This window comes from Actinophytocola sp., from assembly GCF_036402745.1.
Lineage (GTDB): Bacteria > Actinomycetota > Actinomycetes > Mycobacteriales > Pseudonocardiaceae > Actinophytocola.
On the sequence record NZ_DASWSJ010000380.1, the window covers coordinates 1 to 40,991 of the forward strand.

At 72.7% G+C, this 40,991-nt stretch carries 37 protein-coding genes; 16 read left to right on the forward strand and 21 right to left on the reverse strand.

Annotated features, from left to right (window positions below; translation table 11 throughout):
- Together VGD70_RS33770 and sbnA are read right to left on the reverse strand one after the other, a co-directional pair.
- The coding region (locus tag VGD70_RS33770) for a non-ribosomal peptide synthetase (protein WP_331088663.1) at nucleotides 1-1,683 on the reverse strand (1,683 nt) is incomplete at its 3' end.
- A gap of 16 nt (nucleotides 1,684-1,699) precedes the next feature.
- Nucleotides 1,700-2,689, reverse strand: a complete 990-nt coding sequence (gene sbnA / locus VGD70_RS33775; RefSeq protein WP_331088665.1) for a 2,3-diaminopropionate biosynthesis protein SbnA — start codon at nucleotides 2,687-2,689, stop codon at nucleotides 1,700-1,702.
- 272 nt (nucleotides 2,690-2,961) lie between these two features.
- Between sbnA and sbnB the strand changes: the two genes are divergently transcribed.
- Nucleotides 2,962-3,984 carry a 2,3-diaminopropionate biosynthesis protein SbnB gene (sbnB, locus tag VGD70_RS33780; RefSeq protein WP_331088667.1) on the forward strand — a complete coding sequence of 341 codons (1,023 nt, stop codon included), beginning with the start codon at nucleotides 2,962-2,964 and terminating at the stop codon, nucleotides 3,982-3,984.
- A 429-nt stretch (nucleotides 3,985-4,413) separates the two neighbouring features.
- Entirely contained in the window at nucleotides 4,414-5,145 is a 732-nt protein-coding gene (locus tag VGD70_RS33785) for a DJ-1/PfpI family protein (protein ID WP_331088669.1), read from the forward strand.
- Here the strand turns inward: VGD70_RS33785 and VGD70_RS33790 are convergent.
- Entirely contained in the window at nucleotides 5,142-6,440 is a 1,299-nt protein-coding gene (locus tag VGD70_RS33790; RefSeq protein WP_331088671.1) for an aspartate aminotransferase family protein, read from the reverse strand. The two genes, VGD70_RS33785 and VGD70_RS33790, sit on opposite strands and share 4 nt — an antisense overlap.
- Nucleotides 6,441-6,551: 111 nt before the next feature.
- On the opposite strand from VGD70_RS33790, the gene VGD70_RS33795 reads away from it, so the two are divergent.
- From VGD70_RS33795 to VGD70_RS33810, 4 genes are all read left to right on the forward strand, one after another.
- Entirely contained in the window at nucleotides 6,552-8,672 is a 2,121-nt protein-coding gene (locus VGD70_RS33795) for a serine/threonine-protein kinase (RefSeq protein WP_331088673.1), read from the forward strand.
- A gap of 1 nt (nucleotide 8,673) precedes the next feature.
- The gene (locus VGD70_RS33800) at nucleotides 8,674-9,984 is read left to right on the forward strand and encodes a serine/threonine-protein kinase (protein WP_331088675.1); all 1,311 of its coding nucleotides are present in this window, start codon (nucleotides 8,674-8,676) and stop codon (nucleotides 9,982-9,984) included.
- Nucleotides 9,985-10,063: 79 nt separating this feature from the next.
- Complete coding sequence (locus tag VGD70_RS33805) at nucleotides 10,064-10,852, forward strand: DUF2267 domain-containing protein (RefSeq protein WP_331088677.1); 789 nt, start codon at nucleotides 10,064-10,066, stop codon at nucleotides 10,850-10,852.
- 80 nt (nucleotides 10,853-10,932) lie between these two features.
- Complete coding sequence (locus VGD70_RS33810) at nucleotides 10,933-13,425, forward strand: ATP-dependent Clp protease ATP-binding subunit (protein WP_331088679.1); 2,493 nt, start codon at nucleotides 10,933-10,935, stop codon at nucleotides 13,423-13,425.
- Nucleotides 13,426-13,443: 18 nt separating this feature from the next.
- Here the strand turns inward: VGD70_RS33810 and VGD70_RS33815 are convergent, their stop codons facing one another.
- Complete coding sequence (locus VGD70_RS33815; protein ID WP_331088681.1) at nucleotides 13,444-14,358, reverse strand: hypothetical protein; 915 nt, start codon at nucleotides 14,356-14,358, stop codon at nucleotides 13,444-13,446.
- 321 nt (nucleotides 14,359-14,679) lie between these two features.
- Here VGD70_RS33815 and VGD70_RS33820 point away from each other — a divergent pair, with 321 nt between their 5' ends.
- On the forward strand, nucleotides 14,680-15,591 hold the full coding sequence (locus VGD70_RS33820) for an EamA family transporter (protein ID WP_414638130.1): 912 nt from the start codon (nucleotides 14,680-14,682) through the stop codon (nucleotides 15,589-15,591).
- Nucleotides 15,592-15,676: 85 nt separating this feature from the next.
- On the opposite strand, the gene VGD70_RS33825 is transcribed toward VGD70_RS33820, so the two are convergent.
- The 6 genes from VGD70_RS33825 to VGD70_RS33850 form a co-directional block, all read right to left on the reverse strand.
- The gene (locus tag VGD70_RS33825) at nucleotides 15,677-16,897 is read right to left on the reverse strand and encodes an RNA polymerase sigma factor (RefSeq protein ID WP_331088682.1); all 1,221 of its coding nucleotides are present in this window, start codon (nucleotides 16,895-16,897) and stop codon (nucleotides 15,677-15,679) included.
- Nucleotides 16,898-16,902: 5 nt separating this feature from the next.
- Nucleotides 16,903-17,247 carry a YciI family protein gene (locus tag VGD70_RS33830; protein ID WP_331088684.1) on the reverse strand — a complete coding sequence of 115 codons (345 nt, stop codon included), beginning with the start codon at nucleotides 17,245-17,247 and terminating at the stop codon, nucleotides 16,903-16,905.
- Nucleotides 17,244-17,837 carry a dihydrofolate reductase family protein gene (locus VGD70_RS33835; RefSeq protein WP_331088685.1) on the reverse strand — a complete coding sequence of 198 codons (594 nt, stop codon included), beginning with the start codon at nucleotides 17,835-17,837 and terminating at the stop codon, nucleotides 17,244-17,246. The genes VGD70_RS33830 and VGD70_RS33835 overlap by 4 nt, the downstream gene beginning before the upstream one ends.
- A gap of 322 nt (nucleotides 17,838-18,159) precedes the next feature.
- Nucleotides 18,160-19,005, reverse strand: coding sequence for a hypothetical protein (locus VGD70_RS33840; protein WP_331088687.1), 846 nt, complete (start codon nucleotides 19,003-19,005; stop codon nucleotides 18,160-18,162).
- The gene (shbA, locus tag VGD70_RS33845) at nucleotides 19,002-19,580 is read right to left on the reverse strand and encodes an RNA polymerase sigma factor ShbA (RefSeq protein WP_331088689.1); all 579 of its coding nucleotides are present in this window, start codon (nucleotides 19,578-19,580) and stop codon (nucleotides 19,002-19,004) included. Before shbA ends, VGD70_RS33840 begins: the two co-directional genes overlap by 4 nt.
- Nucleotides 19,581-19,654: 74 nt before the next feature.
- A complete protein-coding gene (locus VGD70_RS33850; protein WP_331088691.1) occupies nucleotides 19,655-19,882 on the reverse strand; it encodes a hypothetical protein in 228 nt (75 codons plus the stop codon).
- A 149-nt stretch (nucleotides 19,883-20,031) separates the two neighbouring features.
- Between VGD70_RS33850 and VGD70_RS33855 the strand changes: the two genes are divergently transcribed.
- The gene (locus VGD70_RS33855) at nucleotides 20,032-21,171 is read left to right on the forward strand and encodes a sensor histidine kinase (protein WP_331088693.1); all 1,140 of its coding nucleotides are present in this window, start codon (nucleotides 20,032-20,034) and stop codon (nucleotides 21,169-21,171) included.
- A complete protein-coding gene (locus tag VGD70_RS33860) occupies nucleotides 21,159-21,839 on the forward strand; it encodes a response regulator transcription factor (RefSeq protein ID WP_331088695.1) in 681 nt (226 codons plus the stop codon). The genes VGD70_RS33855 and VGD70_RS33860 overlap by 13 nt, the downstream gene beginning before the upstream one ends.
- A gap of 3 nt (nucleotides 21,840-21,842) precedes the next feature.
- Here VGD70_RS33860 and VGD70_RS33865 read toward each other — a convergent pair whose 3' ends face one another.
- Genes VGD70_RS33865 through VGD70_RS33875 form a run of 3 tightly spaced genes read right to left on the reverse strand, consistent with a single transcriptional unit; the run spans nucleotide 21,843 to nucleotide 24,837 of the window.
- Nucleotides 21,843-22,193, reverse strand: a complete 351-nt coding sequence (locus tag VGD70_RS33865; RefSeq protein ID WP_331088696.1) for a RidA family protein — start codon at nucleotides 22,191-22,193, stop codon at nucleotides 21,843-21,845.
- Complete coding sequence (locus VGD70_RS33870) at nucleotides 22,190-23,539, reverse strand: ATP-grasp domain-containing protein (RefSeq protein ID WP_331088697.1); 1,350 nt, start codon at nucleotides 23,537-23,539, stop codon at nucleotides 22,190-22,192. Before VGD70_RS33870 ends, VGD70_RS33865 begins: the two co-directional genes overlap by 4 nt.
- Nucleotides 23,540-23,589: 50 nt before the next feature.
- A complete protein-coding gene (locus tag VGD70_RS33875) occupies nucleotides 23,590-24,837 on the reverse strand; it encodes a tyrosine-type recombinase/integrase (RefSeq protein WP_331088698.1) in 1,248 nt (415 codons plus the stop codon).
- Nucleotides 24,838-24,946: 109 nt separating this feature from the next.
- Here VGD70_RS33875 and VGD70_RS33880 point away from each other — a divergent pair, with 109 nt between their 5' ends.
- Nucleotides 24,947-26,041, forward strand: a complete 1,095-nt coding sequence (locus VGD70_RS33880) for a hypothetical protein (protein WP_331088699.1) — start codon at nucleotides 24,947-24,949, stop codon at nucleotides 26,039-26,041.
- Between the two features lie 91 nt (nucleotides 26,042-26,132).
- On the opposite strand, the gene VGD70_RS33885 is transcribed toward VGD70_RS33880, so the two are convergent.
- Both VGD70_RS33885 and VGD70_RS33890 read right to left on the reverse strand, forming a co-directional pair.
- Nucleotides 26,133-27,224 (reverse strand): XRE family transcriptional regulator, encoded by a 1,092-nt coding sequence (locus VGD70_RS33885; protein ID WP_331088701.1) that lies wholly within the window; start codon nucleotides 27,222-27,224, stop codon nucleotides 26,133-26,135.
- An 86-nt stretch (nucleotides 27,225-27,310) separates the two neighbouring features.
- A complete protein-coding gene (locus tag VGD70_RS33890; RefSeq protein ID WP_331088703.1) occupies nucleotides 27,311-27,979 on the reverse strand; it encodes a hypothetical protein in 669 nt (222 codons plus the stop codon).
- 89 nt (nucleotides 27,980-28,068) lie between these two features.
- Between VGD70_RS33890 and VGD70_RS33895 the strand changes: the two genes are divergently transcribed.
- On the forward strand, nucleotides 28,069-28,194 hold the full coding sequence (locus VGD70_RS33895; protein ID WP_331088705.1) for a hypothetical protein: 126 nt from the start codon (nucleotides 28,069-28,071) through the stop codon (nucleotides 28,192-28,194).
- A gap of 22 nt (nucleotides 28,195-28,216) precedes the next feature.
- On the opposite strand, the gene rox is transcribed toward VGD70_RS33895, so the two are convergent.
- Complete coding sequence (gene rox, locus VGD70_RS33900; protein ID WP_331088706.1) at nucleotides 28,217-29,644, reverse strand: rifampin monooxygenase; 1,428 nt, start codon at nucleotides 29,642-29,644, stop codon at nucleotides 28,217-28,219.
- Nucleotides 29,645-30,140: 496 nt separating this feature from the next.
- Between rox and VGD70_RS33905 the strand changes: the two genes are divergently transcribed.
- Genes VGD70_RS33905 through VGD70_RS33920 form a run of 4 tightly spaced genes read left to right on the forward strand, consistent with a single transcriptional unit; the run spans nucleotide 30,141 to nucleotide 34,835 of the window.
- Nucleotides 30,141-31,085 carry an NmrA/HSCARG family protein gene (locus VGD70_RS33905; protein ID WP_331088708.1) on the forward strand — a complete coding sequence of 315 codons (945 nt, stop codon included), beginning with the start codon at nucleotides 30,141-30,143 and terminating at the stop codon, nucleotides 31,083-31,085.
- 1 nt (nucleotide 31,086) lies between these two features.
- Nucleotides 31,087-32,157, forward strand: a complete 1,071-nt coding sequence (locus tag VGD70_RS33910) for an LLM class flavin-dependent oxidoreductase (RefSeq protein WP_331088709.1) — start codon at nucleotides 31,087-31,089, stop codon at nucleotides 32,155-32,157.
- On the forward strand, nucleotides 32,154-32,768 hold the full coding sequence (locus VGD70_RS33915) for a CE1759 family FMN reductase (RefSeq protein WP_331088711.1): 615 nt from the start codon (nucleotides 32,154-32,156) through the stop codon (nucleotides 32,766-32,768). The genes VGD70_RS33910 and VGD70_RS33915 overlap by 4 nt, the downstream gene beginning before the upstream one ends.
- Nucleotides 32,769-32,810: 42 nt before the next feature.
- Nucleotides 32,811-34,835, forward strand: coding sequence for an AfsR/SARP family transcriptional regulator (locus VGD70_RS33920; RefSeq protein ID WP_331088713.1), 2,025 nt, complete (start codon nucleotides 32,811-32,813; stop codon nucleotides 34,833-34,835).
- Nucleotides 34,836-34,930: 95 nt separating this feature from the next.
- Here VGD70_RS33920 and VGD70_RS33925 read toward each other — a convergent pair whose 3' ends face one another.
- From VGD70_RS33925 to VGD70_RS33935, 3 genes are read right to left on the reverse strand one after another with little or no spacing between them, the layout of a single operon-like run.
- On the reverse strand, nucleotides 34,931-36,415 hold the full coding sequence (locus VGD70_RS33925; protein WP_331088715.1) for an MFS transporter: 1,485 nt from the start codon (nucleotides 36,413-36,415) through the stop codon (nucleotides 34,931-34,933).
- Nucleotides 36,412-37,707 (reverse strand): NAD(P)/FAD-dependent oxidoreductase, encoded by a 1,296-nt coding sequence (locus tag VGD70_RS33930; protein WP_331088717.1) that lies wholly within the window; start codon nucleotides 37,705-37,707, stop codon nucleotides 36,412-36,414. Before VGD70_RS33930 ends, VGD70_RS33925 begins: the two co-directional genes overlap by 4 nt.
- Nucleotides 37,700-38,245, reverse strand: coding sequence for an SRPBCC family protein (locus VGD70_RS33935; RefSeq protein ID WP_331088718.1), 546 nt, complete (start codon nucleotides 38,243-38,245; stop codon nucleotides 37,700-37,702). Before VGD70_RS33935 ends, VGD70_RS33930 begins: the two co-directional genes overlap by 8 nt.
- A gap of 38 nt (nucleotides 38,246-38,283) precedes the next feature.
- Between VGD70_RS33935 and VGD70_RS33940 the strand changes: the two genes are divergently transcribed.
- Nucleotides 38,284-39,288, forward strand: a complete 1,005-nt coding sequence (locus tag VGD70_RS33940; protein WP_331088720.1) for a 3-oxoacyl-ACP synthase III family protein — start codon at nucleotides 38,284-38,286, stop codon at nucleotides 39,286-39,288.
- A gap of 6 nt (nucleotides 39,289-39,294) precedes the next feature.
- Here VGD70_RS33940 and VGD70_RS33945 read toward each other — a convergent pair whose 3' ends face one another.
- Nucleotides 39,295-40,128 (reverse strand): alpha/beta fold hydrolase, encoded by an 834-nt coding sequence (locus VGD70_RS33945; protein WP_331088722.1) that lies wholly within the window; start codon nucleotides 40,126-40,128, stop codon nucleotides 39,295-39,297.
- Nucleotides 40,125-40,991: beta-ketoacyl reductase (locus tag VGD70_RS33950; RefSeq protein WP_331088724.1), on the reverse strand; the 867-nt coding region annotated here is incomplete at its 5' end. The genes VGD70_RS33945 and VGD70_RS33950, both read right to left, overlap by 4 nt.

Consider the following 40,991-nt stretch of genomic DNA (forward strand, 5'->3'; position numbering starts at 1 on the left):
CGTCGGAGCGGCGACCGCGTCGGCGAAGGACAGCTCGGCGCCGTACCGGTGGTGGACGCGCCCGAGCAGGGCGCCCAGCGTGATCGAGTTCCCGCCGATCTCGAGGAACCGGTCGTGCGGTCCGATCGTGGCCGGGTCGACGCCGAGGACGTCGCCCCACAGCTCGGCGAGCGTGTGCTGGGCCGCGGTGTGCTGGGCCGCTGTGTGCTGGGCCGCGCCCGTCCGGTCGGGCAGGGGCAGTGCCGCCGCGTCGACCTTTCCGTTGCGGTTCAACGGAAGCCGTGCCAACCGCACGTACCGGTCGGGCAGTGTGTAGTGGGGGAGGGTCGCGGCGAGTGCGGTGCGCACGGCCTGCTCTGTCGCGCCGGGCGCGACGAGGTAGGCGACCAGTCCATCGTGGTCGGCCCGCACATGGCAGTCGGTGACGCCGGGCACCGCACGCAGCGCCGCGGTCACCTCGCCGATCTCGATCCGGTGGCCGCGGACCTTCACCTGGCCGTCGGTGCGGCCGTGGAAATGCAGCACCCCGTCCGGGTCGACGTGCACCCGGTCGCCGGTGCGGTAGTAGCGTTCCCCTCCGATGTGGACGAACCGCTCGCTGGTCAGCGCGTCGTTGCCGAGGTAGCCGCGGGCGACCCCGGCACCACCGGCGTAGAGCTCGCCCACGGCGCCGCGGGACACCGGCCGGCGCTCGCCGTCGAGCACGAGCACGGTGGTGCCGCGGATCGGCCGGCCGATGGGGATCGGGCCGTCGTAGCGCCGGTCGATCCGGTGCACCGTGGTGAACGTGGTGTTCTCGGTAGGCCCGTAGCCGTTGTAGAGCGCCAGCCCGGGGTGGCGCGCGCGGACCAGCTCCACGTGCCGCGGCGAGAGGACGTCACCGCCGGTGAGCAGGCACCGCAGCGGGGCGAACATCCCGGGGTCCTCGTCGGCGAGCTGGTTGAACAGCGCCGACGTCAGCCACGCCACGGTGATCCCGTGGGTGCGCACTGCCTCCGCCAGCCGCCAGGGGACGACCGCGGTCTCGTTGTCCACAATGCACAGCCGGGCACCGTTGAGCAGCGCGCCCCAGATCTCCAGGGTGGACGCGTCGAACTCGAGCGCGGACAGCTGGGCGAACCGGTCCACTGTGGAGAACTCGGCGTAGTCCGGGTCCCGCACCAGCCGCACGATGCCGGCGTGCTCGACCAGCACGCCCTTGGGACGTCCCGTGCTGCCCGAGGTGTACATGACGTACGCCAGCGGCGACCGGCCCGGCGGCGCGGGCGGCGGCACCGGGCCGGCCTTCCGGGGCACGTCGGCCAGGCCCAGCACCCGCACGCCGCCGGGTGCGGCGGCGGCGATCCTGACCCGGCCGGCCGGATCGGCCAGCACGAGCCGCACCCCGCTGTCGTCGAGCAGCTCCGCGATGCGGCGCTCGGGGAACGCCGGGCTCACCGGCACGTAGGCGCCGCCGGCCAGCACGATCGCCAGCATGGCGACGACGGCGTCGGGGGAGCGGTCGAAGGCCATCCCGACCAAGGTCTCCCGCCGCACGCCGAGCCCGGCGAGGCCGCCGGCGAGAGCGGTCGCCCGGTCGGCCAGCTGCCGGTAGGTCATCGTCGTCGGGCCGGACACCACGGCGAGCTCGTCGGGCCGCCGGCGGACCTGGGCCAGGAAGTGCTCGTCCACGCGCTGGTTCATCGCTCGCCTCCCACGATCAGGCCGCCAGGTCGCGCGGGCCGACCGGCGCGCGGTGGTCGAGCAGCTCCGCGCCGTAGTGTTCGGCCACCCACGCGTCGTCGTAGACCGTGTCGAGGTAGCGCTCGCCGAGGTCGGGGGAGATCGCGACGGCGTTGTGGCGCGACCCGCCGGCCGCGTCGAGCCACCTCGTCGCCCCGGCCAGCACGGTGCCGGTCGACCCACCGAACAGGAAACCGGCCCGGGCAAGGGTGCGGCACATCCGGATGGCGTCGGCCTCCTCGACGTGGATGACACCGTCCAGCACGGACTCGTCGACCAGCTCAGGTCGCCTGCTGGTGCCCAGGCCGGGAATGAACCGGGACTCGGCCGGGCCGCCGAAGGTCACCGAGCCGACGCTGTCCACCGCGACGACCTGGGCCGGGTGACCGATGTCGCGCAGGTAGTAGGCGCAGCCCATCAACGTTCCGGTCGTGCCGGCGCCGACGAACAGCACGTCGAGCTCGGGGCAGCGCCGCACGATGGCCGGCGCGGTGCTCTGGTAGTGCGCCCGCCAGTTGTTGGCGTTGGTGTACTGGTTCAGCCAGACGAACCGCGGGTTCGACGCGCAGAGCTCCCGCACGACCCGGAGGCGGCTCGCCAGGTATCCGTGGTTGGCGTCGGGCTCGGTCACCATCACCACCCGGCCGCCGGTCGCCTCGATCTGCCGGCGGTTCTGCACGCTGGAGCGCGGGTCGGTGACGCAGACGAAGTCGTAGCCCTTGCTCGCGGTGACGACGCTGAGGGCGACGCCGAGGTTGCCGGAGGAGGACTCGATGATCACCGAGTCCGGGGTGAGCAGCCCCGACTCCTCGGCGGCGGTGACCATCGTGACGGCTGCCTTGAGCTTGACGGACCCGGCGAAGTTGAACGACTCGCATTTCACGGCGACGGGTACCCCCAGCACGGCGCTCAGGTCGACGTACACGTCGTCGATGAGCAGCTCGTGCGGATGACGGACGCCTAGCACGCGCGGATTCTCTTTCGTCTCATAATCGCCACCCCAGCGTGATCGAAAGGATCTGAGAAGTGATAATTCGGGCGCCCCGCCTTGGCCTTCGAACCTTACCAGAATGGTGATGGTCCGGACCATCACCGAAATACCTTGACCCGTTCATGAAGGCCCAATGATTTATTCATGGTCCGCCACGGTATTTCCTCCTGACGGGAGTCGAGCAGGCGCGGCGGACATGGTCGCGCGGGTAGGCTCCGGAACGGTCTGCTCGGTCAGCGGGAGGGACGATGGTGACAATCCCGGAGTTCGCCGTCATCGGCGGCGAAACCATTCAGGAGATCTTGTCCGGCCGGCACGCGGAGATAATGGCCGTCGTCGAGCGCGCGTACCGGACGCATGGTTCTGGCGACAGCGTCAATCCGCCGAGCTATTTCCTCCGGTTCCGCGACCGGCCGGAGTCGCGGATCATCGCGCTACCGGCCTCGCTCGGCGGCGAGTTCGCCGTCGACGGTCTCAAGTGGATTTCCAGTTTTCCGGGCAACCTCGGCGCGGGCCTGCCGCGCGCGTCCGCGGTGCTGATCCTCAACGACCCGCGGACCGGCTTCCCGTTGGCCTGCCTGGAAAGCTCCATCATCAGCGCGACCCGCACCGCGGCGTCGGCGGCCCTGGCCGCGACGACGCTGCACGAGGGTCGGGCACGTCCACGCCGGGCGGTGTTCTTCGGTGCGGGCCTGATCGCGCGCTACATCCACACGTTCCTGCACGCCACCGGCTGGGAGTTCGCGGAGGTTGGCGTGTTCGACCTGGCTCCGGCCTACGCGGAGGCCTTCGAGGCTTACCTCACCGCGAATGGTGAGGCCGGCCGGACGAGGATCCACCGGTCCGCGGAGTCCGCCATCCGAGACTCGGACCTGATCATCTTCGCGACGACGGCCGCCAAGCCGCACATCCACGACCCGTCCTGGTTCGCCCACAACCCGACCGTGCTGCACGTCTCCCTGCGAGACCTGGCACCGGAGATCATCCTGCGATCGACCAACGTACTGGACGACGTGGACCACTGTCTGAAGGCGGATACGTCGCCCCACCTGGCCGAACAACTGACGGGTTCCCGCTCCTTCGTCCACGGCGTACTACCCGACGTGTTGCGCGACGCCGTGGAACTCCCGACCGACCGGCCGCTGATCTTCTCCCCCTTCGGCCTGGGCGTACTCGACCTGGCGGTGGGCCGCTTCGTCTACGACACAGCCGCGGCCACCGGCAAGCTGCACGAGGTACCAGGCTTCTTCCACGAGCTGAGCCGCTACTGAGCCGGCTCCGGCTCAACCGGGCAGCTCCGTCGCGGTGCCTCCGACTCCACCACCGATCCCGCTGGCGCTCAGCGCGATGACCCCGCCGACGACCACGACACCCGAGCCCCGTGTCCACCTGCCCTTCGAGTCTCTCGGCTGATCCGGCTTGCCCATCGCAACCCCCCAGTTCTCGGACCGGGCAAATGGTATCGAGTCCAGGGTCGAGTCAGGGAGAGCCGAGCCACTATGTCATATTTTTGACCAGAACGCGCCTCAGTCCCAGCACGCGGGGATTACAGCCGGACTCGAGTGGAATTCGATGGCCCGGAATTCTTCACGATATCGGCCGTGTGATTCACACCTTCACGCCGCGTTCCCTTGTGGTTGCTGTGTGCGTCGATAGATTGAATTCCGATCACGTCGCCACTTTCCCCGTGAGGTGAGCACATGAACCGCCGAGATCTACTTCGGAACACGATGGGGGCGGCCACCGCGGTCGCCGTTGCCTCGCTTGTCGGGCCGGCCACCGTAGCCGGGGCTACCGCCTCCGGTGCGCGGCGCGGCAAGGGCACGCTGCGGGTGCAGATCCTGATGTACGACGGCGTCGAGGAGGTCGACTCGATCGCGCCCGCCGAGGTGTTCGACATCGCCCGGGTTTACTTTGCCGCCAACCTCGTCGTCGACTACGTGACGGTCGACGAGCCTCGGGTCGTCACGCTCAACCGGGGCGCCAAGATGGTCGTGGAGAAGCGGTGGGACCCGCACAACGCCGACGTCGTCATCGTCCCCGGCGGTGGCTGGCGTGACCCCGACGCGCCCGGCACCCACGTGGAGATCGCCCGCGGCGTCATCCCGCACGAGCTCGCCGCGGCCGCGAACGGGCGGCGGCTCATCGGCGGCGTCTGCGTCGGCGTGATGCTCATGTCCGCGGCCGGGCTCACCAAGAACCGGCCCTGCACGACCCACCCGCTCGCGCAGGAGCGGCTCGTCGCGGAGGGCGGCATCGTCAAGACGGCCCGCGTCGTCGACGCCGGCGACGTCATCACCGCCGGCGGCGTCACCTCGGGCATCGACGAGGCGCTGTGGATCCTGGAGCGCGAGTTCAGCCCGGACATGGCGGTGGGGACCGAGCGCATCCTCCAGTACGAGCGCCGCGGCACCGTGTGGCGGGCCGCCTAGCGCGGGCCGTCCAGAAGCGGGTAGTCGTCGAGAAACCCCGCCACGGCCGCACAGAACGCGGCGCACTCGGCCTCGCCGAGCTCCAGGCTCAGCGCCACCATGCCCCGCCGGGCGAGGTGGAAGCCGCGGTCCAGCATGTCGAGGTGGAACAGCTCGCGCAGCACCGGGGTGGGGCGCATGTCGCGGGGAGCGTTGATCGGCTCGTGCTGGAAGTGGACCGTCATCATGCTGCCCATTCCCGTCCACCGCACGGGCGCGCCGCGCGCGCGGCCGATGTCGTTCAGCCGCGTGCGGAGCCGTTCGCCCCGGTCGAACAGCTGCCGGCTCACCTCGGGTGGGAAGAGCTCGGTGAGACCGGCGTACCCGGCGGCCATGCTGAGCACGTTGTTGTTGAACGTACCGGCGTGCGCCACGGAGCCCGGCCGGCGCGGGTCGTACATCGACATGACGTCGGCCCGGCCGCCGAACGCGCCGAAGGTCATCCCGCCGCCGGTGTACTTGCCGAGCGTCATCAGGTCCGGCGTGATGCCGAGCAGCTCCTGCATGCCGCCGCCGGACATCCGCGACGTCATCACCTCGTCGAACACGAGCAGCGCGCCGGTCTCGCCGGCCCGGCGCCGGAGGAGGGCGAGGAACTCCGGAGAGCCGGGGACGCAGCCGCCGCTGCCGAGCACCGGTTCCACCAGGATCGCGGCGAGGTCGGCCGCGTGCTCCTCGATCAGCCGGTCCGTGCCGGCCGCGTCGTTGTACTCGCCGACCACGAACCGGTGCGGCACGTTGAGCGGGAACGCGCCGTCGCCGAAGGACAGTACGGAACCGTGATAGGCCCCGCCGAACACCAGGACCGTGCCGCGGCCGGTGTGCGTCGTGGCGGTCGCCAGCGCGAGCAGGTTGGCCTCGGTACCGGAGTTGGTGAAGCGGACGAGCTCCAGCGCGGGAAAGCGCCCGCACAGCACGGCGGCGAGCCTCGCCTCGTCCGTGCCGTGCGCACCGAGGTTCCAGCCGGCGTCGAGGGCCTTGTCGACGGCCTGCCTGATGACCGGGTTGTTGTGACCGTAGAGACCGGCCGTGTAGTCACCGAGCAGGTCGACGTACCGGTGACCGTCCAGATCGGTCAGCCGGCAGCCGTCGGCACCGGCCATGGTGAGCGGGAACGGGGTGTGGAAGAGCGTGGTCCGGGTGTTGCCGCCGGGCATGGTCGCGGCCGCCCCGGCGTGCGCGGCCCGGCTGCGCGGGTTGGCCGCGACGAACCGCCCACGCACCTTCTCGAGCGCCGCCTCCAGTGACCTGACCATGTCGCATCGTCCTCCTGCCGGGTCTCGGCGACCATCGTCGCGCCGGCCGCACGAGCCGCGGTTGTGGAAGGCGTGACCGGACACCCGTCAGCACCGATTAAGGTCAGCGCGGTGGAGCCGCTCCAGCCCAGCGACCCGGAACGGGTGCATGACTACCGCCTGCTCGCGCGTCTCGGCGCCGGTGGCATGGGGGTCGTCTACCTCGGCCGCTCGCCCGGCGGCCGCGCGGTGGCGGTCAAGGTCATCCGGCCCCGGCTCGCGGGCGACGCCGAGTACCGGGCGCGCTTCCGCCGCGAGGCCGCCGTCGCGCGGACGATCACGGGCACGTTCACCGCGGCCGTGCTCGACGCCGACCCGGACGCCACCGAGCCCTGGCTCGTCACCGCCTACCTGCCCGGCCTGACCCTGCGCGCGGCGATCGCGACGTACGGCGCCCTGCCGCCCGCCTCGGCCCGCACGCTGGCCGCGAGCCTCGCCGAGGCACTCGCCGACATCCACCGCGCCGGGCTCGCGCACCGCGACCTCAAGCCGAGCAACATCGTGCTCACCACGTCCGGGCCCCGGGTGATCGACTTCGGGATCGCCCGGCCCGAGGACGCGACCGCGATCACCCGGGTCGGCACGGTGCTCGGCACGCCGGGCTTCATGGCGCCGGAACAGGTCGACGGCGCCGTCGCCGGGCAGGCCGCCGACGTGTTCTCCCTCGGCGCGGTGATCGCCTTCGCCGCGACCGGGCGGGAGCCCTTCGGCACCGGCGAGACCGACACCATCCTGGGCCGGATCGCCGCGGGGGAGGCCGACCTCGCCGGCATCGACGACCGCGTGCTGGCCGACGTCCTCGCCGCGTGCCTGCGGGTCGACCCGCAGGAGCGGCCGTCCGCGGCGGTGCTGCTCGACCGGCTCGGTGAGGCCGACGAGGCCGCGCGGCCCGCCGGCTGGCTGCCGGTGCCGGTCGCCGAGGCGATCGACCGCCAGGCCGCGGCCGCGCGGCGGGTGCTCACGCTGCCCGGCGGCACCGGCGAGCCGGACCGCCCGGCGCCGGTCGCGCCGACGTCGGTGACGAGCGAGCCGACGGTCGGCCCGCCGGTCCTCGAGCCGCGGCGGGTCAGCAGGCGGACGGTCCTCGTCGGCGGTGGCCTGGCGGCCGTGGCCGCCGGTGCGGTGGCAGGCGCGGCGGCCCTGCTGGGGGACGGTTGGTCGGGTGCGGCGCGGGGCGGCGGCACGCGGCCGGCCAACCCGGGCGTGCTCACCCGGAAGGGGGCCGTCGTCGAGTGGCGGGTGAAGATCAGCACGTCGATCCCCGAGCTCCACCTCGCGGGCGGGACGGCGCTCGCGTCGTCGTGGGGCAGCGTCGGGATCCGCGCGCTCGACCCGAAGACCGGCGAGCTCGCGTGGCAGCGCGACGCGGACAGGATCGCCACGACCGACCGCGACACCGCCTACCTCGTCAACCCGAAGGGCTGGCGGGTCACCGCGGTCGATGCCGCCACGGGACGGCCGAAGTGGACCTACGACCCGCCGATCGGCGAGGTGTCCGACCACGCCGTGCTCGCGGGAGACGTCCTGTGCTTCGGCGACGAGTCGTTGCGGGCCATCGGCGCGGCCGACGGGAAGCCGCGCTGGACCGCGGCCGTCGCGGGCGAACGGGGGCACATCGGCGTCGGCGACGTCGTGGTGGCCGCGACCCTGGAGAAGGTCACCGGCGTGGACGCGAGGACGGGCCGGGCCCGGTGGTCGTTCCCCGTCCCGGAGCAGCCCGCGGACCCGCAGGCCGCCAACGGGATCGCCTACGTCTGCGACGCGAAGGGCACGATCCGCGCGGTGCGGGCCGCGGACGGGGTCGTGCTGTGGCAGCGCCCGGGCCTCGGCAGCAGCGCCTACGTCTGGCTGGTCGCCGACGCGAAGGCGATGTACTACGCCGCCGACGGCGAGATCCGCGCGTACGCGGCCACCACCGGCGCGCCCCTGTGGACCCGCCCGATGGGCAGGCGCACCGGTGGGACGGACGTCTACAGCATCGTGGACAAGAGCACGATCGCCCTGGTCGGCGACACGCTGTACGTCGTGTCCAACACCTGGCACCTGTACGCCCTCGACACCGCCGACGGCAGCGTGCGGTGGGACTACGGCGACGTCGCCTCGTCGTGGGGGTTGGTGTTCTCGGACGGGCTCGTGCTCGCCGGCACCCGCGAGGGGTACGTCGAGGCCATCCGGCCACCGGACGGGAGCTGACGTGCGCCCGCTCGAGCACGGCGACCCGCGCACGGTCGGTCACCACCGGATCCTCGCGCGCATCGCCGTGGGCGGCATGGCGATCGTCTACCTCGGCCGGTCGCGCGGTGGCCGCGCGGTCGCGGTCAAGGTGATGCACCTGGAGTTCGCCGCCGACGCCGACTACCGGGACCGGTTCCTGCGCGAGGTGGCGGCCACGCGGACGGCCGGCGGCCGCTACAGCCCCGGCGTCGTCGACGCGGAGCCGGACGCGCCGGTCCCGTGGCTCGCCATGGAGTTCCTGCCGGCGGTGTCGTTGCGGGAGGCGGTGCGCGAGCACGGCCCGCTGCCGCCGGAGTCGGCGTCGGCGCTGGCGGCGGGGCTCGCCGAGGCGCTCGCGTCGGTGCACGGCGAGGGGATCCTGCACCTGGACCTCAAGCCCGGCAACGTGTTGCTCACCGCCGAAGGCCCCCGGGTGATCGACTTCGGCATCGTGGGCGGCGTGCGCACCGGGGGCGGCGCGCAGAGCGCCGGGTCGCCCGGGTTCATGTCGCCGGAGCAGCTCGCGGGTGCCGCGACCGGCCCGGCGAGCGACGTCTTCTCCTACGGCGCGACGCTGGCCTACGCGCTCACCGGCGCGCCCCGGCTCGACGACACGGCCGGCGACCCGTTGCGGGCGTTGGTGCTCCGCTGTCTCGACCGCGACCCGGCCGCCCGCCCGTCGGTGCCCGAGCTGGTGTCGGCGACCCGGCTCACCGGGTCGGGCTCGACGGCGCTGCCGGCAGCGGTGACCGCCGAGATCGACCGGCGGGCGGCCGAGGTGGACCACCCGCCGGTGGCCGCGCCCGCCGCGCCGCCGCCCACGCCGCGGGTGAGCAGGCGCGCGGTGCTGCTGGCCGGCGGGGCGGCCGTGCTCGCGGTCGGCGGGGGTACGGCGGCCGCGCTGGCGTTCGCCCGCGACACGCCGGTGCGCGGCACGGCCCTGCCCGGCACGACGCTCCCGCGGACCACGACGACCACGACCCCGCCGGTCGCCCCGATCACGGAGTCGGACGCGCGCTCGATGGAGATCATCGTGTCCGGCGACTGCACCGTGTACTCGCTGACGACCACGGTGAACGGCAAGGCGCAGACGGCGCGGAACGTGGCCCTGCCGTGGCGGCGGTTCGTGGACGTCCCGGCGTTCCCGGAGAAGGTGCCGTGGCGGATCGACTTCCACCACTCCCCGGGGACCTTCGGCTTCAGGATCGACGTGGACGGCCAGACGTACGTCAGTTCCAGCGACCAGAGCACCAGCCAGGACGTCACCGACTTCCGGGAGGGCACCGTCTGAGCGCGTGCGCGGCGCTCCGCGCGTGGCCGTCTTACAGTGGATCCGGGAGGCATGATCTCAGGGATGAGGAATTGCCGAAATGGACTACCGGGGATTCATCACGACGGTCGTGGAGCGCGCGGACATCTCCACCGACGAGGCCGAACGAGCGGCCTGCACGACCCTGCACACCCTGGCGCGGCGCATCTCCACCGGTGAGGCGGAGGATCTCGCGGAGCGCCTGCCCGAACAGCTCCGCCGGTGCGTGGACGCCGACGGCGAGCGCGAGACCTTCCACGTCGACGAGTTCCTGCGGCGCCTGGAGGAGGAGCTCCAGGTCGACGCCGACAAGGCCGAGCGGGAGGCCGGCGCGGTGTTCGCCGCGCTGCGGGCGGCGGTCGGGCCGAAGGAGTTCGACGACATGCGCTCGGAGCTGCCGAAGGACTTCGAGCCGTTGCTGGACCTGGCGCTGGACATCGCGCCGCCCGAGGACGACGTGCCGTACCGGGGCACGCTGACCTACGACGCGATCGTCGGCCTCGTCGCGCGCCGCCTGGGTGGCGACCACGAGCGCGCGCGGCGCGCGTTGTTCGGCGTGCTGCGCGCGCTGGCCATGCGGATCACCCTGGGGCAGGTGGAGGACCTGCGGCCCTACCTGCCACTGGAGCTGCGGCCCGCGCTGGAGGGCGTGCCCAGGCGGGCGGTGCGGATGAGCTTGGAGAAGTTCCTGGAGGAGGTCGCGCGGCGCGAGCGGGTCGACCGCGCCACGGCCACCCAGGACGCGCGCGCCGTGTTCCAGGTGCTGCCCGAGATCGTTCCGAAGAAGGAGTTCCAGGACACGATGGCGCAGCTGCCCGAGGACTTCCGCGAGCTGCTGCGCGAGCAGTAGGGCCGGCCGGGGGTTTGTGTCGGGTCGCGGTGGAAAGCCTCCGGGGCGCGACCCGTGCGGGCGACCCGATGAGGTAGACGATGACCGACTTCCACGGCCCTGGTGACTCCGGCGCCAGCCCCTTCGACGACTTCCTTGCCCAGTTCTTCGGCGACCGCGCCGGTGGCCGGTCCAACCAGATCGACATCACCCGGTTCCTCACCGAGCAGGCACGCGAGGTCGTCGCGGCCGCCGCCATGCAGACGGCGGCCTGGGGGCGCACCGACCTGGACACCGAGCAGCTGCTCTGGGCCGTGCTCCAGGTGCCGGGGATCCGGGCGCTGGTCGAGGGCGCCGGCGGGGACCCGGACGAGCTCGCGCGCCGGCTCGAGCAGCAGTCGCGGGTCGGCGATCCCCGGCAGGGTCCGGTACGGCTGACCCCCGCCGCGAAACGCAGCCTGCTCGACGCCCACCAGATCTCCCGGGGCCTCGGCGCCTCCTACATCGGGCCCGAGCACCTGCTCCTCGCACTGGCCGCCAACCCCGACTCCGGCGCCGGGCGGCTGCTGGCCGACGCCCGGATCACCCCGGAGACCCTCGCCAGGGGTGAGCCGCCCGGCGAGGGCGGCTCGGCCACCGAGACGCTGGACCAGTTCGGTCGCGACCTCACCGACCTGGCCAGGTCGGGCGGGCTCGACCCGGTGATCGGCCGGGACGCGGAGATCGAGCAGACGATCGAGGTGCTTTCCCGGCGCCGCAAGAACAACCCGGTCCTGATCGGGGAGGCGGGCGTCGGGAAGACCGCGATCGTCGAGGGGCTCGCCCAGCGCATCGCCGCCGACGACGTGCCGGACCAGCTCGCCGGCCGGCGCGTGGTGCAGCTGGACCTGTCCGCCATGGTGGCCGGCACCCGCTACCGGGGTGACTTCGAGGAGCGGATGAACAAGCTCCTCGACGAGATCCGCGCGCACAGCAACGAGCTGGTCGTGTTCATCGACGAGCTGCACACGGTCGTCGGCGCGGGTGCCGCGGAAGGGTCCATGGGTGCCGGCAACATCCTCAAACCCGCGCTGGCCAGGGGCGAGCTGAACATCGTCGGCGCCACGACGCTCGACGAGTACCGCACCAACATCGAGCGGGATCCCGCGCTGGAACGCCGTTTCCAGCCCATCGTGGTGCCCGCGCCGAGCGCGGCGGACACGGTGCGGATCCTGCACGGGCTGCGCGACCGCTACGAGGCCCACCACCAGGTCCGCTTCACCGACGACGCCCTCGACGCGGCCACCGACCTGTCCGACCGCTACGTCACCGACCGCTTCCTGCCCGACAAGGCCATCGACCTGATGGACCAGGCGGGCGCCCGGGTGAGCCTGCGGCTGCGGCGGGGCACGACGAAGGTCCGGGAGCTGCAGGAGCGGCTCGAGCGGCTGGTCCGGAACAAGGAGCAGGCGGTCGGGGAGGAGGACTATGAGCGCGCGTCCGCGTTGCGGGACGAGATCGGCGCGGCGCGGTCCGCCCTGGACCAGGCGCGGGCCGACGGCCACTCGGCGGAGGTGCCCGAGGTGGGCACCGACGACATCGCCGACGTCGTGTCCCGGCTCACCGGCATCCCGGTCCGCCAGCTGACCCAGCAGGAACGGGAGCTCCTGCTCGCGCTCGACGAGTACCTGCACCGCCGGGTGGTCGGCCAGGACGAGGCGGTGCGGGCGGTCGCCGAGGCGGTCCGCCGGTCCCGCACGGGGATGGCCGAGCCCAACCGGCCGGCCGGCAGCTTCCTGTTCCTCGGCCCGACCGGCGTCGGCAAGACCGAGCTGGCCCGCACGCTCGCCGAGGCGCTGTTCGGCGACGAGACCCACATGATCCGGCTCGACATGAGCGAGTACGGCGAGCGGCACACGGTGAGCAGGTTGCTGGGCGCGCCACCCGGCTACGTCGGCTACGAGGAGGCCGGGCAGCTGACCGAGGCGGTGCGGCGCAAACCCTATTCGGTGGTGCTGCTCGACGAGATCGAGAAGGCCCACCCGGAGGTGTTCAACGTCCTGCTGCAGGTGCTCGACGAGGGCCGGCTGACCGACGGCCGGGGACGGACGGTCGACTTCTCGAACACCGTGCTGGTCATGACGAGCAACCTCGGCTCGGACCTCATCACGTCCGGCAGCCAGGGCGCGCTCGGCTTCAGGCCGGGCGGCGACGCCGACTCCGACCGCCAGCTGAACGAGCGGCTCATGCGGGTGCTGCGGGACTCGTTCCGCCCGGAGTTCCTCAACCGGATCGACGAGATCATCGTGTTCCGCCGGCTGGAGGAGGAGCAGCTGCAGCGGATCACCGAGCTCATGCTGGAGCGGACCACCCGCCGGGCGCACGCCCAGGACATCGAGCTGGAGTTCACGCCGGCCGCGGTCGGCTGGCTCAGCAAGCGGGGCCACCAGCCGGAGTTCGGCGCGCGCCCGATGCGCCGCACCATCCAGCGCGAGGTGGACACCCGCCTCTCCCGCATGATGCTCGACGGCACGCTCGGACCCGACACCCACGTGCGCGTCGACACCAAGGACGACGACCTGACGTTCGAGACGAGCCAGCCGGCCGAGCGCTGAACCCTTGTCGGCGGGCGGTCAGTCGGCGTTGATCGCGTTGACCACCAGGTCGCGGAACTTCTCCTCCGGTACCGCGGGCTCCTGGTGTCCGCCGTGTGGTTCGAACCACCCGGGTGCGATGGCGTAGAGCGCGGCGGCGTCGTCCCACAGCCGGGTGCCGAGCCACTGGGTCGGATCGACAAGCAGTGCCGCGCGCAGCAGGCCCGGCAGCCCCGCCCGCTCGAGCCGGGCGACCATCGCCTCGGTCGGATCGTAGGTGAGATCCGCACCGGCGGGCGGAAGGTCGACGAAGGCCACGTCGCGCACGCGGTCCAGCACGGCGACCGCGGCGCGGCACGCGGGGAGGTCGTACTCGCAGTTGAAGTTGTCCGGGTTGTTCTCGGCGAACGACCGGCCGGAGGCGACGACGTGCACGTTCGAGCCGAGCGCGGGTGCGTAGCGCAGGAAGGACGTCCACGGACCGAGGACCAGCACGTCGATTCTGGCGCAGCCGCGCACCGCCGTGCCGACGTCGCGGGCGAGCTGGCCGGGACCGACCCCGAACGGGACGGCGTCGTGCAGGAAGTTGTTCATCCGCTCGGCACCGGACCGGGCCGCCGGCAGCCAGTCGTACGCCGGGGGGCTCGCCGACGCGAGCCCCGGGATCACCCGCGGCGGATCGCCGTGGGCGGCCAGGAACATCGAGATCGCGGTGGCGCCGGCTTGCACGCCGGCGACGCCTTCGGTGACGACGACCGCGCGCACGTCGCGCTCGGGTGCCGGCAGCGCGACCGCCCGGTCGTCGTCCAACCCGACATCGGTGTCGACGATCAGGCAGGCCCGTACACCAGCCGCCGGCTGATCGGCCGCGAGCGTCGGCATGCCGAGCCCGGCCCACCCGATCGCGAGCGCCAACGCCGTGACCGAGAGCCGGCCCAGTCTCCGCTTTGCCATGCGTACCACCGTGTCCCGCTCGGTCGTGCGGTCACGTGGATCCTACGACCCGCTGCTGCCGTCCGTCAGGTGTCCGCGGTCAGCAGGAACGCGGGCGATGACCAGTAGTCGCACAGTGGCTCGACGGTGACGTCGCGGTAACCCCTGGGCCACCAGGTCGCGGTCGGCGTCGTATCGGCGAGGCCCTGCTCGTACGGCCTGCGAGTGCTACGACGGCGGCGTGGTCCACCTGTCCTACCGACCGCGGGCCTGACCGCCCGGCGCGTCCCAGGATCTGGAAACCCGCGCGACGTTGTCGGTGGTGTCGCGTTGTATGCGGGCATGGCCACCATGCATGTAGACCGGGTCGGGCCCGGCTCGCTGCCGCGGGTCAGCCTGATCGCGCTGGCCGGGCGGGCGCTCGGCGCGGTGCCGCCGCCCGCGCAGGTGCTGGCCGGCATCGTCAGCGTCCAGATCGGCGCGGCGCTGGCCAAGCAGCTGTTCGGCGCGGTCGGCAGCGTCGGCACCGTCGCGCTGCGCCTGTTCTTCGCCGCGCTGGTGCTGCTCGCGGTGTGGCGGCCGTCGCTGCGCATGGAGCGGCGCGCCTGGGCGGTGGTCGTCGGCTACGGCCTGGTCCTCGGCGCCATGAACCTGTGCTTCTACCTGGCGCTGGCCAAGATCCCGCTCGGCATCGTGGTGACGATCGAGTTCCTCGGCCCGCTCGCGGTGGCCATCGGCGGCTCCCGCCGCTGGCTGGACGGCGTGTGGGCGATGCTCGCCGCCGGCGGGGTGGTGCTGCTGACCGAGGGCCGCGGCGACCTGCACCTGGCCGGCATCCTGTTCGCGCTCGCGGCGGCGGCCTGCTGGGCCTGCTACATCCTGCTCAGCGCGGCACTCGGCCGGCACACCACCGACGGCAGCGGCCTGGCGCTCGGCATGGCCCTGGCGGCCGTCGTCGTCGCGCCGGTCGGCATCGTCGACAGCGGCACGGCACTGCTCGAACCGTGGGTACTCGCGGTCGGGCTCGGGGTGGCCCTGCTGTCGTCGGTCATCCCGTACTCACTGGAACTGGAGGCACTGCGCCGGATCCCGCCGAAGGTGTTCGGGGTGCTGATGAGCCTGGAGCCGGGGGTCGCCGCACTCGTGGGCCTGGTCGTACTCGGCGAGATCCTCGGCCCGCTTCAGTGGCTGGCGGTACTCCTGGTCGTCGCCGCCTCCGCGGGCGCGACGAGGATGGCCCGTTCGGACGGCTGACCCGCGCCAGGTCGTGTCGGGATGTCGAGCCCGCGCGGCCATTGAAGGTGGCCGGGTGGCGCGCCCCGCGCTGGACGCCGGCCACCTAGCCGGCTCCCGGACTCAGGGCGTCGCGGGCTCGGCGTAGGAAGTCCTGCTCAGCCGCATTGTCCGTGTGGGTCAGGGCCGCCTCGTACGCGGACGCCGCCTCGGCCGGCCGGTTCAGGCGGCGCAGCAGGTCGGCGCGGATCGCGTGGAAGAGGTAGTAGCCGTCCAGCGGCAGCGACTCGACCAGGGTCAGGGCGGCGGCCGGGCCGGACACCTCGGCCACGGCGACCGCCCGGTGCAGCGCCACCACCGGCGTGGGCGTGCACGTCAGAAGCTGGTCGTACAGCGCGACGATCTGCCCCCAGTCCGTCGCCGGCGCGGACACGGCATCGCTGTGGACGGCGGTGATCGCGGCCTGGAGCTGGTACGGCCCGGGCTGGTTGCGCCGCAGGCACTGCCGCACGATGGCCTGCCCCTCGGCGATCAGCGAGCGGTCCCATAGCGACCGGTCCTGGTCGCCGAGCCGCACGAGGTCGCCACCGGCGCCGACGCGGGCCGGGCGGCGGGACCCGGTGAGCAGCATCAGCGCCAGCAGGCCCAGCACCTCCGGCTCGTCGGGCATCAGCTCGGCCAGCAGCCGGCCCAGCCGCACGGCCTCCGCGCACAGGTCGTCGCGCACCAGGTCGGTGCCGGAGCTGGCCGTGTAGCCCTCGTTGAAGATCAGGTACACGACCGCGAGCACCGACCGCAGCCGCGCGGGCAGGTCGGCCTCGTGGGGCACCCGGTACGGGATCCGCGCGTCGCGGATCTTGCCCTTCGCGCGGACCAGCCGCTGGGCCATCGTCGACTCGGGCACCAGGAACGCCCGCGCGATCTCCGGGGTGGTGAGCCCGCCGAGCAGCCGCAGGGTGAGCGCCACCTGGGCGGCGGTGCCGAGCGCGGGGTGGCAGCAGGTGAAGATGAGCCGCAGCCGGTCGTCCCGCACGGCCCCCACCTCCTCCGGTTCCGACTCGGCGTGCAGCAGCGCCGCCTGGGCGTGCCGGTCCGCGCGGGAGGCCTCCCGGCGGAGCCGGTCTATCCCGCGGTTGCGTGCGGTGGTGATGATCCAGCCGGCGGGGCTCGGCGGCAGCCCGGTCTCGGGCCAGCGCTCGACGGCCGCGGCGAACGCGTCCTGGACCGCCTCCTCGGCGACGTCGATGTCGCCGAAGACGCGGACCAGGACCGACACCGCCCGGCCGTGCTCCTCCCGGAAGACCCGCTCGACGTCCAGGTCAACCATGCACGTCAGCCATTGGCCGGGCGAACCTCGATCCACAGCGGCTCGAGCACCGTGGCGAGCCGGCCGGCCCACCCGAGCGCGGCGTCGAGGTCGGCCACCTCGATGACGGTGAACCCGCCGAGGTACTCCTTGCCCTCGACGAACGGCCCGTCGGTGGTGAGCACGTCCGGCCCCTTGGCCCGCAGGACGGTCGCGGTGCTCGGCGGGTGCAGCCCGGCGGCGAACACCCACACCCCGGCGTCGCGCATCTCCCCGTTGAGCGCGTCGAGCCGTTCCATCACCGGCCCGAGCACCTCGGGTGGTGGCGGCTCGCCCTCCGGCTGGTAGATGCTCAGCAGATACTGCGTCATCGCCCCGTCCCTCCCCGCACCCGGTAGGTCGCCAGCACCACGCCGGTCGTCGTGGTCACGCTATCGACAAGGTCGAGATCCGCCACCGGGGCGCCGTCGGGGAACAGCCGGCGGCCGGTGCCGAGGATCAGCGGGTAGATCGAGAGCAGGTACTCGTCGACGAGGTCGTGCCGCATCAGCGTGGCGACGAGCTCGCCGCTGCCGAGCACCGCGATGTCGCCGCCCGGCCCGGTCTTGAGCTTCGCCACCGCCTCCGGCACGTTCTCCGGGATCAGGACCGAGTTCTGCCAAGGCAGCGGCCCGGACCGGGACACGACGTACTTCGTGCTGTTGTTCAGCACGCCGACGATCGGGTTGTCGGCGGGCTGGCTGGGCCAGTAGCCGTGGAGGTCGTCGTAGGTGCGGCGGCCGAGCAGCAGCCGGCCCTCGCCGGTCATGCGCTCGCCCATCACGCGGCCCATGACCTCGTCCTGGTACGGGACGGCCCAGCCGCCGCGGGTGAAGCCACCGCGGGTGTCCTCGTCGGGCCGGCCGGGGGCCTGCATCACGCCGTCGAGGGTGATGCTGTTGACGACCACGATCCTGCGCATCGCGCGCTTCCTTCCGTGGAGGGCGTTTGCCTCCTACACGAACGGTGGATCGCCGTTTCGACACCCGGCGCGGTGACTTTCGTGTGGTGCCCCTCCCGGGAGCGGGCCGGGAGGGACACCACGTTCTCGTCGGGCCCGGGCCCACCCGGGGCTGGGGGCCGGCGTCATCGGACTCGACGAGCGGCGTCGGCGCGGGGGGTGTCGCCGACGCCGGGTCTGGCGTGTGCGGACGTGAATCGGGAGACGCGGCAACGTGCAACGCGCTGTGGCGGTATTGATCTCGATTGCCAACGACAGGGTGAGCGCCGTTGGTCCGATCGGCCTAGTTGCCTGGGTCGAGCGGTGCGCTCGGGTCGACTTCCGGGGTCGGGACCGACGGAAGGACGGCGTTCGCCTCGGCCTTCTTCTCCTTCTTGGCCTTGGTCGACGTCGGCGGCTGGCCCTCACCGCCGCCGGTTCCCCCGCTGCCCTGCTCGCTGCCTCGCTCGGTGTCCTGGCGGGTGTCCGGGGCGCCGTTCCTGGTCCGCGGGACGGCGTCGGGGACGAGTGCCGGTGGCGTGATCTCGACGCTCGCCGTCGACTTGCCGGGCGCGACCGGTGGCAGGGCGGGCAGCAGTTCGCGGACCGTGGCGATGTCGGTGCGCAGCCGGTGCTCGTCGGTGGGCTCGTTCACCTTGTCCGCCAACGAGTCCGCGACGGCGAGCAGCCGCGCGGCCTCGGGGTAGTGGCCCTGGTCGGCCTCGGTCTTGGCGTCGGACACGGCGCGGTCGGCGTCGTCCCGCGCGGCCCGCGACTCGGCGAGGTCGCCGTACATCACCCGGGTGACCGGCCACAGCGGGCTGCTCGGCCCGGCGTACGCGGCAGCGATGGTGACCGTGCCGCCGGCGACGAGTACGGCGGCCGCGGCGCTCAGCGACACGCGGGCCACCCGCCGCGGCCGGCGGCGCTTCGCCGCGCTCCTCCGGCGCTTCGCCGGGCCGGGGGCGGTGATGGCGGCGGTGACGGCGTCGAGCAGGCGGGGGTCGACCGGTCCGGCGGCGGGCAGGCCGGCGCGCCAGCCGGCGAGCATCCGTTCGACGTCACCGGCGGCGGGCTCGCCACGGCCGAGCCGGTCGAGCAGGTAGTCGTCGTCGCGCAGGGTGGCGAAGTCGGGCTTGTCGGGGCTCATGCGACCACCTCGTCGGGAGCGTGCTCGCGGGCCCATTCGCGCAGCCTGGCGAGTGCCCGCGACTGCGCCATCCGCACGGCGGCGGGCGACTTGCCGATGACCGCGCCGACCTCCTCGGCGGTGAGGCCGGCGGCGACGCGCAGCACGATGATCTCCCGCTGCGCGTCGGTGAGGTCGTTGAGCAGGGGCAGCAGGCGGCGGGAGAGGTCGGCGGTGATCGCGAGGTCCTCGGGGTCCCAGCCGTCGTCGACGGGTTCGGGCACGGTCTCGATGGGCCGGATGGCCTGGGCGGCGGACGCGGTGCGGTGTGCGTCGGCGACCTTGTGCGCGGCGACGCGGTAGACGAACGCGGTGAACGGCAGCCCGCGGTCCTGGTAGCGCGGCAACGCCTCGAACACCGCGAGGCAGACGTCCTGCGCCACGTCGTCGGGCGTCTGGTCACCGCGGCCGAGCGAGCCGAGGTGCGCCCAGCAGTAGCGCAGCACACCGGGCCGGATCCGCGCCAGCAGGTCGGCGGCGGCCCCGGGATCTCCCCGTCTGGCACGTCGCGCGAGGTCGTTGTCGAGCGTCACCACCGTCGTCGCCCTCTCGTGGGCCCCCTTGCCCTCACCCTAACGATGATCAGTGATCCACGGTTAACGGCGGGGCCTCATGCGTGGACCTTCTCCGCCACCACCACAATGACCGCGCCGACGGCGGCCACGCTGAGGTTGGCGTACAGCTCGTAGCCCGCCAGCGCGTCGATGTTCGGGATCACGAACCGGTTGAAGACGTTGAGCACCACGCTCATCAGCGGCTGGACGAAGAGGTGGTCGATGGTGCCGCTGATCCCCGCGACCAACAGGAACAAGCCGACGAACTGGATGGCCTTGCGCATGGCCCAACGCTACGAACCCGGTGCCCCGCCGCGGATCGGCCGACGGTCCCCGGATGCGGGCGGCCGCCGCGACCAAGGTATCGAGGCGCCCGACGAAGGTCTCGATCTCGGGCCGGTCGCCGGACCTGGGCCGTACGCTCCCGAGCAGGATGAACGACACCCTGCTCCTGCCCCGCCGCGGCACGCGCGACTGGCTGGTGGACACGGCACTGTTCCTGTTCGCGGTCCTCTTCGGCGCGCTCATCGCGGTGCAGCGCTTCCGCGCGCTGCCCGACCCGGCGTGGCTCTACGACGTCGACCAGGTCGTCGGCGCGGTGGCGTGTGTCGCGGTCTGGCTGCGGCGCAGCAGGCCGGTCGAGCTCGCCGTCGTGCTCGTGGTGCTGTCGACGGTGTTCGAGTTCGTCTCCGGGCCGATGCTCGTCGCGCTGTTCTCCGTCGCGGTGCACCGGCCGGCGCGCACGACGCTCGCGGTGTTCGGGCTGAGCGTGCTGAGCGCGACCGGCTACGCGCTGCTGCGGCCCGAGCCGGACGCCCCGCCGCTGCTCCTGTGGATGTTCGGCGTCGCGGTCCAGGCCGCCGCGGTCGCGTGGGGCATGGTCGTGCGCAACAGGCGCGCGCTCGTCGAGTCGCTGCGGGACCGGGCCGAGCGTGCGGAGACCGAGGCGCACCTGCGGGCCGACCAGGTGCGGCACGAGACCCGCGCGGCGATCGCCCGGGAGATGCACGACGTGCTCGGCCACCGGCTCTCGCTGCTGAGCGTGCACGCGGGCGCCCTCGAGTTCCGGCCGGACGCGCCGCCGGCGGACGTCGCGCGGGCGGCGACGGTCATCCGGGAGAGCGCCCACCAGGCGATGCAGGATCTCCGCGAGGTGATCGGTGTGCTGCGTGCTCCCGTCGGTGAGCTGCCGCAGGCGACGTTCGCCGACGTGCCGGCGCTCGTCGCCGAGTCGGAGCGGGCCGGCATGCGGGTGTCGCTGTGCACGTCGGTCGTCGCGCCGGTGCCGGACACGCCCGGGCGGACCGCGTACCGGGTGGTCCAGGAGGCGCTGACCAACGCCCGCAAGCACGCGCCGGGCGCCGAGGTCCGCGTGTCCTTGTCGGGCACGCCGGGTGCCGAGCTCGCCGTGTCGGTCGGCAACGGCCCGCCGACCGGGCCCGGGCCGTGCGGCCCGCCGGGGCAGGGGCTCGCGGGACTCGCCGAGCGGCTGGCCCTGGTCGGCGGGCGGCTCGAGCACGGGCCGACCTCCGATGGCTGGCGGGTCGCGGCCTGGCTACCGTGGCCGCCGTGACGACACCCGAGCCGGTCGCCGTGCTGATCGTGGACGACGACCCGCTCGTGCGGGCGGGCCTGGCGATGATGCTCGGCGGCGCGCCGGACATCCGGGTGGTGGGCGAGGCGGGCGACGGCTCGGAGGTGCTGGGCTCGATCGACCGGCACGGCCCGGACGTGGTGCTGATGGACATCCGTATGCCGGCGGTGGACGGGCTCGCCGCCACCGAGGCGGTGCGTGCCCGCCACCCGGCACCCGAGGTGATCGTGCTGACCACGTTCGACGCGGACGCCCACGTGCTGCGTGCGTTGCGGGCCGGCGCGGCCGGGTTCCTGCTGAAGGACACCCCGCCGGCGCAGATCGTCGCCGCGGTGCGGGAGGTGGCCCGCGGCAACCCGGTGCTCTCGCCGGCGGTGACCCGCCGCCTCATAGCACGGGTGGCCGACACCGACGCCGACCGGCGCGGGGTTCGCGCCAGGCGGCGGCTGGCCGGGCTGAACGAGCGGGAGCGCGAGGTGGCCGTGGAGGTGGGCCACGGCCGGTCCAACGCCGAGATCGCCGCCCGCCTGTACCTGTCCGTGCCCACGGTGAAGACCCACGTGTCGAGCGTGCTGACCCGGCTCGACCTCAACAACCGCGTGCAGATCGCCCTGCTGGTCCACGACGCGGGCCTGCTCGACGGGTGAGCGTCAGGGCGCCTTCACGATCGCGTCGATCTCGACCTCGCAGCCCCTCGGCAGCGACGCCACGCCGACCACGGTCCGCGCCGGCCGCGGCTCCGGCCACAGGTCGAGGTACTGCTCGTTGGCCGCGTCCCGCAGGCTCAGGTCGGTGACGAAGTAGGTCAGCTTGACCACGTCCTCGAGCCGCGCGCCGACCGTGGCCATCCGCTCCTGCAGCTGCTCCAGCGCCGCGTCGACCGCCGCCCGGCCACCGGAGACGATCGTGCCGTCCGGCCGCACCGGCAGCGAGCCGGACACGAAGACCAGGCCGGCCGCGACGACCGCGGGGCTGTACGGATGCTGCGGGTCGGTGCTCACCGACCACCTCCATCGGGCTCGATCTCGAACGTCACCAGCGCGTCGGCCTGTGCGTAGATGTCCTCGAGGTCGGCGTAGTCGTCGAAGCCGGCGACGACGAGGTTGACCGCGAAGATCTCGTAGTCGGCGGTGATCAGGTCGCCGGGCCGCACGGACGGCACGACCTGGAGCACGTCGGGCAGGTCGGCGACCGCGTCGAGGCCGTGGATCGCCTTGAGGCGACCGGTTCGCCCGGGGAACAGGGTGAGCGTGGCGAGCGGGATGGGCAGCGGCGGCGCGCTGCGCGGGCAGGGCACGCCGCGGGCGAGCGAGATGACCTCGGCGGCGGTGTTCACGCCGGTGCGCAGGCCGTAGAGGGTGCCGAGCAGCTGGCCGCCGGGCCGCCCGTTGACCTCGACGACGGTGGGCCCGGCCTGCGCGTCGTCGATGATCTCGACGCAGCCGGCGACGTTGTCCAGGCCGACGGCGCGGACGGCGGCCACGACGCAGGCCTCGATCTCGGCCTCGCGCCGCGGGTCCAGGCCGATCGGCGGGCTGACGAAGCCGCGCTCGAAGAACCGGTCGTCGATGAGGAACTTGTCCACCACCGGCAGGGCCTCGACCTCGCCGTCGCGGACCACGAAGTCCACTGTGTACTCGGGGCCGTTGAGCCTGCCCTCGACGAGGAAGCCGCGGGTGGGGTCGATGGTGGTGCCGTCGCCGTTGTCGACGGGCCGGGCGTAGAGGTTGCGCAGCTGCGGGGCGTCGAGCAGCCGGGTGCTGATCTTGGTGTGCGCGGCGGCGAGCTCCTCGACGGTGCGGACCGGCTCGACGAGGTGGCTGCCGGCGCCGTTGACCGGCTTGATCACCGCGGGGAGGCCCACCCGCGCGGCGACGGCCGCGGCCTCGGCGGGGTCGTGCATGAGCGCGAACCGCGGGGTGCTGAGGCCGGCCCGGCGCAGCGCGGTGCGGGTGGCGTACTTGTTGCGGCACAGCAGCAAACCGCGGGCCGGGGTGCGCCCGACGCCGAGGATCTCGGCGGCGCGGGCGGCCGCGACGAGGGTGCCGTCGGAGGCGGAGAAGACGGCGCCGAGCCGGTGGCCCTGGCTGAGCGTGCGGGCGGCCTCGGCCAGCTGCTCGGGGTCGGTCGGGTCGTCGACCACGGCGAGGCCGTCGACGAGCTTGTCGAGCTCGATGGCCTCCACGGTGTCCAGCGGCCCGGTGACGAGGCCGATGACGCAGCCGGCGGCGCGGACCGTCTCGGCGGTCTGGGCCACCCACACGATCCCGGTGTCCCGGACGACGACGACGATCTCCGTGCCCATGCCTGCCCCCTGCTCGACCAGCCCGCTCGTGGAGTCTCGCACGGTGGGGCCGATTCGTTTCGGGCTCGGTCTCGTTTCAGGCTCGGTCTCGTTCAGGCTCCGTCGAGCTCGAGCGCGTCGGCGACGAGGTCGACCGCGCTGCGGGCCGGGTCGCGGGCGGCGCTGTTGTAGACCTGCTCGGTGGTGTCGATGCTGGTGTGCCCGACGTCGGCCTGGACGTGGACGAGCTGCGCGCCGGCCTCGACCGCGGTGGTGACGTAGAAGTGGCGCAGGGCGTGGGGGTGCATGGCCCCGGCGACGTCGCGGAGTGGCTCGCCGGCGGCCGTGGCGAGGCGGCGCAGGAGCTGCCAGACGGCCTGGCGCTGGTAGCGGTTGCCGGTGCGGGTGAGCAGTAGCGGGCGGCTGGCCTGTGGTTCGCGTCTGGCGGGCAGGGTGGCTCTTTCGTTCTCGCCGCTGATCCGCAGGTAGTCGGTGAGTGCTTGCTCGGCGGCGGCGTGCAGGTAGACGACGCGGGTCTTGCCGCCCTTGCCGTGGACCCGCAGCGCGCGCCGCCCGCGGGTGACGTGGAGGTCGGCGCGGTCGAGGTCGCAGAGCTCGCTGACCCGCAGGCCGAGCGTGAAGAGGGCGACGACGGCCTTGGCGCGCGCCGTGTCCTTCTCTCCGGCGCCCTGCCGCCTGGTGGCCGCGGTCTCGTAGAGGGCCCGCACCTGGCCGGTGGTGAGGACGATCGTGGCGGTGGTCGTGCCCTTGGGCTTGACGAGCCCGAGCCGGCGCCGGTTGAGCCCGGCGGGGTTGCCGTCGGCGAGGCCGGTGTCGGCGAGGTGGGTGTAGAGCGCCTTGACGGTGGCGAGCATGCGGTCCCGGGTGGCGACGGCCGCGCCGGCGTCGTCGAGGTTTTCGAGCCAGGCCTTGACGTGGGTGGAGGTGGCGGCGAGGGGGTCGATGCCGCGGCTTGCGCACCAGCGGAACCAGTGGAGGTGGCGGAAGCGGCCACGCGCGGCTGGGGGAGGGATGCGGCCGGGTTTTGCGACGCTCGGTGTGGCGCTCGGGGTGGTCCTCGGTGCGGTCCTCGGGGTGCCGAGGGCGGCGGCGTAGCGGGCGACGGCGGTCGACCAGGGGTGGTCGGTGTCGCCCGCCACGCCACCGTGCAGCCAGTCGCGGAGGTCGGTGGGGCTCGTGGGGAGGCCGAGGCCTTCGGCGTAGGTGCGGCGGGTGGCGGTGTTGCCGTAGCCGGCGAGCCAGTCGGCGATGGCCCTTAGTAGTTCCGCGGGGTCGCTGACGCTCGGCCAGGGGCCGTTCGCCGGCGCCAGATCGGTGCCTCGAGCCGCTATCTCCGTCACCGGCTCAGCTTAGCTACAAAAGCACACTTCTGTAGCTGACCTTGGTTATATGTTATCTAACTCGTATGATTGGTTGCCGGTTATAGAACTGTCTACTAGGGTATGGATCATGGGCGAACAGGTTGAAGCGGACATATCGGGCCTCTGTGGGTTCAGCCGGTGCCGGGCGCCGCTGCCGGGGCCCGGGCCGAAGGGTGGCCGCCCGTTCGCTTACTGTCCGGACCGCTCCTGGCCAGGTGGGAAGACGTGCAAGCAGCTCGCCGCCGCGCAGGAGGCGCTGGCGGAAGCGCTCGAGGAGCGGGGGAGCGCGGAGCTGGTGGCGGCGGCCACCACGTTCACCGCGGCCGCCGACCGCGTCGCCGGCCCGCTCGCGGAGGTCCTCGCCGCCGCCGAGGCGCTACGCGGCCGGCTCGCGGAGGAGATCGAGGCCGCCGCCGACCGGGCTTCGCGGGCCGAGACCGCGGCCGCCACCGAACGGGGCCTGCGCCAGACCGCCGAGTCGGCCGCCGGGGAGGCGCGGGCCGCCGCGGCCGAGGCGAGGTCGTCCGCCGATGCGGCCATCCGCGAGGCCGGGTCCAACGCCGAGGCCGAGATCCACTTGGCGCGCGCGACCGCGGAGGCCGACGTCCAACTCGCCCGCACCGAGGCGGAGACCGAGGTCCGGCGGATCCGCGAGGCCACGGCGGCGGAGATCCAGGAGGCTCGGGAGGCGGCCGAGGCGGAGATTCAGCACCTCAACGAGGCCGCCGACGTGGCGGTCCAGACGGCCCGCGACGCCGCCGAGACCGCGATGGCCGAGGCGGAGCGCCACCGCCAGGACCGCGACCAGGCCCGCGCGGAAGCCCGCGCCGCGAGGGAGTCCGCCACCCGGGCCGACCTGGCGAAGGCCCGCGCGGAAGGCATGGCCACCACGAACGCCGACCGAGCCGACGCGGCCACCCGGTCCCTGACCGAAGCGACGACGAGAGTCGCGACCCTCACCACCGAACGCGACACCGCCCGAGTGGCCGAGGCCCACCTTCGCGAGGCCCTGAGCGAATCCCGTACCACCGCCGAAACGGAACGAGCGAGGCTCACCGCCGAGGTCACGGCCCGAACGCAGGACCCCCGCCTAACCGCGATGCGCGAGGTCCTCCTGACCCCCGCCACCCCGGCCGAGGACGTCCGCACCCGCCTGCTCGCGGTGCTGCTGGACCAGGGCTGAGTGGACCGGTTGACCACCGGCGGCGCGGCGCGCCGACAAGGCGCTGCGGCTGGACGGCGGGCTGAACGGCAAGGGGCAGTGGCGGCCGAAGTCAGTGGACCAGGCGGAGGCGGGGTTTCGGGTTCGGCATGCCTATCAGGTCTCTCAGGCGGGGGAGTCCTATGTGGAGGCGTTCGGCGAGCAGCGGTAGCGGTAGGCCGTGGTCCGCGGCCAGCTCTACCGCTCTGCGGAGCAGCGCCGGTTGTTCCCCGGCGTAGTCGGCGTGGACCGGTTCGTGGGTGCGCCACCCGAGGGCGCTGAGCGTGGCCATCGTGCGGCGGACGGTGGAGTCCGCGTACGCCGCCAGGTCCTTGCCCCGGTAGAGGAGGGCCTCGACCGACACCCCGTAGGCGTCGGCCGTCTGCTTCAGCGCGGGGATGTCCACCGGGGTGGGGAGCAGGGGGCGGATCTCGGCGGCCGGCATGAGCAACTCCGCCGCGAACGCGTTGGCCTGGCGCTCGTGTTGGGCGGAGCCCGGGGCGGGGTCGGGGTGCAACAACAGATGGCCTAGCTCGTGGGCCACCGAGAAGCGGCGGCGCATCGGGTTTCCCTTGTCGGACAGGGCAATCATCGGGCGGCCGTGCAGCGCGGCGGAGAACGCGTCGATCGCCACGCTGTCCACCGCCGGCATGCCGGCCACGACGATGCCGCGGGCCTCGAGGTTGCGCACCAGGTGCACGACCGGGCCTGTCGGCAGGTCCCACGCCTTCCGGATGGTGCGCGCGGTCCGGACGACGTCACCGTGGGGAATGCCCAGCGGCAGGCCCAGGTCGACCGGCGGCAGCTCGATCACCTGGTCGAGCTGGTCGGTGATCTCCCACAGCAGCTCCACGTGCGCCAGGGCCTGCTGGCGCTGCACGGCGGTGGTCGCGCGGAGCGAGCGGAAGTGCGCCTGGGTGGTGTCCAGCCGCAGCTGCGGCCGGCCCGCGGCGAAGAACCCGACGGGCACCTCCAACGCGCGGGCACACCGGGTGAGGACCTCGGCGCTCGGCCGGGACTGGCCCAGCTCGTACTGCGACACGGCCGCCGCGGTGCGCTCGATCAGCACGGCCAGCTCACGCTTGCGCAGGCCGGACAGCTCCCGGGCCATCGTCAGCCGGGCGGGGGCGAATGCCTGCGCGACGGCGGCGGCATTCGTGGTCACGACAAACCCCCTGGGCAGACGGGCACGGGAAACTAGCGCCATCGTGGTCGAGCACGGAGCGTGGCGCCAATCGGGTGAAGCGTGAGTTATTCGGTGGCGGCCGGCGCCTCGGAGCGCGGTCGCAACGGCAGCATCGGCTGCGGCAGGCCGAACGCGTCGGGCGCGGGCCGTCCGGACGGCACCGCCGCGGCGAGCCGGGATGCGACGTCGTAGAGCTGAACCCGCCAGGTCCAGTCGATGTGGTTGTCTTCCTGCAACGTGCCCTGGCCGGCCCACAACCCGGTGAGGCCGACGGCTTCGGTGCCGTTCCACGGGAGGAATAGCCTCTCGCGGCCGGAGAACCAGGCGTCCAGGCGCGGGAAGAGCCCCTCGCCGTCGCCGGCGCCGAACAGCTCGCGGCGGAGCTCGCTGGCATCGCCGAGGGACCTGTCCGGTCCCGACGGCATCAGCAGCGGATACATCCCCACCTTGGGCAGCTTCAGCAGCAACGCCTGGAAGGACGTGTCGACCATCAGGCCGGGCAGCTCGCCGACGAGTGAACTCGCCGTCGCCCGGAGGTACTGGTAGCGGTCGGTGCCGAAGCTCGTGTTGTTGTCCCAGTTGCCGCGGGAGCTGTTCCGCCGGGCCGGTTGAAGGTCGGCCGCGGTCTCGTGCGCGTCGTGCAGCCACCGGCAGAGGACGGCGGTGAACTCCACTATCTCGTGCGGTCGGAGGAGCGTGGCGAGGTACTCCATGTGTTTCTGGTCGTTCGCCACTGCCGCTCCTCTTGATCGAAGGACCCGGTTCGGGGTCGGTCACTTGATTCTCGCCCCGGAATCCGTCACGGCGGGGGACCTCCGTCGGCGTGTCGCCCGGCCGAACGCTGCGCCACGCCGACGGCCGGACCATGCCGCTCGCCACGCTGTTCGGCCGCACCGTCGCGATCGAGTTCCACGCGGCCGCCACCCCAAGCACCAGGAGGTCCCGATGAGATCGATCTTGCTGGGGCGCGCTCAGCTGACGGGAGCGCCGAACCACGTGGGCAGCTGGCCGACCAGATCCTGCTGGTCTTCACCGACCCAGGCCACGTGGCCGTCCGGCCGCAGCAGCGCCGCGGGCGCGTCGAGTTCCTCGCTGACGTCGACGACGTGGTCGACCCGATCCGCCCAGCCCGCCACCGAGAGCCGGCCGGTCTGGTCGAGCAGCAGGCCGCGGCCGCCGTGCATCAGCTCGTAGAGGCGCCCCCGCTTCAGTCCGATGTCCCGCAGCCGCCGGCCGAGTAGCTCATGCCCCTCGCCGAAGTCGTAGCGGATCCCGATCGCCGTGATCTTCCCGATCAGGTACCGGGTCACCTCCTCGAAGTCCATCAGCTCGGACATCAGCCGGCGCGCCGCCTGGGGACCCGGCTCGAGGGACGTCAGCTCGACCTGCGCGCGGGTGTTGTCCAACACGTCGGCGGCCACCGGATGCCGTTCGGTCTGGTAGCTGTCCAGGAGCCCCTCCGGTGCCCAGCCGTCGACCTCGGCGGCCAGCTTCCAGCCGAGGTTGAAAGCGTCCTGGATACCGAGGTTGAGCCCCTGCCCGCCCATCGGCGGGTGGATGTGCGCCGCGTCGCCGGCGAGCAGCACCCGGCCGACCCGGTAGCGCTCGGCCAGCCGGGTGGCGTCGCCGAACCGGGAGAGCCAGCGCGCCGAGTGCACGCCGAAGTCGGTGCCGGCGACCTCCCGGATCTGGTGCTTCAGCTCGTCCAGGGTCGGCGGGACCGTGCGGTCCTCGGCCACCCCGGCGGCGGGCGCGACGGCGCGGTACACCCCGTCCCCGATGGGCCCGACGCCGAACCCCTTGTGGGTCTCGCGGGCTTCGGCCACCACGGCCGCCACCGTCTCCGGCGACGCGGTCAACTCCACCTCACCCAGCAGCCACTCCTTGCTGGCGGGCTCGCCGGGGAAACCGACGCCGAGCAGCCTGCGCACCGTGCTGCGGCCGCCGTCGCAGCCGACGAGGTAGCGCGAGCGCAGCCGCGTGCCGTCGGCCAGCTCCACGGTCACCCCGTCCGCGTCCTGGCTCAGCCCGACCAGTTCGCAGCCGCGCCGGATCTCGGCGCCGGCCTCGACGGCGTGCTCGGTCAGCAGGCGGTCGGTGGTGGTCTGCGGGATGCCGAAGAGGTACGGATGCGCGGTGTCCAGCCGGTCCGGCGAGGGCTTGATGATGCCGGCGAAGACACCACGGAGCGGGTACTGCTGGCCGAGCGGGTGGAAGCGCTCCAGCAGACCGCGCTGGTCCATCACCTCGACGCTGCGCGCGTGCAGGCCCAGCGAGCGCTCGATCTTGGTCGGCTCCGCGTCCTTCTCCAGCACGACCACGCGCACGCCGTGCAGCCGCAACTCACCGGCCAGCATCACGCCGGTCGGTCCGCCGCCGGCAACGATCACGTCAATCATGAAGACCCCCCATTCGACAAAGGTTGCATTTCGGCCAGCTGCTCCGCGCAGTCCACCGGCGGTTCGACCTCCCGCGAGACCCGCCCGTCGACAAGAGCACACGTACTTCGCGAACCCCCGTTTTCCGCACGTTCTGGCTTCGGCCGGAGATTCTGCGGCACGACCCGGGTCTTGCCGCAAGCCCCCCGGTGCGCTATAAATTAGACATGGCAAGGAGTGGGTGACCTCCTTGCCATTGTCTTTTGTCTGCCTTTTGTCGTCCGCTGTGGACGGACAAGCTCCTCCCGAAGCGGTGACGCGCCGGCCTTCCCGCAGGTGCAGGGCGCGGCCCGGTTCGGCGAGCCACACCAGCCCGTTCGAGCACTGCGGCTGACCTGCCACTCGGCGCGGCGTGCACGGGTCGTGCACCGGACGTGCACGCCACGCCAATGTCGCGCTGGCTAACTCGTCTGTGGGGGCCGGAGAGCCCGGACCCGCACAGGCAAGGAGCCAGCTCATGAGCGACAAGAAGATCATCGCGGTGGTCGGCGCGACCGGGTCCCAGGGCGGCGGCCTCGCGCACGCCATCCTCGACGACCCGGACAGCGAGTTCGCCGTGCGGGCGCTCACCCGCAACCCGTCCTCCGCCGCGGCCCAGGCGCTCGCCGCCCGCGGCGCCGAGGTCGTCGCCGCGGACCTCGACGACCCCGACAGCGTCCGCAAGGCCTTCGACGGCGCGTACGGCGCGTTCGCGGTGACCGCGTTCTGGGAGTACAACTCCGTCGAGCGCGAGCAGGCCCACGTCCGCGCGGTGGTCGACGCCGCCAAGGCCACCGGCCTCCAGCACGTGATCTGGTCGACGCTGCCCGACACCCGGCTGCACGTCCCGCTCGAGGACGACCGGATGCCGACCCTGCACGGGAAGTACAAGGTGCCCCACTTCGACAGCAAGGGCGAGTCCGACCAGGTCTTCCTCGACGCCGGCGTCCCGACGACGTTCCTGTCGACCACGATGTACTTCGACTCCTTCACCACCTTCGCCCACCCGGTGCGGGCCGAGGACGGCACGCTCGTGCTCACCCTCCCGATGTCGGACAGCCCGCTGCCGAGCGTCGCCGCCGAGGACATCGGCCGGACCGCGCTGGGCATCCTCACCGCGGGCACGAAGCTGGTCGGCGAGACCGTGGGCGTCTCCGGCGAGATCGCCACCGGCGAGGAGTACGCGGCCAAGCTGAGCGAGATCTTCGGCGAGAAGATCGAGTACCGGCCGATGAGCCCCGCCGACGTCCGCGCGCTCGGCTTCCCCGGCGCGGACGACACGGCGAACATGTTCCAGTACTACGCCGAGTTCTCCGACTACTTCACCCGCTCGCGCCTGCCCGAGAACGTGCGTGCCCTCAACCCCCGGTTGCAGGACTTCAGCACGTGGCTGCGCGACAACCGCGACAAGTTCAGGATCTGACATGCAGTTCGGGATCTTCGGGGTCGGTGACATCGCCACCGACCCCGCGACGGGGCGGGTGCCCACCGAGCACGAGCGGCTGACGGCGACGGTCGAGACGGCCGTCCACGCCGAGGAGGCCGGGCTGGACGTCTTCGCGTCCGGCGAGCACCACAACCCGCCGTTCGTGACGTCCTCGCCGACCACGCTGCTGGCCTTCGTCGCGGCGCGGACCAGCCGGCTCATCCTGTCCACGTCGACGACGCTGATCACCACGAACGACCCGGTGAAGATCGCCGAGGACTACGCGATGCTCCAGCACCTCGCCGACGGACGGGTCGACCTGATGCTGGGCCGCGGCAACACCGGCCCGGTGTACCCGTGGTTCGGCAAGGACATCCGCGACGGGATCGCGCTCGCGGTGGAGAACTACGCGCTGCTGCGCCGGCTGTGGCGCGAGGAGGTGGTCGACTGGCAGGGCAAGTTCCGCACCCCGCTGCAGTCGTTCACCGCGACGCCGCGACCGCTCGACGACGTGCCGCCGTTCGTGTGGCACGGCTCGATCCGCAGCCCGGAGATCGCCGAGCAGGCCGCGTACTACGGCGACGGGTTCTTCCACAACAACATCTTCTGGCCCACGGAACACACCCGGCGGATGATCGACCTGTACCGGACCCGGTTCGAGCACCACGGGCACGGGCCGGCCGACCAGGCGATCGTCGGGCTGGGCGGGCAGGTGTTCATGCGGAAGCGGTCGCAGGACGCGGTCGCGGAGTTCCGGCCGTACTTCGACCGCTCGCCGGTCTACGGCAACGGGCCCTCGCTCGAGGAGACCATGCGGCAGACGCCGCTGTCGGTCGGCAGCCCGCAGCAGGTGATCGAGCGGACGCTGCGGTTCCGCGAGGACTTCGGCGACTACCAGCGCCAGCTGTTCAACGTGGACGGCATGGGCCTGCCGAAGAAGGCCGCGCTCGAGCAGATCGACATCCTCGGCGAGGAGGTCGTTCCGGTGCTGCGCAAGGAGTTCGCGATCGGCCGGCCGGCACACGTGCCGGACGCGCCGACGCACGAGTCGCTGGCGGCGCGGAAATGACCCGCACGCTGGCGGTGGTGTCGGCCGGCATCGGCCGGCCGTCGTCGACCAGGCTCCTGGCCGACCGGCTGGCGCTCGCCACCGCCGCCGCGCTCGGGTCCGATGTGGACACTCAGGTGGTGGAGCTGCGCGAGCACGGGCACGACCTGGTCAACCACCTGGTGAGCGGCTACCCGGCAGCCGAGCTCGAGCTGGTGCTCGACCTGGTGGCGCGGGCGGCCGGGCTGATCGTGGTGACGCCGACGTATGCCGCGTCGTTCAGCGGGCTGTTCAAGACGTTCGTGGACGTGCTCGACGACGAGGCGCTGGTCGACAAGCCGGTGCTGCTGGGCGCGACCGGCGGCACCGGGCGGCACTCGCTGGTGCTGGAGAACGCGATGCGGCCGCTGTTCACCTACCTGCGTGCGGTGGTCGTGCCGACCTCCGTGTTCGCCGCGCCGGAGGACTGGGCCGGCGCGGCGGCGCCGGACCTGCTCGCGCACCGCGTCGAGCGGGCGGCCGGGCAGCTCGCGCGGGAGATCTCGCTGCGCGACGCGCCGGTCGTGCCGGACCCCTTCGACCCGCCGCCGCTGGACCGCCTGCTGGAATACCATCCGCCCGGAAGCCGTTGATGCTCTTCTGAGTGAGTGCTCGGTTCCGGAGGGGAGTCGCGGGTGACCGGACAGCTGCGGTTCGAGGTGCTGGGGCCGGTTCGTGCGTGGCGCGGCGACACCGAGGTCGAGCTGGGTTCACCGCAGCAGCGGGCCGTCCTCGCCATCCTTCTGCTGCGTGGCGGCGCGCCCGCGTCGACCGACCAGCTGATCTCCGCGATCTGGGGTGAGACGGCGCCGCGGGCGGCCATCGGCATGGTCCGGTCCTATGTCTCCCGGCTGCGCCGCGTCCTGGGCGACGGCTTCATCGGGTCGGTCGGCGGTGGTTACGCGCTGCCGGCCGGTTCCCTCGACATCACCGACTTCCAGCGCGGGATCAGCGCCGCGCGGGAGGCCCGGCACGCGGGCGACCACGCCGCGGAGGCCGGGGCGCTGCGGTCGGCGCTCGCGTTGTGGAAGGGGATGCCGCTCGCCGGGGTCAACGGGGAGTACGCCGAGTACGAGCGGACGCGGCTGTTCCAGGTCCGGCTGGCGGCCGTCGAGGACCTGGCGGCGGCGGACATCGAGCTGGGCCGGCACGTCGAGGCCGCGGCCGACCTCGCGCCGGTGGTGATCGAGCAGCCGCTGCGGGAGCGGCCGCGGGAGCTGCTGATGCTGGCGCTGTACCGGTCGGGCCGGCAGGCCGAGGCGCTGGCGGTGTACCAGGAGACCCGGCGCCTGCTCGACGAGCAGCTGGGCATCGCGCCGGGGCCGGAGCTGCAGGAGATGCAGCACCGGATCCTGGTGTCCGACCCGGCGTTGGCCGGCCCGCCCGCCCCCGCGCCCGCCGTGGCCGCGACCCCGGCCCAGCTGCCGCCGGACCTGCCCGACTTCACCGGCCGCGACGACCTGCTCCCCGGCCTGCGCGACGCGCTCACCCCGTCGGACGCGAGCGTCCCGGTGCTCGGCGTCGTGGGCTTGGCCGGCGTCGGCAAGACCGCGCTGGCCGTCCACACCGGTCACGCGGTGGCCCCGAACTTCCCGGACGGCCAGCTCTTCGTCGACCTGGGCGCGACCGCCGACCCGCTCGCGGTCCTGCTGCGTGGCCTCGGCGCGGTGGTGCCGGACTCGCCCAGTGAGCAGGTGGCGCTGTGGCGGACGCTGACCACCGGCCGGCGCCTGCTCGTGGTGCTCGACGACGCGCGTGACGCCGACCAGGTTCGGCCGCTGCTGCCCGGTTCGGGCGGTGCGGCGGTGGTGATCACCGCGCGGCAGCGGCTGTTCGGGCTGGCGTACGTGCATTGGCTGAAGCTGGACGGCCTGCGCGAGGACGAGGCGCTGGCGTTGTTCGAACGCCTGGTGGGCCCGGCCCGGGTGGCGGCGGAGCCGGCGGAGGCTCGGCGGTTCGTGGCCAAGGCGTCCGGCTTGCCGCAGGTGGTGCAGGCGATGGGCGCCCGGGTGGCGTCGCGACCGGGCTGGAGCCTGGCGACGGCGGGGGAGCGGATCCGCCCGCCGAGCCCGGGCGAGGTCGTGCGCCGCCCCGAGTGCACCGCGATCGAGAGCCCCTACGAGTCGGCGCTGGATGACCTGAACCCGGCGCAAGCCCGAGCGTTCCGGTTGCTGGCCGTGCCCGACGGCCCGGACATCTCGGTCGCCGCCGCGGCGGCGGTGCTGAACGTGCCGGTCGCCGATGCGGAGTCCCTCTTGGAGTCCCTGGCCGACACCCACCTGATCGAGCCAGGCGCAACGGACCGCTACCGCTACCTCACCCCGGTCCGGTCCTTCGCCAGGGGCAGGGCGCTCCTCGACGACGGTCAACCCGAGTGCCAGGCCGCGCTCGCCCGGCTGACGGCGTTCTACACGGCGTCGGTGCGCAACGCTGTGCTGGCGACGCGAGATCGCCCCGGCGACGCGTCGGGCCTGGAGTTCCCGACCGCCGAGTCGGCACGCACGTGGCTCCTGCTGGAACACGACCACCTCTGGGCGGCCGCCGCCCAGACGGCCGGCATCCCGGCGACGCAGACCACCCAGCTGACCACCCTCCTGGCCCGCGAGACCCACTCGTGGCCGGACCTGCTCCCGGCGGAGCCCGCCCCGCTGCCCGGCTGACCCGCTCGGCTCGTGGCCCGCGTCCGCGCTTGTGGTCACTGTCTTGGCCGCTGGCCACCAAGCGCAGGATCGGCTGACGTGCCGATGGGCGGCGGTTACGCGCCCTGGATGGTGGTGACGTCCACGCGGCCGCGCACCGTCGGCCCGGCGAGCGCCACCAGCACGGCGACGCCGGTCAGCACGATCATCACGGTGAACCCGTGGTGGAACCCGGAAACCATGGCGTCGGCGGGGGTGGCGCCGGCGGCCTGCTCGCTGGCGAACCGCCGGGTGGCCAGGGTGGCCAGGACCGCGAGGCCGACCGCGCCGCCCACCTGCTGGGCGGTGTTGAGGATGCCGGAGGCCGCGCCGGCCTCGGACGCGGCGATGCCGGTGACCGCGGTGACGGTGTTGGGCACGAGCGCGAGGCCGAGGCCGGTCCCGCACAGCAGCAGCGCGGGGAGGAGCTCGGCGGAGTAGCTGCCGGTGACCGTGGTGCGCAGCAGCAGGAACTGGCCGGCACCGCACAGCACCAGCCCGGTGACGACCAGCGCGCGGCTGCCGACCCGGGGCAGCAGCTTGATCGCCACGCCGGTGAACAGCGCGATGGCCAGGCCGAACGGTGCCCAGGACCAGCCGGTGCGCAGCGGCGACCACTGGTGCACCTGCTGCATGTACAGGGTGAGGAAGAAGAACATCCCGTACAGCGCGGAGGCCGCCAGCATGGTGAGGATGTTCGCCACGGCGACCGGTCGGTGCGCGAGCAGGCTGAGCCGGATGAGCGGGTTGCCGGCCCGCAGCTCGTAGGTGACGAACGCGGTCAGCAACGCGGCCGAACCGGCCAGGCCCGCGATGGTGACCGGGTCGTCCCAGGACCGGTGCGAGGTGTTGATCACGGTGTAGATCAACAGCAGCAGACCGCCGGTGACCAGCGTGGCGCCGATCGGGTTGAGCCGGCCGCCCCGCTCGGGCGCGGCGAGCCCGCGGTTCGGGAGCAGCAGCGTCAGCACGCCGAGCACGATCGCGATCGGCACGTTGACGAAGAAGATCCACTGCCAGCCGACGGTGTCGGTGATGACGCCGCCGAGGATGACCCCGCTGACGCCGGCGATCCCGATCAGGCCGCCCCACAGGCCGAGCGCGCGGCGGCGCTCGTGCTCCGTCGAGAACGTGACCACCAGGATGCTCAGCGCGGCCGGGCTCAGCAGCGCACCACCGAACCCCTGGATCGCGCGGGCCACGACGAGCAGTTCCGGCGAGTCGGCCAGACCCGCCAGCAGCGAGGCCGCGGCGAACAGCGCCAGTCCGATACGGAACATCCGCAGGCGACCGAACAGGTCGGCGCACCGGCCGCCGAGGAGGAGGAACCCGCCGAACAGCAACATGTACGCGTCGACCACCCAGGCGAGCGACGCGGTGCCGAAGCTCAGCTCCCGGCCGATCGACGGCAGTGCGACGTTGACGATCGTCTCGTCGATCACCACGACGAACTGCGCGCCGCAGGTGATCGCGAGGGTCAGTGCGGCGACCCAGGCGGAGTGCGGGCGACGGGTCAGGACCTCGCCGCGCACGGCGCCCCGCATCTGGTTGACCACGCTCACATGCCTACCGCACGCGCCTCAAGAGTGGCTCGAGCTGCCTTTCTTGGGCGGGCGGAGTACAGGGCACGGGCGATGAACGCGGGGTTCAGCAGCTTCAGCATCGAGCGGTTGCGGGTGATCACGGCGGTGAACTTGGCGGCCACCTTGGGATCCCGGACCGAGGCGGCCAGCACCACCTTCATGATCCCGGACAGCGCGAGCCGCGTGCTGAGGTCGATGATCTGGGCCTGGTGCGGGAGCAGCCGGAAGCGGTGGGTGCGCTCGTAGCGGCGGGCGGCCTGGTCGATGCGGTTGGGGTGGCCGGCGCGGACCGCGTCGGCCACGGCGTCGCTGAGCCACTCGCCGCCCTGGATGGCCCAGCCGCAGCCCGACCCTTCCAGCGGGTCGGCGACCATCGCGGCATCACCGACCAGCGCGACGCCGGGCGCGGTGATCCGCCAGCGGGTGACGCTGGGGTAGGAGCGGGCGCTCAGCACGTCCGAGGTGCGCTGGGCGCGGGACAGGTCGGGGCCGTCCGGCACGTTCCGGTACGCGTCGAGCAGCACGCTCTCCTTGTCGGCCTGCTCGCCCGGCAGCCGGTTCTTGTCCAGCATCGCGGCCAGCACGACGTGGCCGTCGTCCATCGCGCCGAGCGAGAGGACGTCCGGCATGTTCAGCCAGATGCTGAGCGTGCGGTCGGCGGGCACGTCGACGTTGCGGTAGTGGGCGAAGAGGAAGAACCGCTTGGGATCGGTCTTGTACCCACGCAGCCCGGCGAGCTCGGCGACCTTCGACGAGAAGCCGTCGGCGCCGACCACCAGGCGGGCGCCGAGCCGGCGGGACTCGCCGCCGACGGTCGCCAGCACACCGTCCACCCGGCCCTGGCGGTCGCGGGTCAGCTCCCGCACCTTCGCGCCCATCACCAGGTCCACGCCCGCGGCCTCGGCGGCGGCCTTGCGCATCAACGGATCCAGGGTCTCCCGCCGGATGTTGTAGCCGTGCGGCGGGCAGTCGTCGGACTCCGGAACGTGCAGCCAGCCGTAGGGCGTGTTGAACGCGTCGTAGGCGCGAACGCCGCCGGCCGCCTCGATCGCCTTGTCCACCCCGATCCGCTGCAGGGTGGGCAGCGCGCTGGAGCGGATGGAGGTCGTGCACATTCGCTTGTAGGTGGACGGGTGGCGATGTGCCTCCAGCAGCGCCACGTCCAGACCGCTGCGTCCCAGAAGGATCGCCGCGGTGCAGCCGGCGAGGCCGCCGCCCACGATCACCACGTCGTAGTTGTCGGCCAGGTTGTCAGCCACGGTGTCAGCCATGGTGGGCCTGCTTCTGCCTGGTCTGCCGGTCCAGGTAGACCTTCGCCCGGTCCATCTCGCCGCGGATGTTGCCGGGGAGGGTCCGCCGCAGGATCGCCTCCATCAGCCACCGGGCGGCGGGCGTGACGTCCATGGAGGTCACGCTGCGGACCCGGGTGCCGCCCTCGACCGGCGTGCACTCGAACGAGGCGTCGAACCTGACCAGGTGGCGGATCCACCGGTTGTGCGGCAACGGCGCCATCGACATCTCGATGGAGGTGCCCGGGACGCGGCGCACCCACATCACCATCTTGGGCGCCGGCCCGGGAATGCCGGGCAGCACCGGGCGGAACTTGAACTCGGTGAGATCGCCGTCGCGACGGGCCCAGTCGATTGTGCCGATCTTGTCATCGACCTCGGCATAGCGGTGGACGTCCAGGACGAACTCGAGAAAATCGTCCGGCGTGCAATTCATCGTCTCTTCGACAACGACTTCCAGCATGCGAGCAGCATAGAGCGCACCCCCGGTTGTTTCGCAAAAAGCGCTCGCCTCCGACATAGTGGGAAACACCCCGGCAGCCGGCGAGAGGATGGCTTGTGTCCGAGCTCAGTATTGCCGCGTTCGGCCGGTATCTGCCCGCCGAGGTGGTCGAGGCGGAACCGGTCGACCCGGCGGTGGATCCGTTGGGCGCCAACCCGTTCCTGCGCCCGCCGCGCACCCGGCACCGGGTCGGGCAGGGTGAGCGCGCCGCGGAGATGATCGAGCGGGCGGCGCGGCCGATGTTCGAACGGCTCGGGATGGACCCGGCGGGCAACGTGGATCTGTTGCTCACCAACGTGTTGCTGCCGGACAACTTCATCACCGGCAGCGGTGCCGAGGCCGCGCGGTTGCTCGGCTGCGACCCGGAGCTGGTCCTCGACGTGCACAACAGCGGCTGCGCCTCGTTCCCCTACCTGCTCAGGATCGCCCGGTCGATGATCGTCAGCGGCGAGGCGCGGCGGGTGCTGATCGCCAACGTCCAGAACACGGCCGGCCAGGTGTACGCGCAGCCCGAGCTGAGCAGGACGAACAGCGCGCTGACCGCGGGGGACGGCTGTGGTGTCGCGTACGTGACCGCGGACGAGGCGTCGCCGGTGCTCGGCGTGCACGTCCGCAGCACGCCCGCGTTCGCCGCGGACATGAGCCTGGTGACCGGGTCCGGCCGCAGGTATTGGGAAGAGGGTCCCGGCGAGGTCGAGATCGCGTTCGCCGAGGAGCGTCAGAAGGAAATCATCGAACGCGGCAACCGGCTCGTTCCCGAGGTCGTCGGGGAATTGTGCAGCAAAATCGGAGTCGGGCTCGAGGAGATCGACCTCCTGGTGACCAACCAGCCGAACCGGATATTCCTGATGAAATGGCGGAACACGCTCGGGCTGTCGCCGGACCGGCATTTCGACACATTCGACAGGTTCGGCAACCTGTATGCCGCGGGAGTGCCGGTCACGCTGGCGACCGCGGCCGCTGAGGGGAAACTGCGCGACGGCGCGCTGGTGGTGATGGCCGGGTTCGCGCACGCGGGCGACTTCGCTGCCGCCGCCGCGATGCGCTGGCACTCCGGCTGAGCACGGCTACCGCACGCCGGCGGTCGGCAGCCACCTCTCGATGGCTTCGGCGGTCACCCCGGCGTGCTCCTCGAGGATGGAGAAGTGGTCGGCGGCCACCGGCGTGACGGTGTCCGCGACCTGCCATGCCGGCCAGGGGCTCGCGGAGGCGCTGACCTGTAGCACCGGGACCGTCGCGTGGGTGTGCTGCCAGTCCTGGAAGATCCGCAGGTATGCACCCATGGCGAGCAGGTTGTCGTCGTTGACGATGACCCCGTCGGGATCTCGGTCGAGCACGCTGCCCATCGCCCAGTCCAGCATGGCGTCCTGCCGTGCGGGGCTGGGGTCGAAGGTGTCGATCAGTACGACGCCGCGGGCGGCCGGCTGACCGGTGCGCGCCATGCGCCCCGCCAGCGCATGCGCGACGACGCCGCCGATCGAGTGACCGACCAGCACGTAGGGTCCGCCGCCCGCGACCAGGTGGACGGTCGCGGCGAGGGCGTCGAGCGCGGCGGTCCAGGTCGCCGGGACCGGGCTGTCGCGGTCGAACCCGGGCAGGACCAGCGCCGAGGTCCGGGCTCGCCGGTCGAACGCGGTCGCCAGCCTGACGAACTGATGTGGCCCGGAGCCGGCGAGGAACGACGGCACGTAGATCAGCTGGGGCCGGGCGTTCCCCTCGCTGACGAGCACCCGGCGCGGCGGGCCGGTCAGCTCGGTCGCCGACCGGAAGGCCGGGATGAAGCGGGATCCGGTGGTCAACATCGGGAGGGCGTCGGGCAGCCGGCCGGCGTCGTGCGCCTGCCGCAGCAGCCGGGTCAGCGAGCCGGGGGCGGCGCGCGGCATCAGCCTGGGAGTGGTCACCGGATCCCCAGCTCGTTGTCGATGAGGTCGAACAGCTCGCTGGCCGACGCCGACTCGATCTGGCCGGCCGACACGGCGGGCACGGCGTCGACGAGGAACCGTTGGAGCGCCTGCAACCGCTCGGCGAGTCGGCTGCGCTCGGTGTCGGTCACGGTCTCCGACAGCACGGCCAGCTGGTCGAGCACGGCGTCGACCGGATTCGGCGGCTGCTGCGGCCGCAGGTGGGTGAGCAGGTGCTCGGTGAGGGCTCGTGGTGTCGGGTGATCGAAGACGAGCGTGGGCGGGAGGGTGAGCCCGGTGGCGTGGTTGAGCTGGTTGCGGAGCTGGACCGCGGTGAGGGAGTCGAATCCGAGGTCCTTGAACGTGCTGGTGGTCTGGATGGCGTGCGGGCCCGAGTGGCCGAGGACGGCGGCGGTGGTGGTGAGCACGACCTGCTGGACGTGGTCGTGGTGCTTGCCGGGTGGCAGGTCGGCCAACTGCTGGAGCAGGGCGCCCTTGTTCGGCTTCCCGGCACCGCCGCGGCGGGCGGTCGCCGGCAGGAGCCGGTGGAGGATGGGCGGTGCGGTGTCCGCGCTGAGCCCGGTGGGGGAGAAGCGCATCGGGCAAAGCTGGGGCGCGGTGTGCGCGATGGCGGTGTCGAGGTGGTGTAGTCCGGTGGTGGTGGGCATGGGGTGGATGCCGGTGGTGGTGAGGCGGTTGTGGTCGGTTTTGGTGAGGTGGTGGGTGAGTTCGGTGCTTGCTTGCCAGTGGCCCCAGGCGAGGGTGGTTGCGGGTTGGTGGTGGTGGTGTCGGTGGTGGGCGAGGGTGTCGAGGAAGGTGTTGGCTGCGGCGTAGTTGGCTTGTCCTGGTCCGCCGAGGGTGGC

Bases quoted from the DNA above. Each gene is read 5' to 3' on its own strand.
- VGD70_RS33810 (WP_331088679.1), top strand. From the start codon at position 10,933: ATGACCGACTTCCACGGCCCTGGTGACTCCGGCGCCAGCCCCTTCGAC.
- VGD70_RS33850 (WP_331088691.1), bottom strand. From the start codon at position 19,882: ATGCGCAAGGCCATCCAGTTCGTCGGCTTGTTCCTGTTGGTCGCGGGG.
- VGD70_RS33910 (WP_331088709.1), top strand. From the start codon at position 31,087: ATGCAGTTCGGGATCTTCGGGGTCGGTGACATCGCCACCGACCCCGCG.
- sbnB (WP_331088667.1), top strand. From the start codon at position 2,962: ATGGTGACAATCCCGGAGTTCGCCGTCATCGGCGGCGAAACCATTCAG.
- VGD70_RS33815 (WP_331088681.1), bottom strand. From the start codon at position 14,358: ATGGCAAAGCGGAGACTGGGCCGGCTCTCGGTCACGGCGTTGGCGCTC.
- VGD70_RS33785 (WP_331088669.1), top strand. From the start codon at position 4,414: ATGAACCGCCGAGATCTACTTCGGAACACGATGGGGGCGGCCACCGCG.
- VGD70_RS33790 (WP_331088671.1), bottom strand. From the start codon at position 6,440: ATGGTCAGGTCACTGGAGGCGGCGCTCGAGAAGGTGCGTGGGCGGTTC.
- VGD70_RS33820 (WP_414638130.1), top strand. From the start codon at position 14,680: ATGGCCACCATGCATGTAGACCGGGTCGGGCCCGGCTCGCTGCCGCGG.
- VGD70_RS33830 (WP_331088684.1), bottom strand. From the start codon at position 17,247: ATGACGCAGTATCTGCTGAGCATCTACCAGCCGGAGGGCGAGCCGCCA.
- VGD70_RS33935 (WP_331088718.1), bottom strand. From the start codon at position 38,245: ATGTCGGAGGCGAGCGCTTTTTGCGAAACAACCGGGGGTGCGCTCTAT.
- VGD70_RS33840 (WP_331088687.1), bottom strand. From the start codon at position 19,005: ATGAGCCCCGACAAGCCCGACTTCGCCACCCTGCGCGACGACGACTAC.
- VGD70_RS33915 (WP_331088711.1), top strand. From the start codon at position 32,154: ATGACCCGCACGCTGGCGGTGGTGTCGGCCGGCATCGGCCGGCCGTCG.
- VGD70_RS33805 (WP_331088677.1), top strand. From the start codon at position 10,064: ATGGACTACCGGGGATTCATCACGACGGTCGTGGAGCGCGCGGACATC.
- VGD70_RS33930 (WP_331088717.1), bottom strand. From the start codon at position 37,707: ATGGCTGACACCGTGGCTGACAACCTGGCCGACAACTACGACGTGGTG.
- VGD70_RS33880 (WP_331088699.1), top strand. From the start codon at position 24,947: ATGGGCGAACAGGTTGAAGCGGACATATCGGGCCTCTGTGGGTTCAGC.
- VGD70_RS33835 (WP_331088685.1), bottom strand. From the start codon at position 17,837: ATGCGCAGGATCGTGGTCGTCAACAGCATCACCCTCGACGGCGTGATG.
- VGD70_RS33855 (WP_331088693.1), top strand. From the start codon at position 20,032: ATGAACGACACCCTGCTCCTGCCCCGCCGCGGCACGCGCGACTGGCTG.
- rox (WP_331088706.1), bottom strand. From the start codon at position 29,644: ATGATTGACGTGATCGTTGCCGGCGGCGGACCGACCGGCGTGATGCTG.
- VGD70_RS33825 (WP_331088682.1), bottom strand. From the start codon at position 16,897: ATGGTTGACCTGGACGTCGAGCGGGTCTTCCGGGAGGAGCACGGCCGG.
- VGD70_RS33905 (WP_331088708.1), top strand. From the start codon at position 30,141: ATGAGCGACAAGAAGATCATCGCGGTGGTCGGCGCGACCGGGTCCCAG.